Raw genomic sequence first — 57,671 nt, 5'->3', positions numbered from 1 at the left:
CGTGCCAGCGGCCGTCGGGCTCGGGCCTGGCCCGCACGGTGATCCAGGTGAGACGGCGCAGCGCCGACAGCATGGCGAGGCCGAGGCCGAGCAGCACGCCTTCGGCGAGGCCGACCAGCACCACTCCGGCCATGGTGACGACGTATATCGGGATCTCGCCGTGGCCGCGGAGGTTGCGCAGGTGCCCCAGGTTGACCATCTGGACGCCGATGAAGACCAGCAGGGCGGCCAGCGCCTCCATGGGGATCAGCGTGATCGTCCACCCCAGGCAGACCGCGAACACCAGGATCCACAGGCCGTGCATGACCGTCGACCAGCGGCTGCGCGCCCCGGCGCGGACGTTGGTGGTGCTGCGCACGATGACCCCGGCGATGGCCAGACCGCCCAGCGCGCCGGTCACCATGTTGGCCACGCCCTGGGCGGTGAGCTCCCTGTCCAGGTCGGAACGCCTGCCGTCGTGCAGCTTGTCGGTGGCCACCGAGGAGAGCAGCGACTCCACCCCGGCCAGCAGCGCCACCAGCAGCACCGCCCCGACGATGCCGTGCCAGTCGCCCCTGGGCCAGATCGGCGTGGCCCACTCGCTCAGGCTCTGCGAGAGGTCGACCCGGGTGACGTCCCAGCCGAGGGCCCCGGCGGTCGCCGAGGCGACGAACAGGGCCGCCAGCGGCGCCGGGACGATCCGCAGCCGCTGCGGCAGCCGGGTCCAGCCGACCAGGACCGCGATGGTGAGCAGGCCGGCGAAGACCGCGTGGCTGTGGTTGTGGATGATCTGCTGGGGCAGCTCGATCAGGTTTCCGATCGCCGATCGCTGCGGGCTGCCGCCGAGCACCACGTGCAACTGGGAGAGGGCGATCACCACGCCGACCCCGGCGAGCATGCCGTGCACCACGGCGGGAGAGACCGCCAGCGCCGCGCGGGCGACCCGGAACAGCCCCAGGAGGAGCTGCAGGGCGCCCGCCATCAAGGTGATCATGCAGGTGGCGCGCCAGCCGTACGTTGTCACCAGCTCGGCGACCACCAGTGAGAGCCCGGCGGCGGGACCGCTCACCTGGACGACCGAGCCGCCCAGTGAGCCCGCCACCAGACCGCCTACCACGGCTGCGATGAGCCCGGCCGCCAGCGGTGCTCCGGAGGCCACCGCGATGCCCAGCGAGAGGGGCACCGCCACCAGGAAGACCACCAGGGAGGCGGGCAGGTCGTATCGCAGCACAGATCTGATGCCACTCTTCGCGAGCGGCCGGTAACTCTTCGTGTCCGTCCCCATGAGACAGACCTTATGTTGTGTGCCCCTCCCCGCTTAAGCGGTTATCGGAGGCCTTTACGCAGGGCGGGGAGAAATCAGCGGTAATAGTCGGGGTAATCCGGCTCCTGTGCCCGGTGGTGGTTGCCCCGGGAGCCGGCGCGGTCCTGTCCCTCGGGAGCGGCGGCGGGACCGGTGCCGTAAAGATCGTCGTAGCTCGGCCAGATCGCGTTGGCGCCGTCACCGGGGGCGGGCTCCGGCCAGGCGGAGGGGGTCGCCGGGGTGGCGCGCCGGCCGTCGGGCTGGTAGCCGTAGCCGCCCGCGGCGGCCCCCGGCCGGGCCTCGGCCGTGCGGTCGTCGTAGGCGGAGACGCTGCGGGAGGGGCCCGTCGGGGTCGAGACCGCGGGGGTGGGGCCGGTGAGCGTGTCGTCGTCGATGGTGGCCCAGCCGGCGCTCACCTCGTAGGAGGCGGCGGGCGGGGCGCCGTACACCGGCGTCTGGTACGAGTTGTAGGACGGCGCCGGGTCGTCGAGTATGTCGGCGGTGTTGGCGGCCGCCCAGCCTCCCGAGCCGGGGGCGGTGGCCTGGGCCCAGGGGTTGTCGGCGACGGGCCTGGGCGGTTCGGGTGAGGTGCCGTACGGCGCCGCGAGCGGGTTGCCGCTCGGCGTCGCGGGGAAACCACCGCTGGTCGTGGGGCCCATCGGAGGCATCGGGGCGAGCGGCCCGGCGCCGGGGTCCGAACCGAGGGGCCCGCCGGTCGCGCCGAGCGCGGGCATCGAGCCGCTGGAGGTCGCCGGGCCGGTGCCGCGTGAGTAGGGGCCGGCGAGCGGGTCGCTCAACGGGTCGGGCCGGGAGGGGGCGCCGTTGCCCGGAGCGGAGCTGCGGCTGCTCCTGCGGGAGCTCGAACGCGGGGTGCGGTTCTCGCCGAAGGCGCCGGGCGTGGGGGCCGCGAAGGTGACCGTCTTCTGCTCGGCGAGGGCGGAGGTCGTGGGGGCCGGGTTCGGCTGGACGGGACCGACCAGGTCGGACAGGCCCGAGGGCAGGGAGGCGGAGGCGACGGCCGGCGCGGGGTTGGTCGCGGGCCGGGGCTGCGGCGCCCGGTTCGGCAGCGGTGCCTGCATGGTCACCGCGTCGGCGTCCACCCGGGGCTGCGGCGCCCGGTTCGGCAGCGGGACCTGCATGGTCGCCTCGGCGTCGACCTGGGGCTGGTCGCCCTCGACGGGACGGCTGGCGCCCATCCGAGCTGCCAAGGACCCTCCGAAACCGCCCTCGTCAGCCTGGAGCCGCGTCCAGTAGTCGTCGTCGTAGTCGTCGGTCTGACCGAACTCGTTCATGCCCCGCTTGCCGCGCGAGCTCGCCGGTCGCGGCTGGCGCGGCGGCTTGGGCTCGTCGAACGGGGTGAGGTCGGGCGAGAAGTGGTTCATCTTCGGCTCGCGCGTGGCGAAGTCGTCGGTGGACGTGGTGGGCGTCTGCGCCTCCTTCTCCGCCATCTCGCGCAGGCGTTCCGCGGGGAGCGCGCTCTCCCTGCGGTTCATCGACCGCATTCCCAGTGCCACGACGACGAGCACGAGGAGCACGACGGCGACCAGGCTTACTACGACCGCGATCATTGCACCACCCTCAAGGCCATGGCCTTCCAGCGGCGCCGGTGAGGTCGCGCGGCCATCGACGCGACCTGCCCCCTTGCATCACCTGCGCTCGGACATTGGATCTGATTGTGTCGGACCACTATGAGCGTTGTCACACCCTAAGTGAAGAATCGGTAACCATTACTACCTCCGGTGTTTGGCCTGTCACTCGATGTGCGCCGTGGTGAGGCGTCCCCAGGCGATCGTCTTGTCCGCGATGCTCTTCAAGGTCTTGTCGAGGGAGGCGCCCTTTTTGAGGTTGACCTTGTCGTTGAGCGCGTAGACGGTGAAACGATAGTTCTCCTGGGCGCGGCATGGAGGGGTATAGCCCACCTTGCCGCCTGTAGTGCTTCCCTCCACGGCTCCCACCGGGACGCTGTTGTCGGCCAGCTCGTTGGTGCGCGGGTCGATGTCGAACACGACCCAGTTCACCTCTCCACCGGTACGTGCGTTGCTGTCGGCCACGATCGCGACGGACTTCGTGCTGTCCGGGACACGCGACCAGCGCAACGGCGGGTTGCCGGCCGAACCGTTGCACGAGTAGTCGGACGGCAGAGGAGCACCGTCCTTCAAGCGGGGACTCGAGACGCTGATCGGCTCCAGCTGCAGCCTATCGGCAGAGGCGGAGCTGCCCACCATCCCGCAGCCGGAGGAGACGACGACGAACGCCGCGGCGATCGCCGTTCCGACGGCCTGCCGCGGGCGGCGCGTAGACGTGTTCGGCTGCCCCATGCCCGATGATGCTACGCGGGTCTGGAAGATGCGCAGACCGGATCGCGAGGTTCCATGGCGCGGAAATGCCCGGGAATCGGACAGAATCGAAGGATGGAGGGGGTGAGGTTGGACACGGAAATGACCTTCGCCATCCTCGGACCCCTGGAGATCCGCCGGTGCGGTGCGACCGTGGAGATCGCGGGGCAGCGCCTGCGCACCCTCCTCGGCCTGCTGCTTCTCGACGCCGGCCGGGTCGTGCCCGTCGATCGGCTGATCGCGGGGGTGTGGGAGGACCGCCCGCCGAACGCGGCGGGAAACGCGCTGCAGGCCCTGATCTCCCGATTACGCGCCGCGCTGGCCGATCAGCGTGGATTGGTGGAGGCCGACGCGGCCGGCTACCGGCTGGCCGTCGACCCCGGCCGGGTGGACGCCCACCGGTTCACCCGGCTGGCGGCAGAGGGCCGCGCGGCCCTCGCGGCGGGCTCCCCGGCCGACGCCGCGACCGCCCTGCACGCCGCGCTCGCGCTGTGGCGCGGGCCCGCCCTGGCCGATCTGGCGGGCAACGACACCGTCGCCGCCGCGATCACCAGGCTGGACACGCTCCGCCTGGCCGCCCTCGAAGACCGGGTCGAGACCGACCTGCTGCTCGGACGACAGGCCGAGGCGGCCGCGGAACTGCCCGGCGTGATCGCCGCCCACCCGCTGCGCGAGCGGCTCCGCGGCCAGTTGATGCGCGCCCTGTACGGCTCGGGCCGCCACGTCGAGGCGCTGGCCTCCTACGAGGACGCCCGCGCGGTCTTCGCCGACCGGCTCGGCGTGGACCCCTCGCCCGAGCTGGTCGGCCTCCACCTTTCCATGCTGCGCCGCGAGTGGGCCGAGAACGGCCTGCGGCTCCCGTCACCCGACCGGGACGGCCGGGGGCTTCCGGTGCCCGCCGAGGTCCCGCGGCGGGGCAACCTGCCGGCCAGGCTCACCAGCTTCGTCGGCAGGGAACGCGACGTGGCGCGGACCGCCGAGCTCCTCGCCGGGCACCGGCTGGTCACCCTGCTCGGCCCCGGAGGCGCGGGCAAGACCAGGCTGTCGATCGAGTCGGCCGAGGCGGTCGCCGGGCGGATGCCCGACGGGGTGTGGCTGGTCGAGCTCGCCCCGGTGGCCGAGCCGTCCGAGGTCCCGCAGGCCGTGTTCTCGGCACTGGAGCTGCGCGACCCCCCTCCGCCGGCATCCCTCACGACCTCGGGGGCGCTCCCCCTGCCCGCCGCCCGTGACCCGCTGGCCCGCCTCGTCTCCGGCCTCGCCGGGAAACGGCTGCTGATCGTCCTGGACAACTGCGAGCACGTGGTCGAGGCGGCGGCGGCGCTCGCCGACCGGGTGCTGGCGGGCTGTCCCGGGGTGCGCATCCTGGTCACCAGCCGTGAACCGCTCGGCATCACCGGAGAGACGAGCCGGCCGGTGCCGCCCCTCGGCCTCCCGCCGGGCGACGGCGACCCGGGCGACGCCCTCGGCTACCCGGCCGTCCGCCTGTTCGCCGAGCGTGCCGCGGCCGTCCGCCCCGGTTACCGGGCCGAGGACGAGGCCGCCGCGGTGGTGCGGATCTGCCGCGAGCTCGACGGCATGCCGCTCGCGATCGAGCTGGCCGCCGCCCGCCTCCGCTCGCTCTCCGCCGAGCAGATCGCGCACCGGCTCGACGACCGCTTCCGCCTGCTGACCGGCGGCAGCCGTACGGCGTTGCCCCGCCACCAGACGCTCCGCGCGGTGGTCGGGTGGAGCTGGGACCTGCTGGACGAGCAGGAGCGGGTGCTGGCCCGCCGCCTGTCCGTCTTCGCCGGGGGCGCCGCCCTCGACTGCGCCGAGGAGATCTGCTCGGGGCACGGCCTGGACCGGGCCGAGGTGCTCGACGTGCTGGCCCGGCTGGTGGACAAGTCCCTGGTGGTGGCCCAGAGCCACGGCGCCGCCGTCCGTTACCGGATGCTGGAGACCATCCGCGCCTACGCCGCCGAGCGGCTGGCCGAGTCGGGTGAGCAGGGCCGCGTACGGCTGGCCCACGCGATGTTCTTCACCGAGCTGGCCGAGAGGTCCGATCCCGGCCTGCGCGGTCGCGGGCAGCTCGCCGTCGTCGCCGAGATGGCCGCCGAGCACGACAACCTGTCGGCCGCGCTGCGCTGGACCGTCGAGGCGTCCCGCTCCGACCTGGCGCTGCGGCTGGTCGGTGCCCTGGGGTGGTATTGGTGGCTGCGCGGCTACCGGGCCGAGGGCGCCCACCGCGCGCACGAGGTGCTCAGGCTCGCGGGCGACGACGCCGACCCCGCCCGGCTCACCCTGGCCCGCGCCTCCTACGGGGCCAACGCGGTGGGCGGCGGCATCGAGCTCGACACGGCGCGCGCCGAGCTCGCCGAGGTGGTACGGCTGGCCCGTGAGGAGCTGGCCCGGCCGTGGCACCCCCTGATCGTGATGGCGGGCCCGATCATCGCGCTGGTCACGGGCCTGCCCACCGGCAACGACCACCACCTCGACGAGATGCTCGCCCATCCCGACCCCTGGGTGCTCGCCTCGGCACGGCTGTTCCAGGGGTTCGACCACCTGTCCACGGGCCGCATCCCCGAGGGCAGGGCCAAGCTGTCGGCCGCCCTGCGCGACTTCCAGGGGATCGGGGACCGCTGGGGCGTCGCCAACGTGCTCGCCTCGCTGTCGGACCTGCACTTCCTCCAAGGCGAGCCCGAACGGGCGCTGGAGGAGGTCCACCGGGCCATCGCCCTGATGGAGGAGATCGGCGCGGTCGACGAGGTCGCCTACATGCGAGGCCGTCTGGCGGTCGGGCTCAACCTCACGGGGGACAGGGCGGCGGCCGAGGAGATCCTGGAGGAGACCCTCCGCGACGCCGTCAGGAGCGGGGACCGGATCGCCGCCCTGTCTCTGCTCAGTGCCCGGGGGGACTTCGCCCGCGAGGACGGCAAGCTCGACGAGGCCAGGCACTACTACGCCGAGGCCATGCGGGTGGTCGAGGAGACGCCCAGCGTCTCGCTGCAGATGCGGGCCTCGGTCAACGCGGTCCTGGGCCTGCTGGCCGAGCAGGAGGGCGACCTGCCCCGCGGCAGGCGGCTGCTCGGCACCGCGCTGGAGCAGGCCTCGGAGACGGCGGACGTGGCCGTGATGGGCCTGGTGCTGATCGGCTGCGCCGGGCTGGTGCTCTCGGAGGGCGACCCCGCCACGGCGGCCATGCTCCTCGGCGGTGCCGCGGCGGTCCGCGGCATCGACGCGGTGGTCGACTTCGACCACGTACGGATCACCGAGCGCACGATGGCCGCGCTCGGCCGGCAGGAGTACTCCCGGTACTACGAGCGCGGCCGCCTGATGCCCCGAGAGAAGATCATCGCACTGGCGGGCTAGGAGCCTCGCGGGCGGGGCGGGACGTCGCCTACTCGCCGTTCAGCTCCCGGTAGGGCTTCCTCAGCAGATCGACGAGCGGGATGTGCCGCACCTTGACCGGCGGCGGCTCCAGCGCCCGCAGCAGAAGGTCCGCGGGGGCCGCCGCGACGTCCGGCCGGGGCCGCAGCCGGCTCAGCGAGACGCCGGGGGAGTAGAAGTCGGCCGTCCGCCGGTCGAACGGCACATCCGGCGCCACCCCGTCTTCCACCGGATCCCGCTCGGCCACCGGATCCCGCTCGGTCGGCGGAACCGGCGGGGCGGACGGGGTCGCGTCGCTCTCGCGGGGCATGTCAGCTCACCGCCCCGGGGCCGAGGCGGAACAGCTCGCGCAGCTGGTCGGTGGACAGGTTCGTGATCCAGTCCTCGCCGGCGCCGACCACGCTCTCGGCGAGTGCCTTCTTCCGTTCGATCATCTCGTCGATCCGCTCCTCCAGGGTGTCCACGCAGATGAACTTCCTGACCTGGACGTTCCTTGTCTGGCCGATCCGGAAGGCCCGGTCGGTCGCCTGGTTCTCCACCGCCGGGTTCCACCACCGGTCCACGTGGATCACGTGGTTGGCGGCGGTCAGGTTGAGGCCGGTCCCGGCCGCCTTCAACGACAGCAGGAACAGCATCGGCTCGTCGTCGCGCTGGAAGCGCTCCACCAGCTCCTCGCGCCTGTTCTTGGGCAGCCCGCCGTGCAGCCACAGCACCGGCCGGTCCAGATGGGCGGCCAGGTAGGGCTGCAGGAGGGAGCCGAACTCGGTGTACTGGGTGAACACCAGGGCCTTGTCGCCCTCCTCGACGATCTCCTCGGCCAGCTCCTCCAGGCGGGCCAGCTTCCCCGACCGGCCGGCCAGCCGCGAGCCGTCCTTGAGCAGGTGGGCGGGGTGGTTGCAGATCTGCTTGAGCCGGGTCATCGTGGCCAGCACGTTGCCCCGCCGCTCGATGCCCCGGGAGCCGTCGATCCTGTCCAGCATGTCGTTCACCACGGCCTTGTACAGCTCCGCCTGCTCCCGGGTGAGCGTGCACCACACTTTCATCTCCAGCTTCTCCGGCAGGTCGGAGATGATCGACCGGTCGGTCTTGAGCCGCCGCAGCACGAACGGCCCGGTGGCCCGCTTCAGCGCCGTGGTGGCGCTCTCGTCGCGCCGCGTCTCGATCGGGTCCTGGTAGCGCCTGCGGAAGCGCTTGGCCGGGCCGAGCAGCCCGGGGTTGCAGAACTCCATGATCGACCAGAGCTCGGAGAGGTGGTTCTCCACCGGGGTGCCGGTCAGCGCCAGCCGGGTGCGGGCGGGAATCGACCGCACGGCCTGCGACTGCTGCGCCGCGCTGTTCTTGATCGCCTGCGCCTCGTCGCAGACCACCCTGCCCCACTCCAGGGCCGCCAGCGCCCCCAGGTCCCGCAGCGCCGTGCCGTACGTGGTGACGACCAGGTCAGCCTCCCGCACGGCCCCGGCCAGCTCGCCGTCCCGCTTGCGCGTGCCGCCGTGGTGGACGTAGACCCGCAGCGAGGGGGCGAACCTGGCGGCCTCCTTCTGCCAGTTGCCGACCAGCGACATCGGGCAGATCAGCAGCGTCGGCGGGTGGGCGCCGCCCTCGCGCTCGGACAGGAGCAGGGAAAGGGTGGACACGGTCTTCCCGAGCCCCATGTCGTCGGCGAGGATGCCGCCCAGCCCCAGGCCCGACAGGAAGCTCAGCCACGACAGGCCGCGCTCCTGGTAGGGGCGGAGCGTCCCCTCCAGGGTCCGCGGCACCGCGACCGGGGTGAGCCGGCGCTCGGCCTCGCCGGAGAGGAGGTCGCCGAGCGGGCCGTCGGCGTCCACCGCGACCAGCGGCAGCTCGTCGTCGCCGCCGTCCACGACCTCGCGGAGCACCTCGCCCACGGTCCGCTCGCCGCCGCCCCGCTGCTCGACGACCTTCAGAGCCGCCTTGAGCTGCTGGTCGTCCAGCTCGATCCACTGCCCCTTGACCTGGACCAGGGGGATCCTCAGCTCGGCCAGTCCGGCCAGCTCCTCCCCGGTGATCGTGTGGTCGCCGATGGCCACGTCCAGCCGGAAGCTCACCCGCCGGTCCAGGCCGAACCCCTCCTCGCCGGCGACCGTGCGCGTGGTCAGCTTCAGCCCCAGGCCCTGGCGTCCCGCCCAGGCCGGCAGGCGCACGCCGTAACCGGCGGCTCTCAGCATGGGCGCGCCGTTGCGGAGGAAGGAGAAGGCCCAGGCCGTCTCGACGGTCAGGCCGGACGGCTCGGGGTCGCGCAGCGCGCTGTAGAGGTCGGGATGGAGGCGGACGGCCCGGCTCAGGTCGGCACGGAGGACCTCCTCGGGCCGCTCGGGCAGCCAGGGAGCCCTCTCGCCGGCCCTGATCTGGTCGGCCGACAGGTATCCGACCTGCCCGTCCGCCTCTCCGGGCCCGTCGGGGGAGCGGCCGGAGCCGGCCGGGGAGACGCGGGGGGCGAGACCGAACTCCACCTTCCAGGAGGCGTCCTCCCCGGCGGGCTCGATGAGCCGGAAGCAGGCCCGGACCGGCCCGTCCAGCTCGTGCGCCGAGGCGGACCACCCGTCGAGCGCGCCGGACAGCGCCGCCGCCTCGGCGGACCTGGCGGCGGGAAGCGCGGCGTCCTCGCCGGTCAGCGCGTACAGCCAGCGGTCGGGCAGGGGCGCCTTGGGCCCCGGCCGGTGGCCGAGGATGAGGCGGTCGGGCAGCGACAGCCGCGCCGCGCCGTCCGCCAGGCCGTTCAGGGCCTCGCGCAGCACGTCGGCCGACGGGCGCTCCTCGCCCACCGCCCTGCAGACCGGCGGCATCGCGGTGGCGAGGTCGCGCAGCGCCGTCGCGTCGGCGCCGGTGAGCACGGGCCGCCAGCGGGCCGCGTGGCCGCCGCCCTCCACCACGAGCCGGGGCAGGATCCGGCCGCGCCGTACCAGGCCGCGCGCGTGCTCGGCGACCACGGCGAAGTAGCGGAGGGAGAGGCCCGGACCCCATCCGGGCCCCGCTGCGTCGTCGGAGTCGAGCCCGGACGGGCCCGCCCCGGCGTCCAGAACGGCCGGGGAGGCGAGCAGGGAGAGCGCGTCGGCCGGACGGAGCAGCAGCGCGGGGACGCGCCAGGCGGAGATCCTCGGGCTCCGCGCCGAGCTCGTCAGCCCGGACTCGGGCGAGGGCAGCGGGCCCCCGGCCGAGCCGGGGAGCAGGAGGGTCAGCTCGCCCTCCCCGGCCCCCGCGGGGAACCCCGGGTCCGCCGGCCCGGGAGCCGTCTCCCCCGGGACCGGGGCTCCGCCGGGGACGGCCGCGCCGAGGGCCGCGGCCAGGACGGCCGCGGGGGCGGCGAAAGGATGGGGGCGGAGCGTGGCACGGGAGGCGGGCGCGGGGGCCCGGGAGGTGTCCTCCGCCCAGACCCCCAGCTGCCCGTCCACCCAGGCGCCATGGACCACCAGCACGCGATCACCTCAGTTCTCAACGGCGCGTTCCCGCCACGGCCGGCCGCCGCCCGCGGTCTCCGCGCTCCCGACAGATTAGGCCCGGCCGCGGAATGCGCGGATCGCCAGCGGGGCGAAGACCACCACCAGCGCGACGGCCCAGAGCAGCGAGCTGATCGTCGGCCCTGCCACCTCGCCGCCGATCAGCAGCCCGCGGACGGCGTCGGCGAGCTGCGTCACCGGGTTGACGTCCACCCAGACCTGCAGCCAGCCGGGCATCGTGTCGGTCGGCACGAAGGCGTTGCTGGTGAACGTCAGCGGCATCATCAGGGAGAACGCGAAGATCTGCACCTTCTCCGGGTCCTTCGCCTTGAGGCCGATGAGCACCGACATCCAGGACATCGCCAGTGCGAAGGCCAGCAGCAGGGCCACCGCGCCCAGCACGCCGGCCACGCCGGTCTGGATCCGGAAGCCCAGGATCGTGCCGATCCCGAGGAACAGGAACAGCGCCCAGAGCTGCTTGGCGGTGTCGGCGATGATCCGGCCCGCCAGCGGCGCGGTGCGGGCGATCGGCAGGCTGCGCAGCCGGTCGAAGACGCCCTTGGTGATGTCGGTGTTGAGGCCGATCGCCGTGGTCAACGTGGCGAACAGCGCGTTCTGCACGACCAGGCCGGGCAGCGCGAACTGCAGGTAGTCCTCGGTGCTCCCGGCGATGGCGCCGCCGAACACGTAGGTGAACAGCAGCAGGAACATCACCGGCTGCACGCTCAGGTCGAGCAGCTCCATGGGGTTGTGCTTGATCTGCACCAGGCTGCGCCAGGTGAGCGTCATCGTCTGGCGGATCCCCGCCGACAGGCCGGCCCGTTTGGCCGGCGCCGGGGCAGGTACGGTCATCGTGGTCACGCGAAGACCTCTTCCTTGGCGTCGGCGGGCTTGTCCTCGGCGGGATGGCCGGTCAGGGCCAGGAAAACCTCGTCGAGGCTGGACTTGCGCAGCGAGAGCTCGGAGGCGACGACCCCGAGGTCGTCCAGCCGCCGCACGATCGCCGGCACCACCGCGGGGTCGTGCACCGACGCCACGGCCTTCCCGCCGGTCACGGCGGGGGCCTCGCCGATGACGTCGGAGACGACCTGGACGACCAGGTCGAGATGGTCCGGCCGGAGCGGCCGGACCTCCAGGACCTGGGCCCCGGTGGTCGCCTTCAGCTCGTCGGAGGTGCCCGAGGCGATCACCTTGCCGTGGTCGAACACCACGATGTCGTCGGCGAGCTGGTCGGCCTCCTCCAGATACTGGGTGGTGAGCAGCACCGTCACCCCGTCGGCCATGAGGTCGCGCACCACGCTCCACAGCTCGGTACGGCTGCGCGGGTCGAGACCGGTGGTCGGCTCGTCGAGGAACAGCACCTGGGGCCGCCCGACCAGGCTGGCGGCCAGGTCGAGGCGGCGGCGCATGCCACCCGAATAGGTCTTCGCCGCCCGGCCCCCGGCGCCGGTCAGCTCGAACCGCTCCAGCAGCTCGGCCGCCCTGGCCCTGGCGTCGGCCCGCGACAGGTCGAGCAGGCGGCCGATCATCACCAGGTTCTCCACCCCGGTGAGCGTCTCGTCGACCCCGGCGTACTGGCCCGTGAGGCCGATCAGCGACCGCACCTGGTGGGCCTGCCTCGTCACGTCGAACCCGCCGACGGAGGCCGTGCCCCCGTCGGGCCGGAGCAGCGTCGCCAGGATCCGCACGGCGGTGGTCTTGCCCGCCCCGTTCGGCCCCAGGACGCCGAGCAGGCGGCCCTGGGGCACGAGAAGATCGACCCCGTCCAGCGCGTGGGTCTCCCCGTAGCGCTTCACCAGCCCCTCGGCCTGGATGGCATATCGCATGATCGGCACCTCTCCCTAGTGATCGGTCACCAGGGTGCACCGTCCCACTGACACTTCTCTGATCCCGCGGCTGATCCGGCCGGAGCCCGCTGACAGATCGCTGACACGACGGTCCGCCCGCCCGGACACGACCCTTTAGGCTGACAGCGTGAGCGACCGAGCCGATGAGTACAGGGATGCCACGAGTGGCGCCGCGGCGGCGGACCGGGCGGGCGGGAACGGCGAGCGTCCCCCCGGCGGTCGTGTCCCGTTGCGCGCCCCCGCCAACCCGGTCTCCCGCAAGGCCGTCACGCTGTGGCTGCTGGAACAGGTCTTCTGGGCCGTCGTCCTGGTCGGCGGATCGTTCTTCCTGGCCCGGTGGATCGACGCCGACCGGTGGTCCTGGCTGCCGGCCTGGACGGTGGACGGCATCTGGTGGCTGCCGATCGCGGTGGCGGTGCTCGTCGTGCCGGCCGCGATCGTCGAGCCGTTCTGGCGCTACGCCGTGCACCGGTGGGAGTTCAGCGGGGACGTGGTCTACGCCCGCTCCGGATGGATCAGCAGGGAGTGGGCGTTCGTCCCGGTCAGCCGGATCCAGACGGTGGACAAGACACAGGGCACGCTGGAGCGGACGCTGGGGCTGGCCACGGTCGAGATCCGCACCGCCTCCCACGCGGGGTCGTCGACGATCAAGGGTCTCGACTACGAGGTCGCCGCCGCCCTGGCCGAGGAGCTCGCACGGCGGGCCGAAGAGCTGAGGGACGACGCCACGTGACCGAGCCTCCCGAGCACCAACGCCCTTCCGACCACCAGAGCCCTTCTGGACACCGGAGCCTCCCCGAGGACCAGAGCCCTTCCGGACAGCAGAGCCTTCCCGAGCACCAGAGTTCTTCCGGACACCAGAGCCCTTCCGGACACCAGAGCCCTTCCGGACAGCAGAGCCTCCCCGAGGACCAGAGCCCTTCCGGACACCGGAGTCTTCCCGAGCACCAACGCCCTTCCGGACACCAGAGCCCTCCCGGGCAGCCGGACGTCCAGGGAGACCCCCGCCTCGCGGCGGCCCCCGGAGGCTTCCCGCCGGGCCCGCAGGCCGTACCGGAGGGCGAGCCGCCGGCGGCCGGTCAGGGATACGGCCCGCCGCCGGCCGGACCGGCGCTGCGGCTCAGTCCCAAAGTGCTGCTGACGGATCCCATCCGGATGCTGCCCTCGCTCTTCCTGCCGCTGGCCGGTGTCCTGTTCATCGGCGGGTTCTCGCCGGGCTCGTTCGGGTGGGCGGCTTTCGGCGTCGTCGGCTCGGTGGTCTACGCCGCCGTCCGCTGGGCGACCTTCACCTACCGGATCGCCGGCGACAGGCTGGAGCTCACCCGGGCCCTGGTCAGCAGGTCGGTGCGGACGATCCCGCTGGAGCGGATCAGGGGCGTCGACGTCAGCAACCCGCCCCTGCACCGGCTGCTCGGCATCGCCGTGCTGAGGATCGACACCGGGGCGAGCGGCGACGAGAAGCAGGAGGGCGAGCTCGACGGGGTGACCGTCGAGGAGGCCGAGCGGCTCAAGGCCGTGCTGCTGTGGCACGCCCGCGCCCGGATGGCGCGGCGCGCCCAGGCGCAGGAGGCGGCGCGGGCGGCCGCCGGGCCGGACCTCGCGGCACCGGCGGCCGGCCCGTCCGCCGGGCCGCCGAGGACCACGGCTCCCCGCGAGACCCGTCACGAGGTCGGCGAGACGACCCCCGAGCGGGTGTTCTTCGTGGTGCCGCGCAAATGGCTCGTCTACGGTCCCCTGTCGGGGGCCTACCTGCTGACGCCGTTCGCGCTGGTGGCCGGTGCCGTGGGCCTGGCGTTCCAGTGGGGCTCGGAGTTCAGGATCGACGGGCGGACCGTGGTCGGCGCGGGGGAGTGGCTCTGGAGGCATCCCGCTCTCCTGGTCGGCGCCCTGGTGCTGCTGGTGCTCGCCATGCCGGTCGTCGGCACGGTCATGTACGCCGTGTTCAACTGGGACTTCACCCTGCGTGCCAGGGAGGGATACCTCATCGCCGAGCGGGGCCTCGTCACTCGCCGGAGCGTGTCGCTGGAGCGGCGCAGGGTGCGCGGGTTCGAGCTGGTGGAGGGGCCGGCCGAACGCTGGACGGGGTTCGCGCGCGCCTGGGCGATCGTGACCGGTCTCGGCGACTCCGAGACCCGGGGCCAGCTGATGCCCGTGGCGCCGCGCGCCATCGTGCTGGACGTGGTGGGTGAGGCGATCGGCCCGATCGCCACCGGGCTGCGGGCCCATCCGGTGGTGGCGCGGCGGCGCCGGCTGTTCCGGGCGATCTTCCCGTGGCTGGTGGTCGCCGCCTGCGCGGCGGTGCTCGCCGTGGCGTGGTCCCCGCTCTGGTGGGGGCTCGCGGCGCCCGCTCTGGTCCTCGCGCTGCTGGGCGTCCCGCTCGGCCTGGACCGCTACCGGTCCCTCGGCCACACCTACGACGGGGCCCGCCTGTCGGTCCGGTCGGGGTCGCTGCGCCGTTCCCAGGCCGTGGTGGAGGAGCGGGCCGTGGTCGGCTGGACCCTGCGGCAGACCTGGTTCCAGCGCCGTGCCGGTCTGCTGACCGTGGTCGCCGGGGTGGGCGCGGGCACCGGAGGCTACGAGGCGATCGACGTCGGCGAGGCCGCGGGCGTGGCCTTCGCCGCCGAGGTCACGCCCCGCTGGCTCGCCCCGTTCGTCACGACCGAGGCCGCCGAACGGCCCTGACCCTCCCGCCCGTCGCAACGGAGGTCACCGGAACGGCCCCGCCTCCCCGGTACCGGCGGCGCCGAGGTAGCCGACCGGCCCGGAGTTCCCCGGTACCGGCGGCGCCGAGGTAGCCGACCGGCCCGGAGTTCCCCGGTACCGGCGGCGCCGAGGTAGCCGACCGGCCCGGAGCTCTCCGTACGGCGGCGCCTGGGGTGCGCGGACCGCGCTGCCCCCGTACGGCGAAGCGGGGGCGACCGGTTCTCCGGTCGCCCCCGCTGTCGGCGGTGCGGTCAGTCCTGGCGGCGGGCGCCGAACATGATCTCGTCCCAGGTCGGCACAGACGCGCGCCGCCCGCGGGCCTTCTTCGCGGGCCGGGCGGGCGCCGGTGCCGGCTTCGGCGGCTCCGCGGGTTTCGGCGGCTCGACGGGCTTCTCCGCCGCGGGCTTGCCCGCCTCACCCTCCTGCGCCGCCGCCCTGTCGGCCTGCCGTGGCCCTTCCTTGACCGGCTCGGCCTGGGCGGGCCGCTCGTCGGCGCTGACGCGCGCCGCCGGCACGGCTATCGAGGGCTCCTGGAGCGGCTCCTTCTCGGCCGCGGGCTCGGGAGCCGGGGGCTCCTCCGCCTCGGGCACCGCCTCGGCCCTCTCCGGCTCGGGAGCGGGCCGCTCCCCGGCGGGCTCAGGGCCGGCCTCGGCGACGGCGGGGACGATCTCGGGAACCTTCACGACGACCGGCTCGGGTCCGGCGGCCGCCACCGGCGTGACGGGCTCGAGCTCGGGCTCGGGGGAACGGAGCTGCTCACGCGCGGCGGCGGGTTCGGACACGACAGGTGCCGTCTCGGACGCCCTTTCCTGCTCCGGCGCGTCGGCCGGTGCGACGGGCACGACCGGCTCGGGAGCCTTGACCGGCTCACGCACGGCGGCCGGCTCGGGCGCCCCGATCGGCTCGGGTGGTCCGACCGGTTCGCGCAGGGCGGCCGGTTCGCGCAGGGCGGCCGGTTCGCGCATGACCGGCTCGGGCGCCCTGGCCGGTGTGTAGCCGGCCGGGTCCGGTGCGCGCAGCGGCGGCACCGAGGGCCTGGGCGCCTCGTATCCGGGTGGGATGGGCGGCATCGGCGGCTGCTCGTAGGCGGCCGGGGGCTCGGGCCGGGCATAGGCGGCCGGAGGCTCGGGCTGGGCGTAGACGGGCTTGGCCGGGGCCGGCGGCTCGTTGCGCACCACCGAGGGGAACGACACCGGCGGCTGGTTCAGCGGCTCGGGCGCCAGCGGCGGCACCGGCGCGAGTTTGGCCACGCGCGGCACGAACGGCGTGACGATGGAGTCCTCCACCGGCTCGACGTACTCCCCGGCGGACAGGCGCATGGCCTCGTCGTCGTGCGGGGTGATGTGGCGCCGCCGCGGATCGAAGATCCATTCCGCGTTGCGGCTGTGACCGTTCCAAACGAAACCGAGCTTGATCCGCCACAGGTTGTCGTCACGCTTGGCGGAGTCCCAGTCGATCTCGTCGGCGGGCACGCCGCGACGGGTCAGCCGCTCGGCGACCAGGTCGCCGAGGGTGGGACCGGGAGCGGAGTCGCCCGGCAGCCGCACGGCGCAGCGCTGCGCCTGCTGAGCCATGTACTCACGTTCCTGGAGCACGGGGCCCTCGAACCAACGCACGCGCTCGACCGGGATGCCCGCCGTGGCGGCGATCTCCTCCGCGGTCTCGCCGGCACGGATCCGGGCCTGGATCTCCTTGGGGCGCAACGGACTCTCCACTTCGATCTCGTACTGGCCGAGACGGGAGAAGTTGCCGCGGACGGCAGCACGGAGCCGGTCGTCGACGGGCAGCGTGAACCGGGTACCCCGGCCGGCTGTCGCCAGCACGAGATAGGTCCCGTCCTCACTCACCGCGACGAGTCGGAGCTCCTGCATGCGAGTCCCTTCGTCGTCGTGCTCAATCTTCCCCCGGACCCTTGAGTCTCTCGCGTGTGCCGGTTGCCTGCCAGCACCGTACCCGGCATGTCCGAACATCGCCTTCCTGGATGGGGCTCGCAGCGATGTGACGCCGGTCACATTTGCTCCATTCATCTACTTACGGGTACCGGTGTGGAGCAGCACGTTCAGGGTCCACGACGGATTCTCCCGAATAACTCCCTGTGCCGTCGTGGACTTGGGACAAGAGCCAGGAGATGACGTCGAGGCCTGCCCGCCGGTCTCCGGGCGGCGGGCCATGCCGCCGCGGGCGCGCGGAGGCGAGCCGGTGGGGGCCGTGCCGTCACCGCGACCGGCGGTCACGACGGCCGGTGTGGCGTAGAGCGGCGGTTGGTGCGAACGGCGGGAGAATGTCATCTCCGGCGTACTCCCTCGGGGTTGGGCTGCGCGGGGCGTCTGCGAATCTGCCTGTCGCACAGGTCACAGGAACAACAGGACACGCGGATGCGTCATTCTTCGGAGGGAGCCTTTACGCACCCCTTTACCGAAAGCTTGTGAGAAGGGACTGATTCGGGGAATGGGCGGCCAGCAGAGGTTCGATCTGAGCGTGCCGCAGATCGTGGGAGGCGCTCTGGCCACGATGACGGCCGCGGTGGCCGCGTCGTACCTGGGGGTCGCCGGGACGGTGATCGGTGCGGCCGTGATGAGCGTGGGGAGCACGGTCGGCGGGGCCGTCTACACCCACTACCTCAAGCGGACCGGCAGTCAGCTCACCCTCCTGGTGGCGCACGAGACCGACGACGATCCGCCCAAGAAGGTGGAGGGCAAGGGAGAGCTGGCGACGGCCGTGCAGGCCACCGTACGGGAGGAGGTCCCGGCGGGGAAGGCCGGCAGGCCCGCCCCGGTGGACCCGGACGCCCCGACCTCGGTGTTCCCGGCCGTCGGCGGCGCCCCGGCGGAGAGCGTCAACAGCCTCGACGACCTCGTCGTGGTGGACGTGAACCCGGCCACCGCCGAGCTGCCCAGGATCACCGGCGGCCCCCGTGTCAAGGTCTGGATGCTGGCGGTGACGGCGGTGGTGACGTTCACGGTGAGCATGGGGGTCATCCTGGGGTTCGAGGGGCTCACCGGGCAGCCCGTGTCGAGCACGCTCAAGGGCGAGCAGAGCTCGGGCACCAGCCTCAACCCGGGCGCGGGGGAGCGGAAGAAGGCCCCCGAGCGGGTCAAGACGTCCAAGCCGGCCAGCCCGCTCCCCCCGCCGTCGGCGCCCGAGAGGACTCCCGGGCCGGCCGCGACCGCGGACTCCGGGCGGACGGAGCCGCCGACGACGGAGCCCACCCCGGAGCCCACCCCTCCCGCGACGCCCACCCAGGACCCGACCTCGGCCCCGACGTCCGGCCCCACCCAGGTCGACCCGTCGCCGGAGCCCGGCGAGGAGCCGGCCGCCTCGCCGCCCCCGAGCGAGACGGTCGCCCCCGAGCAGGGCGGTCTGCCCAGCGGCGTGCCGGACCGGCAGGACCCCGCCGGCGACCAGTGAGGCACGGCGGGATCAGCCCAGGACGGTGTCCAGGTAGTCGTTGGTGAACACGCGTTCCGGGTCCAGCAGGTCCCGCAGGGTCCGGAAGTCGCCGAACCGGGGATAGACCGTGGCCAGGTAGCCCGCGTCGCGGGTGTGGAGCTTGCCCCAGTGGGGGCGGCCGCCCAGCCTGGTCATGATCTCCTCGACGCCCTCGAAGTAGGCCGGGTTCGGCGTCGGCCGGTATATGTGGCAGGCGACGTAGGCCGATTCCCTGCCGTAGGCGGTGGACAGCCAGGCGTCGCTTGCCGGGGTGACCCGCACCTCGATCGGGAAGGTGATCTTCCAGTCCTTCCGTTCCACGAGGTCGCGGGTCTCGCGAAGGGCCTGGCCGAGGTGCTCGCGCGGGACGGCGTACTCCATCTCCAGGAAACGCACGTCCCGCACGCTTGTGAAGATCTTGTACGAGGTGTCGGTGTGGGTCGAGGCCGACAGCGCCGCCGCCGAGATCGCGTTGAGCCGGGGGATCGCGCGGGGGAAGCGCCCGCCGACCCCGCACAAGGCGCCGAACAGGGTGTTCTCCAGGAACTTGTTGTCCAGCCAGTGCCTGAACGCGCTCGGCGGGTCGGCCGGCCCCGGGCTCCGGTTGTTCCGCTTGGTCAGGCAGGTGTCGGTGTGCGGCAGCCAGAAGAAGTCCAGGTGCTCGTTGTCCGCGGTGATCGCGTCGAGCGAGCCGAGGATCTCGGTCAGCGTCATCGGCTGCCGGGTGCTGCGCAGCAGGAACGACGGCTCCACCCGGAAGGTCACCGCGGTCACCACGCCGAGCGCGCCCAGGCCGACCCGGGCCGCGTCGAACAGGTCCTGCTCGCTCACTCCGTCGCGGATCTTCCCCGTGCCGCCGCGGGAGACCGTGACGATCTCGCCGTCGGCGAGGACCAGTTCCAGCCCCGTCACCTGGTCGGCCAGCCCGCCGACGTCCCTGCCGGTGCCGTGGGTGCCGGTCTGGATGGCTCCGGCCAGGGTCTGGGCGGTGATGTCGCCCATGTTCGCCAGGGCCAGGCCCATCCGGTGGAGTTCCTCGTTCAGCACGCTGAGGGGCGTCCCGGCCGCCGCCGTCACCCAGCCGTCGCCGGTCTCCCGGATGCCGGTCAGCGCGTGCGGCCGCAGCAGCATGCCGTCGGTCAGCGCGACCCCCGTGAAGGAGTGCCCGGTGCCGACCATGCGCACCCGGCGTCCCGACGCGGCGGCGTCCCGTACGGCCCGCGCCACCTCCTCCGCCGACGAGGGCGCGCGGACCTCCGCCGGGGTGACGGACTTGTTCCCGGCCCAGTTGCGGAAGATCTCGCTCATGCATGCTCCTTGCCTGTCGGCGTCAAGAAGCACGCATGTTCATGCTGTGGTTACCGGTCCACCCTCGCTTCTTCCGCGAATGTGAACAATACTCATGATTACTGCTGGGGAACAGGGGTCCGCAGCCAGGCGGAGCCGCCGACACCGATGATCACAGCGAGTATGGCGCAGGCGAAGGAGAAGCCGTAGGCGTTGGAGGCGCCGAACGCGTCGGTGAGGCGGCCGCCCGCCCAGGCGCCGAGCGCCACGCCGAAGCCGACCGAGGTGGAGACCCACGACATGCCCTCGGTGAGCAGGCGGGCCGGGACCAGCCGCTCGATCAGCGTGTAGCCGGTGATGATCGTGGGGGAGATGGCCAGCCCGGCGAGGAACAGCGCCGGAGCCATGACCCTGACGTCGCCGATCAGGGCGATCGGGGTCAGGCCGACCGCGAACACCCCGATGGCGCGGACGAACCGGCTGCGCAGCGAGAGCTTCCACTGCCGCGCGCCGTACCAGAGGCCGGAGACCAGGCTGCCGCCCGCGAACGCGGCGAGCAGCAGGCCGGCGGCGGGTTTGGCCCCGTGCTCCTCGGCGAAGGCCACCGTGATCAGGTCGACCGAGCCGAAGACCGCGCCCATCGCCAGGAAGACGCACGACAGCAGGGCGACCCCGGGGATGGTGATCGGGCTGCCGGAGTGCCTCTCGCCCCGGTTGACCGGTGGCTCGGTGCCGCGCTGCATCGCGAAGGCGAGGGTGCCCGCGATCGTGCAGACCAGGGCGACGATCAGGCCGGCGTAGGGGTTGACCATGGTGGCCAGGGCGGTGACCAGCGCCGGCCCGCCGACGAAGACGACCTCGTCGGCGACCGACTCGAAGGAGAACGCCGCGTGAAGCCTGCTGGACCCCGCGAGCAGGTGGGACCAGCGGGCCCGCACGAGCGAGCCGAGCGACACCGCGCTCGCGCCGGCCAGGACGCCGGTGGCGAACAGGCTCCACGCGGGCGCCCCGAACTCCGCGCAGAGCATCAGGCCCGTCAGCGCGGTGCCGTGTGCCAGGGTGAGCGGGACGATTACCCTGGCCTGGCCGAACCTGTCCACCAGGCGTCCCGTCAGGGGCGCGGCGACGGCGTAGGAGACGTTGACGGTGGCCGCGACCGCGCCCGCCATGGCGAAGGAGTCGGTGAGGGCCTCGATGAGCAGGATGATGCCGAGGCCGAGCATCGACATCGGTATCCGCCCGACGAATCCGGCGATCACGAAACCCTTGACGCCGGGAGTGCTGAACAACCCCCGGTACGGCCCGACCACTGACAGCTCCCCCTTGCACACCTCAGGCGTAGATCGTACCGACGATTTCGTATCGAACCGCTGCTCGGCAAGCCATTTTCCACGCAATGGCACACATCACGGCTTCTTGGAGCTAACGTGAGCGCGGTGTCGCATCTTCCCCGGTTGTGGGCGTTCGTCACGATGATCGCCATCGTGGCCGCGCTCGCGGTCGTCGTCGGCGCGGTGTTCCTCGCCACCCGTCCCGCCGGCTCCCTCACGGCCACCGCCGCCGAGTCCGACCTCCCCGACCTGGCCGGACTCGCCCCGCTGGCCGGCCCCCCGACGGCCGGGCCGACCCCGGCGCCCTCCGCGGCCCCGGTGACCCCGGTGACCCCGGTGACCCCGGCCACCGGCGGTCCCGGGATCACCCTGACCCCGCCCCGGCTGCTGGTGATCTCCCAGGCGAGCCTGCCCCAGCAGACCAAGGAGGACATCTCCCAGCTCAAGCACGTCGAGAAGATCGACTCCTTCGACGGCGGGGCGGTCAGGATCTCCGGGGCCGGGCTCAACCTGCTCGCGGTCGACCCGGCGCGGTTCCGCGCCTGGGCGCCGAAGGCCGTGGCCGAGCAGCCCAGGGTGTGGAGCGCGCTGACCCAGGGGGAGTTCGTCGCCGACAGCTCGGCGGTGCGCCGCTTCGGGCTGGTCCTCGGATCGGAGTACCAGGTGGACGGCGGCCCCCGGCTCCGGGTCGCGGCGTCCGCCTCGTTCGGCCTGCCCGGCGTGGACGGCCTGGTCGGCATGGAGACCGGCCGGCGGCTCGGGCTGCTGCCGGGCGTGGCACTGCTGGTGCACGGCCCGGAGAAGGCGGCGACCGCCCTGAACGCCGGGGTACGCAGGCTGCTCGGCTCGGGCGCGCAGGTGGTCACGGTGGGCGGCGGCCGTACGGCGCGGGCCGCCGCGGACAAGAGCGCCGCGGACAGGCCCGCCACAGGCAAGACCACCGCCAAGACCACGGGCAAGACCACCGCCAAGCAGCCGCGGGCGCCCCGGCAGGTGGCGGTCGGACGGCCCGGCAGCTACCTGGATCTGTACCGCAGGTCGGCCGCCGTCTGCCCGGGCCTGTCATGGACGGTGCTGGCCGCGATCGGCCAGGTGGAGAGCTCGCACGGGCGCAACAACGGGCCGTCCTCGGCGGGCGCGCAGGGCCCCATGCAGTTCATGCCCGCCACCTGGAAGGCCTACGGCGTCGACGGCGACGGCGACGGCGTCGCCGACATCTGGAGCCCCTACGACGCCGTCCCCTCGGCGGCCAACTACCTGTGCGCCAACGGCGCCGGGCAGGGCGGCAAGAAGCTGGAGAAGGCCATCTGGTTCTACAACCACTCCTGGTCGTATGTCAGCAAGGTCATGTCCATCTCCCTGGGCTACGCCCGCGCCTACCCGTGACGGCCGGCCCCCGGCGCCGGGGCGGTACGGCGGGCCGGGGCGGGGCAGCAGGTGGCCGCGCAGGCGACCGGCTCCGGCTCGGCCAGCAGCTCGCCGACCATCGCGACGAACCGGGGGTGGGTGCCCGCGGTGGCGGCCCTGGCCAGTGGCAGGCCGATCTTCCCGGCCAGCTCCGCGGCCTCCACGTCGAGGTCGTAGACGACCTCCATGTGGTCGGAGACGAAACCGATCGGCACCAGCACCACCGCGGGGGCGTCGATCCCGCCCAGGTGGTCGCAGACGTCGGGCTCCAGCCACGGGATGTGCGGGGCGCCGCTGCGGCTCTGCCAGACCAGGTCCCACGGCCGGTCGCCGCCCAGCCCGGCGGCGATCAGCGAGGCCGTCCGGCGTAGCTGCGCCTCGTACGCCCCGCCACCCGGCCCGGACGTCGCCGCCATCGAGACGGGGATGCTGTGCGCGGTGAAGACCAGGCGCGCGGCGTCCCTGTGCTCGGCCGGCAGCTCCTCCAGGGCCGCGCGGGTGTGGTCCACCATGGCCGCGACGAAGCCGGGATGGTCGAAGTAGTGCCGGAGCTTGACGATCTCCGGCGCGCCCTCGACCGCGGCCCTGGCCAGGGCGATGTCGTCGATGTACTGCCGGCAGGCCGAGTACGAGCTGTAGGCGGCGGTGACGAAGGCCGCCGCCCGGCGGACGCCGTCGGCGGCCATCTGGCGGAGCGTGTCCTCCAGGTAGGGATGCCAGTTGCGGTTCCCCCAGTAGACCGGCAGGTCGATGGTCGGCTCGATCGCGGCGATCAGGTCGCGGCACTGCTGGTTGATCGGGCTCATCCCGCCGAAACGCTGGTAGTGCGCCTCGACCTCCAGCAGCCGCTCACGCGGGATCCCCCGGCCCCGCACCACGTTCTCCAGAAACGGCATCACGTCGTCAGGCTTCTCCGGCCCCCCGAACGAGACGACGAGCAACGCGTCGTAAGTCCCCATGGCATTCATCAAACCGCATGCAGGGGCATTCTCCGGCATGGTCCCACCCCGTTGCCCGCACAGAGGCGTCCATCTGGATGCGCGACCGGGGACGACGTCCGAGGTAGGTTCGGATGGTGACCCCTTTCAATGACATTCGCGATTATGTCGGCGTACCGCGGGTGGCATCCCTGCGGCTCTCCCCCGACGGAACCCGCCTGGTCAGCGTGGTGCAGGCACTGAACCCCGACGGCAAGTCCTACGGGACCTCGCTGTGGGAGATCCCCCTCGACGGGCGCAGGCCGTACCGGCTGACCAGGTCCGTCAAGGGCGAGGCCGGAGCGGAGTTCACCGCGGCAGGCGACCTCCTCTTCGGCTCGCGCCGTCCCGACCCGACCGTCAAGGACAGCGACGAGGAGACCCCGGCGCTCTGGCTGCTGCCCGCGGCCGGTGGCGAGGCCAGGCAGATCGCGTCCAGGCCCGGAGGCGTGGCCGGATTCGCGACCGGCGGCCAGAGCGTGGTCTTCGGCTCCGACGTCCTGCCCGGTGACGAGGCCACCGAGGACGAGCGGCGCAAGACCCGCAAGGAGGCCGGGATCAGCGCGATCCTGCACGAGAGCTCCCCGGTGCGCTACTGGGATCACGACCTCGGCCCCGGCGAGCCCCGGCTGTTCGCCGGGATCCTCGGCGACGACGAGCGGCTGACCGAGGTCAGGGACCTCACCCCGCAGCCGGGCAAGGCGCTGACCAACGCCTCCTACGACGTGACCCCCGACGGCGGGACGGTCGTGACGACCTGGTCGGTGCCGCTGCCGGCGGGCGAGCTCCGCTCCCGGCTGGTGGCGATCGCGACGGCCGACGCCGGAGCCCAGCGGATCCTGGCCGAGCAGGACGGCCACGACTTCGACGGCCCGGTCAAGGTCTCTCCCGACGGCCGCCTGGTCGCGTGCGTGCGCGGCAACCACGCCGACACCTCGCGGATCCCCGAGACCACCTTGTGGATCGTGGATCTGGCCACCGGAGAGGGGCACGCCGCGGGCGGCGGGCTGTGGCCGGCGGACATCGCCTGGGCCCCCGACTCGCGCTCCCTGTACGTGGCCGCCGACCACCAGGGCCGCCGCCCGATCTTCCAGGTTCCTGCCGACGGCTCCGAGCCGGTACGGCTCACCCCGGACGACGCCGCCTACCTGTCGCTCAACGTCGCGCCCGACGGCGCCGTCTACGCGCTGCGCAGCGCCGTGGACCGCGCCGCGGGACCGGTCCGCGTCACCGCCGGCGGCACGGTCGAGGAGCTGGCCTCCCCGGCCCCCGAGCTGGAGCTGCCCGGCACCCTGACCGAGGTGACCGTGACCGCCGACGACGGCGCGACGGTCCGGGGCTGGCTGGTGCTGCCCGAGGGGGCCTCCGCGGAGAACCCGGCACCGTTCCTGCTGTGGATCCACGGCGGGCCGCTGTCGAGCTGGAACGACTGGTCCTGGCGGTGGAACCCGTGGATCATGGCGCAGCACGGCTACGCCGTACTGCTGCCCGACCCGTGCCTGTCCACCGGGTACGGCTCGGAGATGATCCGGCGCGGCTGGGCCAACTGGGGCCCGCGCACCCACGCCGACCTGATGTCGATCACCGACGCCGCGCTGGAGCTGCCGGAGGTCGACGCCACCAGGACCGCCGCCATGGGCGGCTCGTTCGGCGGCTACATGGCCAACTGGGTCGCCGGGCACACCGACCGGTTCAAGGCGATCGTCACCCATGCCTCGCTCTGGCACCTGGACCAGTTCGCCGGCACCACCGACGCGCCCATGTACTGGCAGCGCGAGTTCGGCACCCCGGGCGGCGAGCTGTACGGCAGCCTCTCCCCGCACCTGTCCCTGGCGGAGATCTCCACGCCGATGCTGGTCATCCACGGCGACAGGGACTACCGGGTGCCGATCGGCGAGGGCCTGCGCCTGTGGTGGGACCTGCAGCGCTCGGGGGTGGAGTCGAAGTTCCTGTACTTCCCCGACGAGAACCACTGGGTGCTCAAGCCGGGCAACGCCGTGGTCTGGTACGAGACCGTGCTCGCCTTCCTGGACCAGCACGTTCTCGGCCGGGAGTGGAAGCGGCCGGAGTCGCTCTCGTGAGCCCGGCGGAGCGCGCGAGAGCGAGGGAGGAGGGGCGATGGAGACCCTAGGCACCTTCGCCCACCTGGCCGAGGAGATCGCCCGGGAGGCCGGGGAGATGCTCCTGGCCAAACGCCCGGCCCGGCCCGAGGTGCTGGCCACCAAGTCCAGCCCCACCGACGTGGTGACCGCGCTGGACAAGGCCTCCGAGGAGCTGATCCGCGCCAGGATCAAGGCGGTCAGGCCGGAGGACGCGATCCTCGGCGAGGAGGGCGGATCGACCGGCGACGGCCGCGTCCGCTGGATCGTGGACCCGATCGACGGCACGGTCAACTTCCTGTACGGCCTGCCGGACTGGGCGGTCAGCATCGCGGTCGAGGTCGACGGCGAGATCGTCGCCGGGGTGGTCAACGTCGTGCCCCGCGGCGAGGTCTTCACCGCGGCCAGAGGCGAGGGCGCGTGGCTGTCGGGGGAGCGGCTGCGCTGCAACACCGGCGTGCCGCTGAACCGGGCCCTGATCGCCACCGGATTCGGCTACGAGACCGGACGGCGGAAGATCCAGGCGGAGGTGCTCGCCCACGTGCTGCCGCGCGTACGCGACATCCGCCGGGCCGGGTCGGCCGCCGCGGACCTGTGCTCGGTGGCGGCGGGCCGGGTGGACGGCTACTACGAGCGGGGCCCGCAGGTCTGGGACTACGCGGCCGGCGGCCTCGTCGCCACCGAGGCCGGGGCCAGGCTCGGCGGGCTGAACGGCGGCGCGGCCAGCCCGGAGCTCACGCTCTGCGCGGCGCCGGGCCTGTTCGAGGAGCTGCACGACCTGCTGGCGCCGCTGGACCCCGAGCGCGACGCCTGAGGGGCGCGTCCCCGAGCCGGGTGTCCGGAAGACGGGCACCCGGCCGGGGACGTCCGGAACGGCGGGCCCCGAAGCGGGGGCACCCGGCCGGGGGACGTCCGGAGCGCGGGCATCCGGGATGCCGGATGTGAGGACGTCGGGGACACCTGACGCGAGAAGGCCCCGGCGTCACGCCGGGGCCTTCTCGCGTCAGCGCTAGAGGGAGACGCCGTTGTCCGTGGCCAGACGACGGAGATCCTCGATCTCGGCGGCGAAGGTGTCGGCGAGGTAGTCGTCGCCGGCGGACCTGGCCTCCTGCAGATTCTTGTAGGCCTGGTCGAGGCGGTGTCCGATCGTGGTCGTGAACTCGCCCATTTCACCTTCTTTCTCAACGGGGGATGAAGGGCAGGGCTGGGAGGACTGGCTTCGGGCTGTACCCAGCAACCGGCATCGGCTAAACCTGGATGTGTCACACATCACGGACGGTGTCTATCGTGGCAGTGGCCTTACCACCGGCTTACGGAAGGTGTGGCGACAATGGGTAGCCGTTCCAGCGGCTCTTTCGCATATTTCACGGGAGGTACCAGAGGCCGTGCGGGTGCTTGTGGTTGAGGACGAGCGGGTGCTCGCCGACGCGATCGCGACGGGGCTCCGGCGTGAGGCCATGGCCGTGGACGTGGCCTACGACGGCGCCGGCGCGCTGGAACGGACCGGTTACATCGACTACGACGTGATCGTTCTGGACCGGGACCTGCCCGTGGTCCACGGGGACGAGGTCTGCCGCCGCCTGGTGGCCGAGCGGACCGCGTCGCGGATCCTGATGCTGACCGCCTCGGGCGACGTGGACGACAAGGTGGAGGGGCTGGGACTGGGTGCCGACGACTACCTGGCCAAGCCCTTCGTGTTCATCGAGCTCGTGGCGCGGGTGCGGGCGCTCGGCCGCCGTTCCGCTCCGGCGCTGCCGCCGGTGCTGGAACGGGCCGGGGTCCGCCTGGACCCGGGCAAGCGGCTGGTCACCAGGGACGGCGAGGAGATCGCGCTCACCAAGAAGGAGTTCGCGGTCCTTGAGGAGCTGATGCGCGCCGAGGGCGCCGTCGTCAGCCAGGAGGACCTGCTGGACAAGGCGTGGGACGAGAACATCGACCCGTTCACCAACGTGGTGCGGGTCACCATGATGACCCTGAGGAAGAAGCTGGGCGAGCCTCAGGTGATCGAGACGGTGCCCGGAGTCGGATACAAGTTGTGAGTTTTCCAGCAGGCGGGGGAGAGGAACGGCCGATGGCCGCTCCGGCGGACGGGCCGCGAGAGTCCGTGCCCACCCACCCGATGATCAGCCCGCACTCCGAGAGGGGCGCGGGTAAGGGCACCCGGCCGGCTTTCTCCGCTCCGGGGCGGTCCCAGCCACCGCCGCCGACCGGCCCGCCGGTGTGGGACGGGCCGCCCCCGAAAGGCGCCTCCCCGGAGCGGCTCTCGATCCTCGACCAGGTGAGAGCGCTCATGGACCGGGTCAGCATCCGGTGGCGGCTCACCATCACCTACGGCGTGCTGTTCTTCGTGGCCGGGATGCTCCTGCTGTTCGTGATCTACATGATGGTGGGCTGGGCCATCAACGAGGCCTGGCCGCCCATCAGCCTGCCGGACGCGCCGTTCGCCTACCAGCAGAAGTTCCAGCAGGAATGGACCGGGTTCCGGCATCTCGCGATCGACGAGGCACGTGACGCCCTGCTCAGGCGCTCGCTGCTGGCTCTGGCGGGCGTGGGCATCCTGGCGGTCATCATCGGCTATCTCGTCGCCGACCGGGCGCTCAAGCCGATCCAGCAGATGACCACGACGGCCCGCAAGCTGTCCGGCACCACGCTCGCCCACGAGCGGATCGGCCTCAAGGGCCCCGACGACGAGCTCAAGGAGCTGGCCGACACTTTCGACGCCATGCTGACCAGGCTCAATGTGGCGTTCGACACACAGCGGAGGTTCGTGGCCAACGCCTCGCACGAGCTGCGCACCCCGTTGACGATCAACAGGACGGTCCTGGAGATCGCGCTGGGGGACCCCGAGGCGTCGGCGGACCTCAAGGCGCTGGGCCGTACGCTCCTGGAGGTCAACGCCCGCAACGAGCACCTGATCGAGGGCCTGCTGCTGCTGGCCCGCAGCGAGCGCGAGCTGAGCGTGCGCAAGCCGGTGGACGTGAAGGACGTCGCCGAGACCGCCGTGGAGCAGCTGACCTCACGTGCCGAGGAGGCCGGCGTCACCATGACCGCCGAGCTCCGGAGCGCCCAGACGGAAGGCGACCCGGTCCTGCTGGAGCGCTGCGTGGCGAACCTGGTGGAGAACGCGATAAAACACAACCTCCCCGAGTCCGGACGTCTCTGGGTGCGTACGGGAATGGTGGAGGGGGCCTTGGTTGTTCAGGTGGCCAACACGGGGCCGCATGTGCCCGCATACGAGGTGAACAGCTTGTTCGAGCCGTTTCGGCGGCTCAACGCCGACCGGGTCGAATCGGCCAGGGGGGCGGGTCTCGGGTTGTCCATCGTCCGTGCGGTCGTGCGCGCTCACGGAGGCAACGTGACCGCCGTCCCCAGGGACGGAGGAGGTCTCGTGGTGACCGTGAGACTCCAATCACGTTGATCCGGCGGGGGGCGTCTCGTTCACGCCGTACATGTGGTTGGATGTGCCGTCGAACACGGTGGTTCATGTCGCCAATGCTGTGGTTTACGCCATATTTGGCTAACCATGCCCATTGGAGGTAGGTCCCTCACGTGTGGGGAGGTTCAGCGACCATTCCGGCGGGGTACCGAGCAGGAATCTCTCTGTCGGATTGGGCACAACTTGGGCCTCTCAGACGTTACACACGCGCGAGCCAGCGCAGACAGATAGATGAGGGGGATGGAGCAGACCGATGGCTACCGACTACGACAGCCCACGCAAGACCGATGACGACCTCAACGAGGACAGTCTTCAGGAACTGCAGGCACGCCGTACCGACAAGTCCTCGGGCAGCATCGACATCGACGAGACGGATCTCGCCGAGTCGCTCGAACTGCCGGGTGCCGACTTGTCCAACGAGGAGCTTTCGCTCCGGGTGATTCCTCGTCAGGCCGACGAGTTCACCTGCGCGCGCTGCTTCTTGGTGCATCACCGCAGCCAGCTCGCCGTTGAAAGGAACGGCCAGCAGATCTGCCGGGAGTGCGCGGCCTGACGATCGTTCCGATGGCCTGTCCGATGTGTGCCCTCCGATGGAAGGGTAGGGCCCAAGGACAAGCCTTGAGGAGGTTCCGAGACATGCCGTCAGAGAACAAACAGACCGGTGCCGAGCCGGACGACTCCACGGCCGAGGAGTCGGCCGGCACACCGGAGAACGAAGTGGCCGAGATCGTCGGCAGGCTCGCCGAGCCTGGCGACATGGATGGCGCCGAGCGGCGACGGCTGCTCGGCCGCCTGACCACCACTCTGGCCGACGGCGCCAAGAAGGCCAAGGCCTCCGGGACGGGCCGGGGCCGCTGGCTGGCCGACGTGTTCATGGCCGTTGCCCCCCGCATCCCCATCCGCGACCTCGCCACCCTCTCCGAGCACCACCACGGACTCACCGCCGAGCCGCTGGCCGACGACCTGGCGCGGACCGCGTCCAAGGCCACCATGACGGTCGGCGCCATCGGGGGAGCCCTCGCCGCGGCCGAGTTCGCCGCCCCGCCCCTGCTGCTGTCGGCCCCCGCCCAGCTCGTGGCGGAGACCCTCGTGGTCGCCGCGATCGAGGTCAAGCTCATCGCCGAGCTCCACGAGGTCTACGGCATAGCGGTGCCCGGCACCGGCTCCCAGCGGGCGGTGGCCTACGTGACCGCCTGGTCCAAGCAGCGCGGGGTCGACCCCATGTCCCCCGGCTCCGTCACCGTCGCCCTGGGCGCCGCCACCAAGACCGCACTGCGCAACCGGCTGATGCGTACCCTCGGCCGCCATCTGACCACGCTCGGCCCCTTCCTCACCGGTGCCGTGGCCGGCGGGGTGCTCAACCGCGCCGCCACCAGAAAGCTCGCCGACATCGTCCGGGCGGATCTGCGGGCCCATCGGGGACTTCCACGTGGAAAGTCATAGAAACGCCCGAATTGGGTAGTCGTTATGGGTAAGACGACTATCTGGAGGAATCTGTGCAGGGCCGCAGTTCATTTCTGATCGTGGCTAACCGCCTTCCCGTCGACCGGGCGGGTGAGGACATGTGGCGGCGCAGCCCCGGCGGCCTCGTCACCGCGATCGCCCCTGTCCTCCAGCGCCGGGAAGGCGCCTGGATCGGCTGGCACGGCGCCCCCGGCGAGCGGCTCGAACCCTTCGACCACGACGGCATGCACCTCATCCCCGTGCCGCTGTCGGAGTCGGAGGTGGAGCTCTACTACGAGGGTTTCTCCAACACCACGCTCTGGCCGCTCTACCACGACGTGGTCGCCCCGCCGGTCTACTCGCGCACCACCTGGGAGGCCTACCGGGTGGTCAACGAGCGCTTCGCCCAGGCCGCCGCCGAGGAGGCCGCGGAGAACGCCGTCGTGTGGATCCAGGACTACCAGCTCCAGCTGGTCCCGGCCATGCTGCGCAAGCTCCGCCCCGACCTGCGCATCGGTTTCTTCCTGCACATCCCCTTCCCACCGGTCGAGCTGTTCTCGCAGCTCCCGTGGCGGCGGGAGATCGTCGAGGGCCTGCTCGGCGCCGACCTCGTCGGGTTCCAGCGCCCCGGAGGCGCCTCCAACTTCATCCGGCTCTGCCGCCGCCTGCTCGGCTACCAGCACCACAAGCACGAGATCTACGTGGAGGACCGGGTCGTGCGCGCCGGGGCCTTCCCCATCTCTGTGGACTTCGGCGAGCTGGACTCCCTGGTCCGCGAGCCGCACATCATCGAGCGGGCCAAGGAGATCCGCGCCGAGCTGGGCGATCCCGAGTGCATGCTGCTCGGCGTGGACCGGCTCGACTACACCAAGGGCATCGGCCAGCGGCTGAAGGCGTTCGAGGAGCTGCTCAGCGAGGGCTCGATCAAGGCCGGGGAAGCGGCGTTCGTGCAGATCGCGACGCCGAGCCGGGAACGGGTCGAGGAATACATGCGGCTGCGCGACTCGATCGAGCTGCAGGTCGGCCGGATCAACGGCGAGCAGGGCGAGCTCGGCCTGCAGCCGGTGCAGTACATGCACCAGTCCTACGGCCGGGACGAGCTGGCGTCGCTCTACCTGGCGGCGGACGTGATGGTGGTGACGCCGCTGCGCGACGGGATGAACCTGGTCGCCAAGGAGTACATCGCCTGCCACAACGACCTGCGCGGCGCGCTGGTGCTCAGCGAGTTCGCCGGGGCGGCCGACGAGCTGCGGCAGGCGTTCATGGTGAACCCCTACGACGTCGACGGGCTCAAGCGGATGATGCTGACCGCGATGCGGGCCACGCCGCACGATCTGTCCCGCCGGATGCGCTCGCTGCGCAGACGGGTGGCGACCTACGACGTGGACCGCTGGGCGAAGGAGTTTCTCGCGGCCCTGGAGTCCTGAGGCCCCGGGCTCCCTCTCACCGCCCCGCCCGCGGCGGGGCGGCGCCCGCCGTCAGGAGGCGACTTCCCTGGCCGTGTTCTTCACGGCCTTCCAGGCGTTGTAGCGCTTCCTGGCGGTGCGGGCCACCACGATCTGGGCGACCTGCATGCCCACGCCCATCACCACGGCGTAGCCGATCGCCTCGCCGAGGCTGATGTCCAGCGACTCGTTGTCCGCCGGCGGCTTCCTGCCGGTCGCCTTCTCCCAGGCGAACCCGATGACCTTCCTGGCGCCCCAGGCGGTGGCCAGGCCCACCAGGCCGCCGATGGCCCGCCACGCCATGTCCTGCTTCTCGGTCTTGTCGGCCATATGGGTCCTCCCCTTTTTTCGCTCCGCAAAGGAACACTAGTCTCCATCAGCGTCGCATCGCGTGAAGCCATACCATAGGGAGGCATGACACAGCAGCGACCGCGCCATGCGCCCATGCCCGAGAAACCGACTCTCGACGGGCTGGAAGCCGTATGCGTAGCCCGCTGGGAGACCGAGGGCACCTACCGTTTCGACAGGTCGCGCACGCGGGACGAGATCTACTCGATCGACACCCCGCCGCCGACCGTTTCCGGGTCCCTGCACGTCGGCCACGTCTTCTCCTACACCCACACCGACACGATCGCCCGTTTCCAGCGCATGCGCGGCCGCGAGGTCTTCTACCCCATGGGCTGGGACGACAACGGCCTGCCCACCGAGCGCCGGGTGCAGAACCACTTCGGCGTGCGCTGCGACCCCTCCATCCCCTACGACCCGCAGTTCGAGCCGCCGGCCAAGCCCGACGCCAAACGGCAGATCCCGATCTCCCGCCGTAACTTCATCGAGCTGTGCGAGCGGCTCACGATCGAGGACGAGAAGGCGTTCGAGGAGCTCTGGCGCCGCCTGGGCCTGTCGGTGGACTGGTCGCTGACCTACGCCACCATCGACGGCGGCGCGCGGGCCGCCTCCCAGCGGGCGTTCCTGCGCAACCTGGCCCGCGGCGAGGCGTATGTGGCGGAGGCGCCCACGCTGTGGGACGTCACCTTCCGTACGGCCGTCGCCCAGGCCGAGCTGGAGGACCGGGAGTGGCCCGGCGCCTTCCACCGGCTCGGCTTCACCCTCTCCGAGGAGCAGCGGGCCAGGGGGTTCGGCGACCGCGTCTGGATCGAGACGACCCGTCCCGAGCTGATGCCCGCCTGCGTGGCGCTGGTGGCCCACCCCGACGACGAGCGCTACCGGCCGCTGTTCGGCACCACGGTGCGGACGCCGCTGTTCGGCGTCGAGGTGCCGGTGCTGGCCCATCACCTGGCGGAGCCCGACAAGGGCTCCGGCATCGCGATGATCTGCACCTTCGGCGACATCACCGACGTCACCTGGTGGCGCGAGCTGAACCTGCCCACCCGGGCGGTCGTCGGCTGGGACGGCCGGATGCTCCCCGAGGCGCCCGCGGGCGTCCCGGCGGAGCCGTACGCCGAGCTGGCGGGCAAGACCCTGCACGGCGCCCGCGAGCGGATCGTGGAGCTGCTGCGCGGATCCGGCGACATGGAGGGCGAGCCGCGGCCGGTGAAGCGCGCGGTGAAGTTCTACGAGAAGGGCGACCGGCCCCTGGAGATCGTCACCACCAGCCAGTGGTACGTCCGCAACGGCGGGCGGGACCACGGGCTCAGGGACACGCTCCTGGCGCGCGGGGAGGAGCTGGCCTGGCACCCGCCCCACATGAAGGTCCGCTACGACAACTGGGTGGAGGGCCTGGCGGGTGACTGGCTGATCTCCCGGCAGCGGTTCTTCGGCGTGCCGATCCCGGTGTGGTATCCGCTGGACGGCGCGGGCGAGCCCGACCGCTCCTCGCCGATCGTGCCGGAGGAGTCCATGCTGCCCATGGACCCCTCCAGCGACGTGCCGCCCGGCTACACCGAGGACCAGCGCGGCAAGCCGGGAGGCTTCGCCGGCGACCCTGACGTCATGGACACCTGGGCCACCTCCTCGCTGAGCCCGCAGATCGCGGGCGGGTGGGAGCGGGACGAGGACCTGTTCGAGCGGGTCTTCCCCATGGACCTGCGCCCGCAGGCCCACGAGATCATCCGGACCTGGCTGTTCTCGACGGTGGTCCGGGCGCACCTGGAGCGGGGCACCCTGCCCTGGCGCAACGCCGCCATCTCCGGATGGATCCTCGACCCGGACCGCAAGAAGATGTCCAAGTCCGTGGGGAACGTCGTCACCCCGCTCGGCCTGCTGGAGCAGTACGGCTCGGACGCGGTCCGCTACTGGGCGGCCCACGGCCGTCCGGGCACCGACACCGCCTTCGACACCGGCCAGATCAAGATCGGCCGCCGCCTGGCGATCAAGATCCTGAACGCCTCCAAGTTCGTCCTGAGCCTGGGGGAGGACGGCGGCGAGGTCACCGAGCCGATCGACCTGTCGATGCTGACCCGGCTGTCACAGGTGGTCGGCGAGGCCACCGAGGCGTTCGAGGCCTACGACTACACCCGCGCGCTGGAGCGGACCGAGCGGTTCTTCTGGGAGTTCTGCGACGACTACCTGGAGCTGGTCAAGGCCAGGGCCTACGACGGCGGCGCGGCCGCGCGCTCGGCCCACGCGGCGCTGCGCGAGGCGCTGGACGTCATGCTCCGGCTGTTCGCCCCCTTCCTGCCGTTCGTCACCGAGGAGGTCTGGTCCTGGTGGCGCGAGGGGTCGGTGCACCGGGCGCCCTGGCCCACGCCTCCCGAGCGGGGCGGGGAGGCGGAGCTGCTCCCGGTGGTGGCCACGGTCCTCGGCCGGGTGCGCAAGGCCAAGTCCGACGCCAGGCTGTCGATGCGCGGCGAGGTCTCCCGGCTGACCGTCACCGGCGCCCAGGCCGATCTCGTACGGCAGGCGCAGGACGACCTGTGCGGCGCGGGCGTCATCGAGGAGTTCGTGCTCCGGCCCGGCGAGGGGGACCTGCTGGTGGAGGTCGCCCTGGCCTGATCCCACACAAGTCTGTCCTCCCGGTCGGGTGGTCCTGCCGTACGGTCGGAACACGACAGGTGAGGGGAGGACAGGGCATGACTCCAGGCTGCGGTAACTGTAGCTGCTACCTCGACGACAGGGTGATCTCCCGGCCGCCGCAGGAGCGCTGATCCGGGCCGCACGACGCGGGGAGGGGCCGGTCATCCCGGCCCCTCCTTTTCGTATCCGGCCGATAACCCCGCGCATTGTCGGCCGCGGCGTGACAGTCTGGAAAGCGTGATCTCCGATCGGGAACGTCTGACGCAGTTGGTGCCGCGCACGCTGCTCCGCCTGGCCGCATGGAGCCTGTGCCTGATCATCATCGGCTGGGCCGTGTTCTACTTCGCGCAGTTCATCGCGATGCTGCGCATCGTGATCCTGCCCGTGGCCGTCGCGCTGTTGCTCACCGCGCTGCTGTTCCCGGTCACCCGCAGGCTCCGGGCGATGGGCATGCGGCCGATCTACGCCACATGGGTCACCCTGCTCATCGCGCTCGCGGTGCTGGGCGGCATCGGCTGGTTCATCGGGGTGCGGGCCAACGACGAGTTCCCCGGACTGGTCGACCAGGTCCGGGCGACCTCCAAGACCGTGGAGGACTGGCTCTACACCGGGCCGCTGCACCTGCAGCCCAGCCAGCTCAGCAAGTGGATCGACGAGATCGCCGTCCAGGTCACCACGCAGCGCAACCAGATCACCCAGACGGTGCTCACCGGCGCCACCGTGGCGCTGGAGGTGCTGGCCTCCATCGTGCTGCTGCTGTTCGTCACGTTCTTCCTGCTCAAGGACGGCGACCGGATCTGGGCGTGGTTCCTGCGGGCCTTCGGGGGGACCGCGCCCCGCGTGGACCGGGCCGGGCGGGCCGCCTGGGTGACGCTCTCGCACTACGTCCAGGGCACGGTGGCGGTGGCCGGCGTGCACGGTGTGATCATGGGCATCGTCCTCGCCGGGATGGGCGTGCCGCTCTGGGCGCCGCTGGCGGTGCTGATCTTCCTGGCCAGCTTCATCCCCATCGTCGGCATCTTCTTCGCCGGCGCGGTCGCGACCCTGGTCACCCTCGGCGCCAAGGGCCCGATCTACGCCCTGATCTTCCTCGGCATCCTGGTGGTGGAGCAGCAGCTGGAGAACCACGTGCTCCAGCCGCTGATCGTCGGCCGGGCGCTGAGCTTCCACCCGCTGGCCATCATCCTGGTGCTGGCCGTGGGCGGCATCCTGGCGGGCATCGCCGGGGCCGCGGTGGCGGTGCCGGTCGCCGCCGTGATCTACCGGGCTCTGCCCGAGCTCAGCAGCGATCCTCCGAGGGCGCTGCCCGCCGTACCCGAGCCGGACGAGCCGGACGAGCCGCCCGAGCCGGGTGAGCCGGGTGAGCCGGGTGAGGCGCCCGAGCCGGGTGAGCCGGGCGAGTCGTCGGAGGCGGGCGAGTCGCTTGATCCGGGTGAGCCGCCGGGGTGGGACGAGTCGCCGGGACCGGCCCGGCCGGCCGGGGCCGCCGAGCCCTTCGCGCCCGTGAATGAGGGATCACCGCAGCCCAAGGGGTAACGTTCTGCTCCGTGACCCGTTCCACCGTGACAACCCCTCCCCCGGGAGCGACCCGGCCGCAGGCGCTCCCCGGCGCGCCCGCTCCCGGCACCCCGCTCGGCCCGCACTACAGCCGCTGCTTCGGCTGCGGCGACCAGCATCCGACCGGCCTGCACCTGAAGGCCACCTCGCCCGACGGGACCACGGTGGTCGCCGAGTTCACCGTGGGGGAGGCGCACCAGGGTGCGCCGGGCCTGGCCCACGGCGGCGTGCTGGCCGCGGCCATGGACGAGGTCATCGGCATGTCCATCTGGCTCTTCCAGCGTCCCTACGTCACCGGGCGGCTGGAGACCGACTATCTGGCGCCGGTCCCGGTCGGTACCACCCTGCATCTGCGTGCCTGGTGCACCGGGATGTCCGGCCGGAAGGCGTACCTTGAGGCTGAGGGGCGGATCGGATCCCCGGACGGCCCGGTCGCCGTGCGAGCCGCCGCGCTCTTCATCGAGGTTGGCATGGAACACTTCGCCAAGCACGGTGATGCCCAGGCCATCATCGACGAACATCACGAGTACGAGGTGAACCCGTGACCGACAACGTCGAGGTGCTGATCCACCGGCTCGACGCCGAGCTGCCGGTGCCGTCCTACGCCCATCCGGGCGACGCGGGAGCGGATCTCTACGCCGCCGAGGACGTCGAGCTGCTCCCCGGGGAGCGGGTCATGGTGGGCACCGGGGTGGCGATCGCCCTGCCCGATGGTTATGCCGCGTTCGTCCACCCGCGTTCCGGTCTGGCCACCAAGCACGGTGTGACGCTCGTGAACGCGCCCGGCACCGTGGACGCGGGCTACCGGGGCGAGATCAAAGTGACGCTGCTCAACACCGACACCAAGGACGCGCTACGGCTGCGCAGGGGGGATCGCATCGCGCAGCTCGTGATCCAGCGGGTGGAGAAGGCGGTGTTCTACGAGGTGGACCGGCTGCCCGGATCGGCGCGAGGCGCCGGCGGGTTCGGCTCCACCGGCCGTTGACAGGGAGCGAACCCGACATAGTGAGCGGAGCGGGCGGAGAGGGACGAGCCGACCGCGAAGCGAGCGAGGAGTGGTGAGCGACCAGCGAATCTTCAAGGAGCGTGAGGAAAGTGTTCGGACGTCGCCGTCGCGAGGAGTCCCCGGCCGTGGCCGATGAGGTCGAGGAGGTCGAGCAGGTGCAGGCACGTGAGTCCGGCCCATGGGACTCGGGTGAGCCCTGTTCCGAGCGGGAGCGGGTCGATCTGGGCGGCATGCGCCTGCCGGTCGACCCCGGTTTCGAGGTGCAGCTCAACCTGGCCGGTGACCACATCGTCGGTGCGGTCATCATGGTCGGTGAGAGCGCCCTGCAGGTGCACGCGTTCGCGGCGCCCAAGCGCAGCGGCATCTGGGACGAGGTGCGGGACGAGCTCGCCGAGGGGGTCAAGGGCGCCGGTGGCACCGCCGAGGAGCGGGAGGGGCCGTTCGGCGTCGAGCTGGCGGCCCAGGTCCCGGCGGACGGGGTCGCCCAGCCGGTCCGCTACATCGGTGTCGACGGCCCGCGCTGGTTCCTCCGGGCGGTGATCAGCGGGCGTGCCGCGCTGGACGCCGAGGCGGCCGCGACGCTGGAGGGCGTGATCCGCGACATCGTGGTGGTCCGCGGAGACGAGCCGATGGCCCCCAAGGAGGCGATCGAGCTGCGGCTTCCGCCGGAGGCCAGGCAGGCCATGGAGCAGCACGCCGCCGGAGGCGACGTGCCCGACCTCAACCCCTTCAAGCGCGGTCCGGAGATAGCCGAGCTTCGCTGACGTGAGGGATCGCGTACGCTGATTCAACACGTATGTGAAGGAGAGGTCGTGGGTTCTCAGGAACCGCATAAACAGGGCGGATTTCGGGGCTTTTTCCGGCGGCTGACGACGAGTCAGGCCGAGCTGGAAGCCAGCGAACTCCAGCAGGACCTCGATCGTCATGGCGCCACCCCCATCGTCTCGTGCGGCGGACGCCGCCGATTCTGTGTTACCGGTACGCTACGGACGGTGACCTTGAGGCCCCGTGGGGGCGCGCCCGCGCTCGAAGCGGAGCTCTACGACGGCTCGGATGTGATCGACCTGATCTGGCTGGGCCGCCGGAAGATCGCCGGAATCGAGCCGGGCCGGATGGTGCTGGCCGAGGGGCTCGTCAGTGTGCAGGACGGGCGCAAGGTGATGTTCAATCCCCGATACGAGCTACGTCCGGCGGGCGGTGCGTGAGCCATTGACGACCACAGAACGGTGAGCGAGAACATGACCACCACCGATGAGACCGCCGCGCACGACACGGTGGAGGCGGCGATCCGCGTTCAGCTCGCCAAGGCCTTCGGGGGAGTGCGCGGCATCATCGAGGCAGCCGTGCCCACGATCACCTTCACCGGGATGTGGATCGGCACCTCCGACCTGAAGATGTCCCTGATCGTCAGCATCTCGGCGGCGGTGGTGCTGCTGGCCGTGCGGCTGCTGCAGCGCTCGTCGCCGCAGTTCGTGATCAACAGTCTGATCGGCATCGGCATCGGCGCGTTCTTCGCCTCTCGCACCGGCGACGCCCGTGACGTCTACCTGCCCGGCATCCTCTACAACGCCGGCTACTCGGTGGCGATGCTGCTGTCGATCGTCACCCGGTGGCCCCTGGTGGGCTTCCTGATCGGGTCCGTCACCGGCGACCCGACGGGCTGGCGCCAGGACCCGGCCGTCGTGCGGCTCTGTTCCAGGCTCACCTGGATGCTGATGATCCCGTGTGTGGTCCGGGTGGCCGTGCAGCTGCCCGTCTACCTGATCGGCGGGAACGACGCGGTCGCCGAGCTGGGCATCCTGAAGATCGTGATGGGCTGGCCGCTCCAGGTCGCGGGCCTCGCCGCCATGGTGTGGCTGCTGACCAGGGGCCGGACCCCGGTCCGGCCACCCGCCATCCCCTGAGACCGGACGCCACTCCCCGAGACCGGGATCGGATCCGGGACGGGCGCCCGTCTCAGTGGATGGACCGGTGCGCGGACAGGAGCCGGGCCAGCTCCTCCTCGACCTCCTGGCTGGCCACGAACATCAGCTCGTCTCCGGCCTCCAGCGGGTCGTCGGCGGTAGGCACCAGCACCCGCCCCTCGCGGAGGATCGCGACCAGGGCGCTGTCGGTCGGCCACGGCACCGATCCGGCGCGCTGGCCGACGACCGGCGCGTCCTCGGGAAGGGTGAGCTCCACCAGGTTGGCCTGCCCCTGACGGAAGGTCATCAGCCGGACCAGGTCGCCGACGCTCACCGCCTCCTCGACCAGCGCGCTCAGCAGGCGGGGGGTCGAGACGGCCACGTCCACGCCCCACGACTCGTTGAACAGCCACTCGTTCTTGGGGTGGTTGATCCTGGCGACCACGCGCGGCACGCCGTACTCCGTCTTGGCCAGCAGCGACACGACGAGGTTGACCTTGTCGTCGCCGCTGGCGGCGACGACCACGTGGCAGTCGGCCAGGGCCGCCTCGTCCAGCGAGGAGATCTCGCAGGCGTCGGCGAGCAGCCACTCCGCGCGCGGCACCGTGTCGATCTTGATGGCCTTGGGGTCGATGTCGATGAGCAGGACCTCGTGGCCGTTCTCCAGGAGCTCGGCGGCGATCGACCTGCCGACGGCTCCGGCACCCGCGATGGTGACGCGCATCAGTGGCCCTCCTCCGGCGCACTGGACAGCACCTTGTTGATGCGGTCCATGTCACTTTCGACCGCCATGACGTGCAGGATGTCGCCTTCCTGCACCACGGAGTCGCTCTTGGGCAGCAGGGTCTCGCCCATCCGGTTGACGAACGCCATGCGCGTGCCCGCGGCCTCCTCCAGGTCCTTGCTCCTGGTGCCGATCCAGCCGGGGTGGTAGGCCACCTCGGCCAGCACGACGGACCCGGTCGGGTCGCGCCACAGCGGCTCGGCCCCCTCGGGCAGCACCCGGCGCAGGATCTGGTCGGCGGTCCAGCGGACCGTGGCGACGGTGGGGATGCCCAGCCGCTGGTAGACCTCCGCCCGCCGGGAGTCGTAGATGCGGGCCACCACGTTGTCCACGCCGAACGTCTCGCGTGCGACCCGGGCGGAGATGATGTTGGAGTTGTCGCCGCTGCTCACCGCCACGTAGGCGCCCGCCGATCCGATCCCGGCCTCTTCCAGGACGTCCCGGTCGAAGCCGATCCCGGTGACCCGGCGACCGCGGAAACCGGCCCGCAGGCGGCGAAAGGCCTGCGGGTCCCGGTCGATGATCGCGACCGAGTGGCCGCTGTCCTCAAGGATGTGCGCCAGGGTCGAACCCACTCGGCCACATCCCATGATCACGATATGCATGCTCCCCCGCCGGTCGCGTTGAGGCGGATCTTGTTCCCGATGTACTTAGTCAGTATGGCCCGCTTGGGGAGTGCCGTGTCGGCGGGGCGGACGGATGGGGACTAGCATCGGCAGACGTGTCAAAGGTGACGGACCTCGTCAAGCGCCTGTTCATCGGGCGTGCGCTGCGCAGCACGCAGCTGCATGAACAACTGCTCCCCAAACGCATCGCACTGCCCGTTTTCGCGAGCGACGCGCTCTCCTCGGTGGCCTACGCCCCGCAGGAGATCCTCGTCATCCTCTCCATCGCCGGGATCTCGTTCTACAGCTTCGCCCCGTGGGTCGCCGTCGCCGTCGTCGTGGTGATGCTCACGGTCGTGGCGTCCTACCGGCAGAACGTGCACGCCTATCCCAGCGGCGGCGGCGACTACGAGGTGGCCACCGTCAACCTCGGCCAGAACGCCGGCCTCACCGTCGCCAGCGCCCTGATGGTCGACTACGTCCTCACCGTCGCGGTGTCGGTGGCCAACGGCGTCGACTACGTCGGCGCCACGATCCCCTACGTCGCCGAGCACAAGCCACTGGTCGCGATCACCATCGTCGTCCTGCTGACGCTGGTCAACCTCCGCGGCATCCGCGAGTCCGGCGGGGCCTTCGCGATCCCCACCTACACCTTCATGTTCGCGGTCATCGGCCTGGTCGTGTGGGGCGGCTTCCGGCTGCTCGTGCTCGGCGACGAGCTGCGCGCCCCCACCGCCGACTACGAGATCGTCGCCGAGCAGGCCAACCTGACGTCCTTCGCGGCGGCCTTCCTCATCCTGCGGGCGTTCTCCTCCGGCTGCGCCGCGCTCACCGGTGTGGAGGCGATCAGCAACGGCGTGCCCGCCTTCCGCAAGCCCAAGAGCAAGAACGCCGCGACCACGCTGCTGATGATGGGCCTGGTCTCGGTCGTCATGTTCGTCGGCATCATCTCGCTCGGCCTGGCCTCGGGCGTCAAGCTCGCCGACCCCGCCAGGGCCGCCTACGACGTGCTCATCAACGGCAGGCCCGCGGGACCCGACTACTACCAGCAGCCGATCATCGCCCAGGTCGCCGACGCGGTCTTCGGCAGCGGGTCGCTGTTCTTCTTCGCCATCGCCGCGGTCACCGCGCTGATCCTGTTCCTCGCGGCCAACACCGCCTTCAACGGTTTCCCGGTGCTCGGCTCCATCCTGGCCCAGGACCGTTTCCTCCCCCGCCAGCTGCACACCCGGGGCGACCGGCTGGCCTTCTCCAACGGCATCATCTTCCTGGCCGCCGCCGCCTGCCTGCTGCTGTGGGGCTTCGACGCCGACGTCAGCCGCCTGCTCAACCTCTACATCGTGGGCGTCTTCGTGTCGTTCACGCTGAGCCAGATCGGCATGGTCCGGCACTGGACCCGGCATCTGAAGACCGAGACCGACTCCTCGGCCCGCCGGCAGATGCGGCGTTCGCGGGTCATCAACTTCTTCGGCGGCGTCATGACCGGCGTGGTGCTGGTGGTCGTGCTGCTGACCAAGTTCACCCACGGCGCGTGGATCGTCTGCGTGGCCATGCCGCTGCTGTTCCTGATGATGAAGGCCATCCACCGCCACTACGAGAAGGTGGCCCGCGAGCTCGCCGTCTCCGAGGACGCCCAGATGGACGAGTCGATGCTGCCGGCCCGCAACCACGCCGTCGTCCTGGTCTCCAAGATCCACAAGCCGACCCTGCGCGCCCTCGCCTACGCCCGCGCCACCCGGCCCTCGACCCTGGAGGCGCTCACCGTGGGCGTGGAGGGCGAGGAGGCCCGGATCCTGCAGGAGGAGTGGGAACGGCGGGGCATCCCGGTGCCGCTGAAGATGCTCGACTCGCCCTACCGCGAGATCACCCGGCCGATCCTGGAGTACGTCAAGTCGCTGCGCCGCCGCTCGCCCCGCGACGTGGTGACCGTCTACATCCCCGAGTACGTCGTCGGCCACTGGTGGGAGCACCTGCTGCACAACCAGAGCGCGCTGCGGCTCAAGGGCCGGTTGCTCTTCCAGCCCGGAGTGATGGTCACCAGCGTGCCCTGGCAGCTCCACTCCTCCGACCGCCTCAAGGGCCGCCCCGAGCGCTACGCCCCCAACGCCGTCCGCCGCCGGCAGCGTGAGGCGCCCGCGGGGGAGGCGCGCTATGACGAGGCGGTCCGGGAGGCCGCCGCGGAGGAGTCCGCCCGCGACGAGATGGCCCGGGGCGAGGACGGCAAGGCATAACCTTTCGTATGTACTCCTGACGACAGGGAGGCCTGGCGACGACGGACTGTGGGGGCATGGCATGGCGGTTGAACTGACGGTGGGACCGGTCGCGCACGGCGGCTGGTGTGTCGCCCGCCACGACGGCCGGGTGGTCTTCGTACGGCACGCGCTCCCCGGCGAGCGCGTCCTCGCGGAGATCACCGAGGAGACCAGCCGTTTCCTGCGGGCCGACGCCGTCGAGATCCTGGAGCCCTCCGCCGACCGGGTGACCCCGCCGTGCCCGTTCGCCGGGCCCGGCCGCTGCGGAGGCTGCGACTGGCAGCACGCCTCCCTCGACGCCCAGCGCCTGTTGAAGACCGACGTGGTCGCCGAGCAGCTCAAGCGGCTGGCCGGGATCGAGTGGAAGGGCGTCGTCGAGGAGGTGCCCGGCGCCCCCGACGGCCTCGGCTGGCGCACCCGGGTGCAGTTCGCCGTCGACCGTGAGGGCGTCCTCGGCCTGCGCCGCCACCGCTCCCACGACATCGAGCCGCTGGACGCCTGCCTGATCGCCCACCCGGAGGTGGAGAACGTCGGCGCCGAGGTCATGAACTGGCGCAACGCCTCCTCGGTCGAGGTCATCGCCTCCAGCGTCGGGGAGCAGGCCGTCGTGGTCGCCCCCCGGCCCCGCCGTACGGTGGCCGTGCCCGACCTCGACACGAGCGTGGCCGTCTTCGTCGACGAGGGCAAGGGCCGCACCCGCGTGGTGCACGGCCGCAACCATCTCACCGAGCGCGTCGGCGACCGGGACTTCCAGGTCACCGGGAGCGGTTTCTGGCAGGTCCACCCGGGCGCCGCGGCCACGCTGCTCGCCACGGTCCTGGAGTTCGCCGCCCCGCAGCCGGGGGAGTGGGCCCTGGACCTCTACTGCGGTGTCGGCCTGTTCGCCGCGGGCCTGGCCGAGGCGGTCGGCCCCGAGGGCGCCGTGTTCGGCGTCGAGTCCGAGGCCGTGGCCGTGCGCGACGCCGAACGCAACCTCCGGGACCTGCCCCAGGCCCGCTTCGCCCGGGGCCGCGTCGAGAACGCCCTCGACCGCTTCGGCATCGAGCGCGCCGACCTGGTCGTCGTCGACCCGCCCCGGGCCGGTCTGGGACGCGAGGTCGTCGACCGCGTCGCCACCCTCCAGGCCGGCCGCATCGTCTACGTCTCCTGCGACCCGGCCACCCTCGCCCGTGACATCGCCTGGCTCGCCGACCACGGCTACAGCCTCGCCGACCTGCGCGCCTTCGACGCCTTCCCGATGACCCACCACGTGGAGTGCGTGGCGTTGCTGGTCAACGGTTCGATCTAGGCTCTGCCCAGCTGTAACGCAACACATCAACCCCGGGAACCCTGGCGGTCCCCGGGGTTCTTACAAGATCATGACGCACGGGAAGCGCATGCGTCCATCCGCTCGCCGCGACGCGCGATCGTGAAATCGCCTCGGTCCCGTCCCCACCGGGACGCGCCAGGGCGCACCGGGAGAGGTGCTACCCCTCGTCGTCGCCGAGCCGCTTTTCCAGCCGTTCCAGCCGCTGGAGGAGCGGCTGCAGCTCCTGGCGGATGGCGGCGGACAGGGCCGCGGCCGGGGTGGCCGGGGCGGCGCCGGCCTGGCCCTGCGCCCGGAGGTGGACGTAGCCGGCCAGGGCGGCCGTGACGGTGCGGCGGGTCAGCCGCGGCTCGGCGCCGAGACCCCGCAGGACCTGACCGGCGGCCCCGTCGGGTTCGCCGATCAGCCCGAGGAGGAGGTGCTCGCAGCCGACGTAGTTGTGCCCCATGCCGGTCGCGTCGGTGACGGCCAGCTCCAGGGCTCCCGCCGCGGATCCGCCGAACCGGAGCGGGGAGCCGCCAGGTCCGGCGGCCGGCTCCGCGGGGGCCAGCCGATCCAGCTCGCGCCGTACCTGCTCGGGGTCGATCTCCATGGCGCGCAGGACGTGCAGGGCCAGGTTTCCGCCCTCGGCCAGCATTCCGCTCAGCAGGTGCTCGGTGCCGACCTCGGCGGCCCCCTCGGTGCGTGCCTGCTCCACCGCGAGCTTGACCACGGTGCGGGTCCGATCGGTGAAATGCGTGAGGCGGGCCGTCGGGTCGTCGAGGTCGGGGGCGCTCAGTGCCGTCTCCCGGATGGCGGTGACCCGCCGTACGGCCTGCTCCAGGGCGCGCTGGCAGATGGCCGAGACCGGCACGCCCGCCTCCTTTACCGCTTCGGCCAGTTCGTCGGGCAGATAGACGTTGATCTTCGGCATTGTGCCCCCTATGGGGTTAGTGAAGGGTTATAACCCAGTTATAACCCCGCCTGGGGCGCCTGTCTAGCGGGCGATGGCCGTCAGAAGCCGGGTGACCTCGGAGGTGGGGGCGGCTCCCCGGGTGGACAGCCAGGCCAGCCCGTTGCGGGTGGTGAAGGCGACGAGCTTGCGGGCGTCGGCCGCGGTGAGGTCCTGGGAGCCGGCCAGGACGGGGGTGAGGGCGATCCTGTGCCAGGCGGTGGGCTCGCCCAGGGAGCGGGCGACCTGGGGATGGGCGGCGCGGACGGCCGAGGCGACGGGCCGCAGGTCCGCCTGCCCGGTGGGAGCGCGCCAGATCGGGGCAAGGAGGTTGACGGCGGCGATCTCGGCCCCCGCCTCCCGGGTGGAGCGGAGCATCGCCTCGTCGCGGGGGGACAGGCCGGTCCCTGTCACCGGCAGGGTGAAGCTCACGGTGAGCGGACGCCCCCGTGCGGCGGCCTCGCGCTGGAGGGCCGCGATCGCGCCGGCGCGGCGCAGGACGGTCTCGCCGTCACCCGGATCCCGGACCTCGAAGTCGATGTAGGTGGTGCCGAAGGCCCCGACGGCCCGGCGGTAGGCGGCGGTGAGACGGCCGGGATCGGTGCAGGCGGCGGCCAGCTCGCGGCCGGACGGGCCGCCGAAGGCGAGACCGGCGTCGCCGCCGGCCGCGCGCAGGCGCCCCAGGCGGCCGGCGACCGGATTGCCGTCCTGCTCCTGCCCGCCGCCCCACTCGGGCGTGCAGTCGTGCTGCCCGGCGGTGAGGTGCCCGAGGGTGAACCAGCGGACGTTGCTCTGCCGGGCGGCCCTGGGCAGGTTGTAGAGCGGGTCGCGGACGGTGTCCACGAACGTCACGAAACCCGACGGGCGGCCACCGACGGGGGAGGGGAGCGCCGGTCCGGGCGCCCGGTCGGCCGCGGGCAGGGTGGTCAGGTGGGGAGGGCCGACCCTGGCGTGGGGCGGCCGGCCGGCCCGCGCCCAGCCGCCGGTCTCGGCGGGCAGGACCCAGATGGCGAGGCCGGTGCCGGCGACGAGCGCGGCCGACGCGAGCGCGACCAGGGATCGGGGCGGGGTGCCCGGCTCGCGGGTCCGGCGGGCGGCGGAGCGGTCTGTCGCCACCGACATGGGATTCACCTTCTCGACGACATCGAGTGGTCGCGGGGAGTGTTCGATCTGTTACCGAGCGGACCGAAAGCCTGAACGTTAGCAAGCGGCCGCGACCCCGCGTGGGCTTTCTGTGGATGCCGTCCGGAGTGCCCGGATAATGGGGTTCATGAAGTTGAGGATCTTCACCGAACCGCAGCAGGGTGCCACCTACGACGAGCTGCTGGCGGTCGCGCAGGCCGCCGAACGTCTGGGTTTCGACGCCTTCTTCCGTTCCGACCACTACATGCGGATCGGGCCGGGCGACCCCGGCCCCGGCCCCACCGACGCCTGGGTGACCCTCGCGGCTCTGGCCAGGGAGACCTCCACGATCAGGCTCGGCACCCTGGTCACCCCGGTCACCTTCCGGCTGCCCGGTGCGCTGGCGATCAGCGTGGCCCAGGTGGACCAGATGAGCGGTGGCCGGGTCGAGCTGGGCCTGGGCACCGGCTGGTTCGACGCCGAGCACACCGCGTACGGGATCCCGTTCCCGCCCGTGGGTGAGCGGTTCGGCCGGTTCGAGGAGCAGCTGGAGATCCTCACCGGCCTCTGGACCACGCCTGCGGGCGAGACGTTCTCGTTCGAGGGCGCCCACTACCGGCTGGCGGACTCGCCCGCGCTGCCCAAGCCCGCGCAGAGCCCCAGGCCGCCGATCATCATCGGCGGGTTCGGCGCCAAACGCACCCCCCGGCTGGCCGCGCGGTTCGCCGACGAGTACAACCTGCCCTTCCACACCCTGGACGACACCGAGCTGGCCTACGGCCGGATCCGGCAGGCGTGCGAGACGGAGGGGCGTTCGCAGATCGTGCTCTCGGCCGCCCAGACCGTCGCCGTCGGCGCCGATGACGCCGAGGTCGCGCGCCGGGCCGAGGCGGCCGGGCAGGACCTCGCCATGCTCCGCGCGAGCGGCCTGGCGGGCACCCCCGCCGAGGTGGTCGACAAGATCGGCCGGTTCGCCGAGCTGGGCGCCGAGCGGATCTACCTCCAGGTGATGGACCTGTCGGACCTGGACCACCTGGAGCTCATCGCCGCCGAGGTCCTGCCCCACGTGTAGGCCGTGGACCCGCACGTCGACGACGCCGGAGCCGGCAGGCTCCCGGCGTCGTCTAACCGATGGCACACATGATCGGATATCGGGCAGACTAGGCCGGGTGTTGCTCACGATCTCCACGACCGTACGGCCCGCCACCGACCTCGGATTCCTGCTGCACAAGCACCCGGACCGGGTCCAGGAGTTCGGCCAGTCGTACGGCACGGCCCGCGTCTTCTACCCGGAGGCGGGCGAGGAGCGCTGCACGGCGGCGCTGATGCTCGACGTCGACCCGGTCCGCCTGGTGCGCTCGCGCGGCCGCTCCACCCCCGACTACGCGCTGGGCCAGTACGTCAACGACCGCCCCTACGCCGCGTCGTCGCTGCTGGCCGTGGCGCTGGCGGACGTGTTCCGCACGGCCCGCACCGGCCGCTGCGACAGCCGTCCGGAGCTGGCCGCCGGTCCCATCCCGCTGGAGATCACGCTGCCCGTACTGCCCTGCCGGGGCGGTCCCGAGATGGCCCACCGGTTCTTCGGACCGCTGGGCTGGACGGTCGAGGCCCAGGCCGTACCGCTGGACGAGGGGTTTCCCGAGTGGGGCGACTCCCGTTACGTGCGGCTGTCGCTGCGCGGCGAGGTACGGCTGGCCGACGCGCTCAACCACCTCTACGTGCTGCTGCCGGTGCTCGACGACGCCAAGCACTACTGGATCGCCCCCGACGAGGTGGACAAGCTGATCCGGGCGGGCGAGTCCTGGCTGGCCGCCCACCCCGAGAGGAGCTTGATCACCCGGCGCTACCTCGGCCGCCGGTGGGCCCTCGCCCGCACCGCCTTCGCCCGTCTGGCCGAGCTCGGCGACGACGTGGAGGAGGACCTCGAACCTCCCGTCGAGGAGGATCCCGCCACCGGCCCCGAGCCGGCGGCGGAGGTTCCCCCCTCGATGGAGCCGGGCGGCGAGCCTCCGGCGGTGCCCGCGGGGGAGGCGCCGGGGGAGCGGGACGCCGCGCCCAGGCGGCCCCTGAACGTCCTGCGCCGGGAGGCGGTGCTCGGGGCGCTGGCGGAGTCCGGGGCGCGCAGCGTCATCGACCTGGGGTGCGGGTCGGGGCAGCTGGTCGGGGCGCTGCTGGGCAGGCCGGAGTTGACCGCGGTGGCCGGGGTGGACGTGTCGGCGCAGGCGCTGGCGATCGCCGCCCGGCGGTTGAAGCTCGACCGGATGCCCGACCGGCAGCGGGAACGGCTGCGGCTGTTCCAGGGGGCGCTGACCTACACCGACGACCGGTTCGCCGGATACGACGCCGCCGTTCTCATGGAGGTGGTCGAGCACGTCGACCCGCCGCGGCTGAACGCGCTGGAGCGGGTCGTCTTCGGCGCCGCCCGGCCGGGGCAGGTGATCGTGACGACCCCCAACGCCGAGTACAACGTGCGCTACGACTTCCTGGAGGGCATGCGCCATCCCGACCACCGCTTCGAGTGGACGCGGGCGGAGTTCCAGGCGTGGGCGGCGGGGGTCTGCCGCGAGTACGGCTACCACGTCGCCTTCCGGCCGGTCGGCGACGACGACCCCGAGGTGGGCCCGCCCACCCAGATGGCCCTGTTCGGCAGGGGAAGCGCCGCGAACGCGGGAGGCGGAGATGACTGAGATCGCTGTGCCGGAGATGTCGCTGGTCGTGCTCGTCGGAGTGTCGGGGAGCGGCAAGTCGACCTTCGCCCGCAAGCACTTCGCGCCGACCCAGGTGGTCTCCTCGGACTTCTGCCGGGGCCTGGTGGCCGATGACGAGAACGACCAGACCGCCACCCCCGACGCCTTCGACGTGCTCGACTACATCGTCGGCACCCGGCTGCGGCGGGGGCTGCTCACGGTCGTGGACGCCACCAACGTCCAGTGGGAGGCGCGCAAGAAGCTGATCGAGCTCGCCAAGTCCCACAACGTGCTGGTCGACGCGATCGTCATGGACGTGCCGGAGGAGGTGGCGATCGAGCGGAACGAGGCCAGGCCCGACCGGGACTTCGGGCCCCATGTGATCCGGCGGCAGCGCAAGGACCTGCGGCGGTCCATGGCGAAGATCTCCCGGGACGGCTTCCGCCGGGTCCACGTGCTGCGGGGGACCGACGAGATCGAGGCCGCCACGGTCGTCCGGGAGAAGGCGTGGACCGACAGGCGCGAGCTGACCGGGCCGTTCGACATCATCGGCGACGTGCACGGATGCCGCGCCGAGCTGGAGACGCTGCTGCGCACCCTGGGCTGGGAGATCGAACCCGGCGGTACGGGCGCGACCCATCCCGAGGGCAGGACGGCGGTGTTCGTCGGCGACCTGGTGGACCGGGGGCCGGACTCGCCGGGCGTGCTCCGGCTGGTCATGGGTATGGTCGCGGCCGGGACCGCGCTGTGCGTGTCGGGCAACCACGAGCAGAAGCTGGCCCGCGCGCTCAACGGCCGCAAGGTCAGGGTCGCCCACGGGCTGCAGGAGTCGCTGGACCAGCTCGCCGCCGAGCCCGAGGAGTTCCGGGCGGCCGCCCTGGCCTTCATGGACGGGCTGATCAGCCACTACCAGCTCGACGGCGGCAGGCTCGTCGTCGCGCACGCCGGCCTCAAGGAGGCCTACCACGGCCGCGCCTCGGGTCGGGTGCGCTCCTTCGCGCTGTACGGCGACACCACCGGTGAGACCGACGAGTACGGCCTGCCGGTGCGCTACCCCTGGGCGCGGGAGTACCGGGGCCGGGCCATGGTCGTCTACGGTCACACCCCCGTCCCCGAGACTGAGTGGATCAACAACACGATCTGCCTGGACACCGGGGTCGTGTTCGGCGGAAGGCTGACCGCGCTGCGCTACCCGGCCAAGGAGATCGTCTCGGTGCCCGCCGAGAAGGTCTGGTACGAGTCGGTCAAGCCGTTCGCGGCCCCGGGCCACCGCGACCCCGGCGTGCTCTCCATCGACGACGTCCGGGGCGCCCAGCACATCGAGGTGCGCCACGGCGGCGGCCGTATCAAGGTCCGGGAGGAGAACTCCGCCGCGGCGCTGGAGATCATGAGCCGGTTCGCGGTCGATCCGCGCTGGCTGGTCTACCTTCCCCCGACGATGGCGCCGCCGGAGACCTCCAGGCTCGACGGCTACCTGGAGCATCCGGCCGAGGCGTTCGAGGAGTTCGCGGCCGCGGGGATCACCCGGGTGGTGTGCGAGGAGAAGCACATGGGCTCGCGGGCGGTGGCCGTACTGGCCAGGAGCCCGCAGGTGGCGGCGGCGCGGTTCGGGGTCACCGACGGTACCGCCGGAGCGGTCTACACCCGGACGGGCAGGCCGTTCTTCGACGACACCACCGAGCTGGTGGACCGGCTCGGACGGGCCTGCGCACCCCTCATGGACGAGCTGGGGTCGGACTGGCTCGCCCTCGACTGCGAGCTGCTGCCCTGGTCGGCCAAGGCGGAGGGTCTGATCCGCAGCCAGTACGCGTCGGTCGGGGCCGCGGCCCGCACCGCGCTGCCGGAGGCGGTCACCGTGCTGGAGGCGGCGGCGGGACGCGGGCTGGATGTGGGCGATCTGCTGGACCGCACCCGCCGCCGCCTGACCAACGCTGCCCGATTCCGGGACGCGTACGCGCGTTACTGCTGGCCGGTCTCCGGTCTGGACGGCGTACGGCTGGCGCCGTTCCAGGTCCTCGCCTGCGAGGGCCGGGCGACCGCCGTGCGGGAGCCGCACTCCTGGCACCTGGACGTGCTCTCCCGGCTCACCGACCCGCTGATCGCGCCCACCCGGCACGTGACCGTCGACCTGGCCTCGCAGGAGTCCAGGGACGCCGCGACCGCCTGGTGGTCGGCGCTGACCGCCGAGGGCGGGGAGGGCATGGTGGTCAAGCCGCTGGAGTGGCCGGGCCGTGCGGGAGCGGACGGGCGGGACGGCGCGACGGGCGCGGCCGTGCCCGAGGGCCGGGTGCAGCCGGGGATCAAGGTGCGCGGGCGGGAGTACCTGCGGATCATCTACGGCCCCGACTACACCGAGAGCCTGGAGGTCCTGCGCCACCGTTTCCTGGGCCGCAAGCGCTCCCTCGCCCTGCGCGAGCACGCCCTCGGGCTGGAGGCGCTGTCCAGGCTGGCCGAGGGTGAGCCGTTGTGGCGGGTGCACGAGGCGGTCTTCGCCGTTCTTGCACTGGAATCCGAGCCGGTGGACCCGCGTCTGTGACCTGCGGGTAAAGACAGGTGAAGAAGGAAGGCATTTTCCCGATTGGGACGATCGCTCCCCCTATACAGGTCCATATCGTTGGAGGCCGGACCATCAGGGGGGAACGTCGTGAGATTCGATCGTGCGGCTCTGCGGGAAGTCGTCGCCATCCACGACGACCAGGGAGTGCTGTCGTTCTACGTGACCGCCGACCCCCGGGAGGAGGCGGCGGTCCGGCCCGCCTGGCGGATCCGTTTCGGCAACCAGCTCGCCGAGCTGCGGGAGCAGGTCATGGCCGACGAGGACCGGGCGCGGCGGATGGCCGTCCTCAAAAGGCTGGAAGGGCTCGACCAGGATCTCGGGCTGCTGCTCAACCCGACCGAGTCCGGGCTGGGGCGGGTGCTGTACGCCCCGATCGGCAGTGACGAGGTGTGGACCTTCTCCTTCCAGCTGCCGGTCGCCGACCAGATCGTGCTGGAGTCGACCGCCTACGTCCGCCCGCTGGTCAACACGGTCGAGGCCGCGCCGCCCGCCGGGATCGCGCTCGTCTCCCGGGACGGACTGCGCATGATCGACTACCGGTACGGCCTGGCCGAGGACGCCGACAGGACGTACTTCGACGTCAGTGCCGAGGACTGGCGGCAGATGCGCGGCCCCGCCGCCTCGGAGCTCGCCCGGCAGGGCGCGGCGCACCGGGACAGGTTCGAGCGCCGGGTCGAGGACAACCTCACCAGGCTGCTGCGCGCCACCGGGCCGGACATCACCGAGCAGGCCGAGCGCCGGGGCTGGACCACGGTCGTGCTGATCGGAGACGTCCAGCTGACCGAGATCGTGGCGGCGGAGCTGAACGGCGACGTCATCCAGATCGACGCCGTGGTGGACTCGCTGCCCCCGGCGAAGATCGCCGAGTACGCGGAACCCCAGCTGACGGCCGCCCGGACCCGGCGCGGCGTCGAGCTGGCGGACCGGGTCAAGGACGCCGCCCTGTCCGGCGGGCGCGGATCCCTCGGCCTGGAGGAGACGCTCACCGCGCTCAACGACAGCCGGGTGGCGCAGCTCCTGCTGGCCGAGTCCCGCGAGTGGAGCGGCAGCCGTACCGCCGACGGGCGGCTCTGCCCGCCCGGCCAGGTGCCGCAGGGGGAGACGGCGCAGTCGCTCGTGCAGGAGTCCAGGATGGGGGAGCGCATGATCGAGCGCACCCTGGACATCGACGCCGAGGTGATCGTCCTGGACCAGAACGCCTCCGAGGCCCTCGCCGACTTCGACGGGGTCGCCGCGGTCCTGCGCTGGTAGGAGAGGCGGGTGCGGCCGGATGCCCGCATCTCTTCCCGGGGTGGGCATCCGGCCGGGACCTCTTCCCGGGGGCGTCCGGCCGTTCCGGGCCGCCGGTCGCGCACGGGATCCCACGACGGCCGCGCGCGCGGTCCGTGACGATCGCGCACGGCGCGTGACGCCCGGAGGCGGGGGTCCGCGACGAGAGCCGCGCTGATCCACAGCGAGGCGCTGTGAGACACTCGTCATTAAGTCGAATCATGTTTTCGCAGCTCATGGCATGAAAACCCCCCGAGCCGGATCGGCCGTGCTCTTCTACGCCGATCCAGGGATACCTACGTTCTTCGGGGGAAAGGACGGTCATGGTCGGTACCGCCTCTTCGGGCACTTCCAGTGAGCATCTCGGGCATGTCGTCTTCATCACCGCCGCGGCGGCGCTGGGCGGGTTCCTCTTCGGCTACGACAGCGCGGTCATCAACGGCGCCGTCACCGGGATCCAGAAGCACTTCCGCGTCGGCCCGGTCGAGATCGGCGTCGTGGTGGCGATCGCGCTGCTGGGCTCGGCGGTCGGCGCGTGGATCGCCGGAGGCATCGCCGACCGCTGGGGGCGCACCAGGACCATGCAGGTGGCAGCGCTCCTGTTCGCGGTCAGTTCCGTCGGCCAGGCGCTGCCGTTCGCGATCTGGGACCTGGCCTTCTGGCGGGTGCTCGCCGGCGTCGGGATCGGCATGGCCTCGGTGATCGGGCCCGCCTACATCGCCGAGGTCGCGCCACCCGCCTACCGGGGGCGCCTGGGATCCTTCCAGCAGCTCGCGATCGTGCTGGGCATCGCGGTCTCCCAGCTCGTCAACTACGCGATCGCGCAGACGGCAGGGGGCAACGTCAACAACGTGCTGTTCGGGCTGCAGGCCTGGCAGTGGATGCTCGGCGCCTGCCTGGTCCCCGCCCTGCTGTACCTGCTCTTCTCGACGATCATTCCCGAGTCGCCGCGCTTCCTCATCGCGATAGGGAAGACGGAGCAGGCGCGCCAGGTGCTCAGGGAGGTCGAAGGCGACAAGGTCGACCTGGACTCGCGGGTGACGGAGATCTACAACCTGCTGCGCAGCGAGCGCCCGCCGCGGATACGGGACCTGCGCGGCCCGGCGCTGGGACTGCTGCCGATCGTCTGGATCGGCATCCTGCTCTCGGTCTTCCAGCAGTTCGTCGGCATCAACGTCATCTTCTACTACTCCTCGTCGCTGTGGCAGTCGGTCGGCATCAACCAGAGCGACTCGCTGCTGATCAGCTTCTCCACCTCGATCATCAACATCGTCGGCACCTTCATCGCCATCGCTCTGGTCGACCGGATCGGCCGCAAGCCGCTGCTGCTGATCGGTTCCGCGGGCATGGCGGTCGCGCTCGCCACGGCCGCGTGGGCGTTCAGCGCGGGAGTCCGCACCGGCGACGCCGTCCGGCTGCCGGAGACGCAGGGCACCGTCGCCCTGGTCGCCGCACACGTCTTCGTGCTGTTCTTCGCGCTGTCGTGGGGCGTGGTCGTCTGGGTGCTGCTCGGCGAGATGTTCCCCAACAGGATCAGGGCCGCCGCGCTGTCGGTGGCCGCCTCGGCCCAGTGGGTGGCCAACTGGCTGATCACCGTCTCGTTCCCGTCCCTGGCGGCGTGGAACCTGTCCGGGGCCTACGTGGGCTACGCCTTCTTCGCCGTGCTGTCCTTCGTCTTCGTGCTGCTCAAGGTGAAGGAGACCAAGGGACGCAGGCTGGAGGAGATGGGTTAGGTTCGCACCCGTGTCTCCCGTCCCGCGTCCCTGGCGGGTTCCGTGTCTCCCGTGAATCCCGTCCCGCGTCCCTGGCAGGTTCCGTGTCTCCCGTGAAACCCGCCCCGAGGCCCCGGTGCCGCCCCCGGGGACTCCGGTGACCCCCGTGCCCACGGCGGAGCCCTCCGTCCCCGTGCCGCCGGACGGGCCGCGCGTCAAGGCCGTGCCGCCGACGAGGGCCGAGCTCGACGCGGCCAGGGGCCGGACGCTCAAGGACGTGCTCGGGCCGTCGCTGGACGTGCTGTTCTGCGGCATCAACCCCGGCCTCTACTCGGCGGCCACCGGTCACCATTTCGCCCGGCCGGGCAACCGGTTCTGGCCCGCGCTGCACCGTTCCGGCTTCACGCCCCGGCTGCTCGACCCGGCGGAGCAGGATCTCCTCCCCTCCTTCGGGCTGGGCATCACCAACGTGGTGGAGCGGGCCAGCGCGCAGGCGGCGGAGCTGACGCCGGAGGAGTTCCGCGAGGGCGGGGCGAGGCTGGCCCGGCTGGTCGCCGGGACCCGGCCCCGGGTGCTGGCCGTGGCGGGGGTGACCGCCTACAGGACGGCGTTCGGGCAGCCGAAGGCGGCCGTCGGGCCGCAGGCGACCGTGATCGGCGACACCGCGGTCTGGGTGCTGCCCAACCCGAGCGGCCTGAACGCCCACTGGACGCTGGAGGGGATCGCGGGGGAGATGCGGCGGCTCCGGGAGTCCCTCCGCTGACCGCGCCGCCGTACGGCCGCCATCGCGGGCCGGGTTCACGCGCGGCCGCCGATCGCCCCCGCCGTACGGCCGCCGCCCGCCCCCGCGAGGCCGGGCCCCGTACGGCCGCCGCGGCCCCTGACGGCCGGGTCCGTGCCCGGCGCGGACCCCCGTGCCGGCCGGGACGGTGCTCAGTGGCGGGGGCCGCCCCCGGCCCGGACGTGCTGCCACCGCCTGCGGTGGAGCATGCCCACGACGGCCATCGCCAGCCAGGCGAAGAAGACGAACTTGAGCGTCCAGAACCCGGCGGTCGCGACCCCGGCGACCAGTATCAGGATCAGGAACGGGGCGGCCGGCGGCCCGCCCCGGCGGCCCGGCCGGTGCCAGGACGCGGGGTGGTGGCCGCCCCGGCGCGGGCCGCGCCCGTGACGCCCGTGCCACGGCCCGGCCCGGCCGGAGTCCCGGGGGTCCCATCCGAGCGCGGGGCCGTCGCGGTCCTCGGGGCGGGGGCCGTACAGGTCGGGCAGGTCGGCCGAGGTCAGCGCCAGCTCGCGGCCGGTGCGCGCGGACAGGGTCAGCTCGATGCGCTCGTCGAGCTCCTCGTGGGTCAGGCGGCCCTGTGCGTAGTGCTCGCGCAGGGCCGTCACGGCCGCGTCGCGCTCGGCGTCTCCGATACGGAGGTCGTCCCGGGTCGTCATCGGGCCGCTCACTCCTCGCCGGAGTCGCCGTCGGCCAGGATCTGGTACAGCTTGCGACGCGTCTCGGTCAGGATCTGCTTGGCCTGGCGGATCTGCGCGTCGCTGCCGGTCTGCAGGATCTGGAGCATGGCGAACCCCGACTGGCGGGCCAGGTTCATCATCTCCCAGGTGCTGTCGTCGACGTCGGGCGTCATCTCCTCCCATGGGGCGCGCACCTCGTCGGCGTGCTCGGTCACGTAGGCCCGGCCCGCCTCGGTGAGGCGGAAGGACTTGCGGCCGTCGTTCTCCTCCGACAGGACCAGGCCCTCGTCGGTGAGCTGCTGCAGCGCCGGGTAGACCGCGCCGGGGCTGGGCTTCCAGCCGCCCTCGCTGCGCCGCTCGATCTCCTGGATGATCTGGTAGCCGTTGTGCGGCTCCTCGGTGAGCAGCGCGAGGATCGCCGCGCGGACGTCACCCCGCTTCGCCTTGCGCCCCCGGCCGAACGGCGGACGCCCGCCGAACGGGCCGCCGCGTCCCGGGCCGCCCCTGCCGAAGTCCCACGGGAAGGCGCCGCCGCCGAACGGGCCGCCGCGGTGCCCACGGTGCCGGTGCTCGTGGGGGGCCCAGCCGTGCGGGCCTGGCCCGCCGTGGTGGGACTCGCCCTGCTGCCAGCCGGCGGCCATGGTCCGCCAGGCCTCCCTGGCGGCGCGCTTCATCTCGCGCCGGAGCTCGTGCGGGACGGCCCTGCCCCAGTCGCCGCCCATCGTCTGTGCGGAAGTCATGATTCCTCCTTGTATCGCGATCGACTTTCGACCGCTCTCGATGCTTCAAAGATATATCGAGAACATTCTAACGACAAGTCTATGAGGTGATATGGGGGTTTTGCCTGGTCGGACCCCGACTGAATCACCCCGCCTCTTCCCCTCGATCGTCCCGATGAGTAAGGTGTGACCATCTAAACGGCTTAGGTGGTGTTGCATGACAGTTCAGCAGGAGCGGGTGAGCGGACCGGTGCGGCGGAACGAGACGGCGCTCGTCGGCTTCACCGTGGCGACCAACCTCGCCGACGGGGTGGCCAAGATCGTGCTTCCGCTGCTCGCGGTCGGGCTCACCGACTCCCCGGGCCTGGTCGCCGGAGTGGGGCTCGCCCTGACGCTGCCGTGGCTGCTGGCCTCGCTCCACGTCGGGGTGTTCGTCGACCGCAACGACCGCAGGCGGCTGGCGGCCGCGGCCAACCTGATCAGGCTCGTGGTCGCGCTGGGCGTGCTGGCGGCCGTCGCCGGCGACGCCCTGTCGCTGCCGCTGCTCTATCTCGCGGCCGCCTCCATCGGCCTGGCCGAGGTGGTGGCGGACTCCGCGGTCGGCGCCCTGGTCCCGGCGGCAGTGCCGAGGGAGCGGCTCGGCCGGGTCAACGCCTGGATCGCCGGCGCCGAGACCGTCGCCAACGAGTTCGCCGGCCCGGCCATCGGGGGCCTGCTGGTCGGCTTCGGCGCCGCGCTGGCTCTGGGTTCCTCGGCCGCCGCCTTCGCCCTCGGGGCGGTGCTGCTCGCGCTGCTGGCCGGCCGGTTCCGCGTGAGCGCCGCCGAGGAGCGGGACTCCGGGGGGGACCGCCGGCCGGGGAGCGTCCGGGCGGAGATGGTCGCGGGGCTGGTCTTCCTCTGGCGTCACCGCCTGCTCCGCACGATGTCACTGACCATCTCGGCGCTGGTGGCCTGCTGGAGCGCGTGGCTGGCCCTGCTGCCCT

General features: G+C 72.1%; 47 protein-coding genes (2 of these 47 cut by a window edge). 28 read left to right on the top strand and 19 right to left on the bottom strand.

Annotation, left to right across the window (positions count from 1 at the left end; translation table 11 throughout):
• From SROS_RS32800 to SROS_RS32790, 3 genes are all read right to left on the bottom strand, one after another.
• Positions 1 to 1,264, bottom strand: partial view of a SulP family inorganic anion transporter gene (locus SROS_RS32800; RefSeq protein ID WP_012893233.1) — the 5' portion only. Its footprint begins 986 nt before the window's first position; 1,264 of the gene's 2,250 nt are visible here — the first part of the coding sequence; the start codon lies at positions 1,262 to 1,264; its stop codon lies off the left edge, out of view.
• 74 nt (positions 1,265 to 1,338) lie between these two features.
• A complete protein-coding gene (locus SROS_RS32795) occupies positions 1,339 to 2,850 on the bottom strand; it encodes a hypothetical protein (RefSeq protein ID WP_012893232.1) in 1,512 nt (503 codons plus the stop codon).
• Positions 2,851 to 3,033: 183 nt separating this feature from the next.
• On the bottom strand, positions 3,034 to 3,600 hold the full coding sequence (locus SROS_RS32790; RefSeq protein ID WP_012893231.1) for a YbhB/YbcL family Raf kinase inhibitor-like protein: 567 nt from the start codon (positions 3,598 to 3,600) through the stop codon (positions 3,034 to 3,036).
• 120 nt (positions 3,601 to 3,720) lie between these two features.
• Between SROS_RS32790 and SROS_RS32785 the strand changes: the two genes are divergently transcribed.
• Entirely contained in the window at positions 3,721 to 6,966 is a 3,246-nt protein-coding gene (locus SROS_RS32785; protein WP_043653388.1) for an AfsR/SARP family transcriptional regulator, read from the top strand.
• Between the two features lie 28 nt (positions 6,967 to 6,994).
• Here the strand turns inward: SROS_RS32785 and SROS_RS51740 are convergent, their stop codons facing one another.
• The 4 genes from SROS_RS51740 to SROS_RS32765 all read right to left on the bottom strand — a co-directional run bounded on the left by SROS_RS51740 (position 6,995) and on the right by SROS_RS32765 (position 12,265).
• Positions 6,995 to 7,294, bottom strand: a complete 300-nt coding sequence (locus SROS_RS51740; protein ID WP_012893229.1) for a hypothetical protein — start codon at positions 7,292 to 7,294, stop codon at positions 6,995 to 6,997.
• A 1-nt stretch (position 7,295) separates the two neighbouring features.
• Complete coding sequence (locus SROS_RS32775) at positions 7,296 to 10,418, bottom strand: DEAD/DEAH box helicase (protein WP_012893228.1); 3,123 nt, start codon at positions 10,416 to 10,418, stop codon at positions 7,296 to 7,298.
• Between the two features lie 75 nt (positions 10,419 to 10,493).
• A complete protein-coding gene (locus tag SROS_RS32770) occupies positions 10,494 to 11,291 on the bottom strand; it encodes an ABC transporter permease (protein ID WP_043657302.1) in 798 nt (265 codons plus the stop codon).
• Positions 11,292 to 11,296: 5 nt separating this feature from the next.
• Positions 11,297 to 12,265, bottom strand: coding sequence for an ATP-binding cassette domain-containing protein (locus SROS_RS32765; protein WP_012893226.1), 969 nt, complete (start codon positions 12,263 to 12,265; stop codon positions 11,297 to 11,299).
• Positions 12,266 to 12,515: 250 nt separating this feature from the next.
• On the opposite strand from SROS_RS32765, the gene SROS_RS32760 reads away from it, so the two are divergent.
• Together SROS_RS32760 and SROS_RS32755 are read left to right on the top strand one after the other, a co-directional pair.
• Complete coding sequence (locus tag SROS_RS32760) at positions 12,516 to 13,019, top strand: PH domain-containing protein (protein WP_012893225.1); 504 nt, start codon at positions 12,516 to 12,518, stop codon at positions 13,017 to 13,019.
• A 398-nt stretch (positions 13,020 to 13,417) separates the two neighbouring features.
• On the top strand, positions 13,418 to 14,968 hold the full coding sequence (locus SROS_RS32755) for a PH domain-containing protein (RefSeq protein WP_148269278.1): 1,551 nt from the start codon (positions 13,418 to 13,420) through the stop codon (positions 14,966 to 14,968).
• 272 nt (positions 14,969 to 15,240) lie between these two features.
• Here SROS_RS32755 and sepH read toward each other — a convergent pair whose 3' ends face one another.
• Entirely contained in the window at positions 15,241 to 16,860 is a 1,620-nt protein-coding gene (sepH, locus tag SROS_RS32750; RefSeq protein ID WP_012893223.1) for a septation protein SepH, read from the bottom strand.
• Positions 16,861 to 17,437: 577 nt separating this feature from the next.
• Between sepH and SROS_RS32745 the strand changes: the two genes are divergently transcribed.
• The gene (locus tag SROS_RS32745; RefSeq protein ID WP_012893221.1) at positions 17,438 to 18,397 is read left to right on the top strand and encodes a hypothetical protein; all 960 of its coding nucleotides are present in this window, start codon (positions 17,438 to 17,440) and stop codon (positions 18,395 to 18,397) included.
• A gap of 12 nt (positions 18,398 to 18,409) precedes the next feature.
• Here SROS_RS32745 and SROS_RS32740 read toward each other — a convergent pair whose 3' ends face one another.
• Complete coding sequence (locus SROS_RS32740) at positions 18,410 to 19,726, bottom strand: D-arabinono-1,4-lactone oxidase (protein WP_012893220.1); 1,317 nt, start codon at positions 19,724 to 19,726, stop codon at positions 18,410 to 18,412.
• Between the two features lie 98 nt (positions 19,727 to 19,824).
• Entirely contained in the window at positions 19,825 to 21,015 is a 1,191-nt protein-coding gene (locus tag SROS_RS32735; RefSeq protein WP_012893219.1) for an MFS transporter, read from the bottom strand.
• Between the two features lie 126 nt (positions 21,016 to 21,141).
• Here SROS_RS32735 and SROS_RS54030 point away from each other — a divergent pair, with 126 nt between their 5' ends.
• Positions 21,142 to 22,422: a lytic transglycosylase domain-containing protein gene (locus tag SROS_RS54030; protein WP_281047973.1), complete on the top strand. Its 1,281-nt coding sequence runs from the start codon at positions 21,142 to 21,144 to the stop codon at positions 22,420 to 22,422.
• On the opposite strand, the gene SROS_RS32725 is transcribed toward SROS_RS54030, so the two are convergent.
• Positions 22,413 to 23,402, bottom strand: a complete 990-nt coding sequence (locus SROS_RS32725) for a ferrochelatase (protein ID WP_148269277.1) — start codon at positions 23,400 to 23,402, stop codon at positions 22,413 to 22,415. The genes SROS_RS54030 and SROS_RS32725 overlap by 10 nt on opposite strands.
• Positions 23,403 to 23,515: 113 nt before the next feature.
• On the opposite strand from SROS_RS32725, the gene SROS_RS32720 reads away from it, so the two are divergent.
• Positions 23,516 to 25,501, top strand: coding sequence for a S9 family peptidase (locus tag SROS_RS32720; RefSeq protein ID WP_012893216.1), 1,986 nt, complete (start codon positions 23,516 to 23,518; stop codon positions 25,499 to 25,501).
• A gap of 37 nt (positions 25,502 to 25,538) precedes the next feature.
• On the top strand, positions 25,539 to 26,333 hold the full coding sequence (locus tag SROS_RS32715; RefSeq protein ID WP_012893215.1) for an inositol monophosphatase family protein: 795 nt from the start codon (positions 25,539 to 25,541) through the stop codon (positions 26,331 to 26,333).
• Positions 26,334 to 26,528: 195 nt separating this feature from the next.
• Here SROS_RS32715 and SROS_RS51330 read toward each other — a convergent pair whose 3' ends face one another.
• Positions 26,529 to 26,687, bottom strand: coding sequence for a hypothetical protein (locus tag SROS_RS51330; RefSeq protein ID WP_012893214.1), 159 nt, complete (start codon positions 26,685 to 26,687; stop codon positions 26,529 to 26,531).
• A 217-nt stretch (positions 26,688 to 26,904) separates the two neighbouring features.
• On the opposite strand from SROS_RS51330, the gene SROS_RS32710 reads away from it, so the two are divergent.
• The 5 genes from SROS_RS32710 to SROS_RS32690 all read left to right on the top strand — a co-directional run bounded on the left by SROS_RS32710 (position 26,905) and on the right by SROS_RS32690 (position 31,825).
• Complete coding sequence (locus tag SROS_RS32710) at positions 26,905 to 27,558, top strand: response regulator transcription factor (protein ID WP_043653379.1); 654 nt, start codon at positions 26,905 to 26,907, stop codon at positions 27,556 to 27,558.
• 32 nt (positions 27,559 to 27,590) lie between these two features.
• Entirely contained in the window at positions 27,591 to 28,937 is a 1,347-nt protein-coding gene (locus SROS_RS32705) for a sensor histidine kinase (protein ID WP_012893212.1), read from the top strand.
• Positions 28,938 to 29,208: 271 nt separating this feature from the next.
• Positions 29,209 to 29,508 (top strand): DUF4193 domain-containing protein, encoded by a 300-nt coding sequence (locus tag SROS_RS32700; RefSeq protein WP_012893211.1) that lies wholly within the window; start codon positions 29,209 to 29,211, stop codon positions 29,506 to 29,508.
• Between the two features lie 83 nt (positions 29,509 to 29,591).
• A complete protein-coding gene (locus SROS_RS32695; RefSeq protein ID WP_012893210.1) occupies positions 29,592 to 30,398 on the top strand; it encodes a hypothetical protein in 807 nt (268 codons plus the stop codon).
• 53 nt (positions 30,399 to 30,451) lie between these two features.
• Complete coding sequence (locus tag SROS_RS32690; RefSeq protein WP_012893209.1) at positions 30,452 to 31,825, top strand: alpha,alpha-trehalose-phosphate synthase (UDP-forming); 1,374 nt, start codon at positions 30,452 to 30,454, stop codon at positions 31,823 to 31,825.
• Positions 31,826 to 31,876: 51 nt separating this feature from the next.
• On the opposite strand, the gene SROS_RS32685 is transcribed toward SROS_RS32690, so the two are convergent.
• Positions 31,877 to 32,173, bottom strand: coding sequence for a DUF4235 domain-containing protein (locus tag SROS_RS32685; RefSeq protein WP_012893208.1), 297 nt, complete (start codon positions 32,171 to 32,173; stop codon positions 31,877 to 31,879).
• An 84-nt stretch (positions 32,174 to 32,257) separates the two neighbouring features.
• Between SROS_RS32685 and valS the strand changes: the two genes are divergently transcribed.
• From valS to SROS_RS32650, 7 genes are all read left to right on the top strand, one after another.
• Positions 32,258 to 34,795 carry a valine--tRNA ligase gene (gene valS, locus SROS_RS32680; RefSeq protein ID WP_012893207.1) on the top strand — a complete coding sequence of 846 codons (2,538 nt, stop codon included), beginning with the start codon at positions 32,258 to 32,260 and terminating at the stop codon, positions 34,793 to 34,795.
• 258 nt (positions 34,796 to 35,053) lie between these two features.
• Positions 35,054 to 36,352, top strand: coding sequence for an AI-2E family transporter (locus SROS_RS32675; protein ID WP_012893206.1), 1,299 nt, complete (start codon positions 35,054 to 35,056; stop codon positions 36,350 to 36,352).
• A gap of 11 nt (positions 36,353 to 36,363) precedes the next feature.
• Positions 36,364 to 36,918 carry a PaaI family thioesterase gene (locus SROS_RS32670; protein WP_012893205.1) on the top strand — a complete coding sequence of 185 codons (555 nt, stop codon included), beginning with the start codon at positions 36,364 to 36,366 and terminating at the stop codon, positions 36,916 to 36,918.
• Positions 36,915 to 37,358: a dUTP diphosphatase gene (gene dut, locus SROS_RS32665; RefSeq protein ID WP_012893204.1), complete on the top strand. Its 444-nt coding sequence runs from the start codon at positions 36,915 to 36,917 to the stop codon at positions 37,356 to 37,358. Before SROS_RS32670 ends, dut begins: the two co-directional genes overlap by 4 nt.
• A gap of 110 nt (positions 37,359 to 37,468) precedes the next feature.
• Positions 37,469 to 38,143, top strand: a complete 675-nt coding sequence (locus SROS_RS32660; protein ID WP_012893203.1) for a DUF3710 domain-containing protein — start codon at positions 37,469 to 37,471, stop codon at positions 38,141 to 38,143.
• Positions 38,144 to 38,191: 48 nt separating this feature from the next.
• Positions 38,192 to 38,584, top strand: coding sequence for an OB-fold nucleic acid binding domain-containing protein (locus tag SROS_RS32655; RefSeq protein ID WP_012893202.1), 393 nt, complete (start codon positions 38,192 to 38,194; stop codon positions 38,582 to 38,584).
• A gap of 33 nt (positions 38,585 to 38,617) precedes the next feature.
• Positions 38,618 to 39,283 carry a DUF3159 domain-containing protein gene (locus tag SROS_RS32650; RefSeq protein WP_012893201.1) on the top strand — a complete coding sequence of 222 codons (666 nt, stop codon included), beginning with the start codon at positions 38,618 to 38,620 and terminating at the stop codon, positions 39,281 to 39,283.
• Positions 39,284 to 39,335: 52 nt separating this feature from the next.
• Here SROS_RS32650 and SROS_RS32645 read toward each other — a convergent pair whose 3' ends face one another.
• Both SROS_RS32645 and SROS_RS32640 read right to left on the bottom strand, forming a co-directional pair.
• Complete coding sequence (locus SROS_RS32645) at positions 39,336 to 40,007, bottom strand: potassium channel family protein (protein WP_012893200.1); 672 nt, start codon at positions 40,005 to 40,007, stop codon at positions 39,336 to 39,338.
• On the bottom strand, positions 40,007 to 40,672 hold the full coding sequence (locus tag SROS_RS32640) for a potassium channel family protein (protein WP_012893199.1): 666 nt from the start codon (positions 40,670 to 40,672) through the stop codon (positions 40,007 to 40,009). The genes SROS_RS32645 and SROS_RS32640 overlap by 1 nt, the downstream gene beginning before the upstream one ends.
• A 116-nt stretch (positions 40,673 to 40,788) precedes the next feature.
• Between SROS_RS32640 and SROS_RS32635 the strand changes: the two genes are divergently transcribed.
• Both SROS_RS32635 and SROS_RS32630 read left to right on the top strand, forming a co-directional pair.
• On the top strand, positions 40,789 to 42,903 hold the full coding sequence (locus tag SROS_RS32635; protein WP_012893198.1) for an APC family permease: 2,115 nt from the start codon (positions 40,789 to 40,791) through the stop codon (positions 42,901 to 42,903).
• A gap of 61 nt (positions 42,904 to 42,964) precedes the next feature.
• Entirely contained in the window at positions 42,965 to 44,212 is a 1,248-nt protein-coding gene (locus tag SROS_RS32630) for a class I SAM-dependent RNA methyltransferase (protein ID WP_012893197.1), read from the top strand.
• Positions 44,213 to 44,390: 178 nt separating this feature from the next.
• Here the strand turns inward: SROS_RS32630 and SROS_RS32625 are convergent, their stop codons facing one another.
• A complete protein-coding gene (locus SROS_RS32625; protein WP_012893196.1) occupies positions 44,391 to 45,143 on the bottom strand; it encodes a Clp protease N-terminal domain-containing protein in 753 nt (250 codons plus the stop codon).
• A gap of 63 nt (positions 45,144 to 45,206) precedes the next feature.
• On the bottom strand, positions 45,207 to 46,283 hold the full coding sequence (locus SROS_RS32620) for a glycoside hydrolase family 18 protein (RefSeq protein ID WP_012893195.1): 1,077 nt from the start codon (positions 46,281 to 46,283) through the stop codon (positions 45,207 to 45,209).
• Positions 46,284 to 46,431: 148 nt separating this feature from the next.
• Here SROS_RS32620 and SROS_RS32615 point away from each other — a divergent pair, with 148 nt between their 5' ends.
• The 6 genes from SROS_RS32615 to mug all read left to right on the top strand — a co-directional run bounded on the left by SROS_RS32615 (position 46,432) and on the right by mug (position 55,271).
• Entirely contained in the window at positions 46,432 to 47,355 is a 924-nt protein-coding gene (locus SROS_RS32615) for an LLM class F420-dependent oxidoreductase (protein WP_043657295.1), read from the top strand.
• Between the two features lie 97 nt (positions 47,356 to 47,452).
• Positions 47,453 to 48,970, top strand: a complete 1,518-nt coding sequence (locus tag SROS_RS32610; protein WP_043653370.1) for a 3' terminal RNA ribose 2'-O-methyltransferase Hen1 — start codon at positions 47,453 to 47,455, stop codon at positions 48,968 to 48,970.
• Entirely contained in the window at positions 48,963 to 51,506 is a 2,544-nt protein-coding gene (locus SROS_RS32605) for a polynucleotide kinase-phosphatase (RefSeq protein WP_012893192.1), read from the top strand. Before SROS_RS32610 ends, SROS_RS32605 begins: the two co-directional genes overlap by 8 nt.
• 108 nt (positions 51,507 to 51,614) lie before the next feature.
• Positions 51,615 to 52,778: a VLRF1 family aeRF1-type release factor gene (locus SROS_RS32600; protein ID WP_012893191.1), complete on the top strand. Its 1,164-nt coding sequence runs from the start codon at positions 51,615 to 51,617 to the stop codon at positions 52,776 to 52,778.
• Positions 52,779 to 53,119: 341 nt separating this feature from the next.
• Complete coding sequence (locus tag SROS_RS32595) at positions 53,120 to 54,529, top strand: sugar porter family MFS transporter (protein ID WP_012893190.1); 1,410 nt, start codon at positions 53,120 to 53,122, stop codon at positions 54,527 to 54,529.
• 172 nt (positions 54,530 to 54,701) lie between these two features.
• Positions 54,702 to 55,271 carry a G/U mismatch-specific DNA glycosylase gene (mug, locus tag SROS_RS32590; protein WP_043657289.1) on the top strand — a complete coding sequence of 190 codons (570 nt, stop codon included), beginning with the start codon at positions 54,702 to 54,704 and terminating at the stop codon, positions 55,269 to 55,271.
• Positions 55,272 to 55,441: 170 nt separating this feature from the next.
• Here the strand turns inward: mug and SROS_RS46370 are convergent, their stop codons facing one another.
• Together SROS_RS46370 and SROS_RS32580 are read right to left on the bottom strand one after the other, a co-directional pair.
• On the bottom strand, positions 55,442 to 55,948 hold the full coding sequence (locus tag SROS_RS46370; RefSeq protein ID WP_012893188.1) for a DUF1707 SHOCT-like domain-containing protein: 507 nt from the start codon (positions 55,946 to 55,948) through the stop codon (positions 55,442 to 55,444).
• Positions 55,949 to 55,956: 8 nt separating this feature from the next.
• Entirely contained in the window at positions 55,957 to 56,709 is a 753-nt protein-coding gene (locus SROS_RS32580; RefSeq protein ID WP_012893187.1) for a PadR family transcriptional regulator, read from the bottom strand.
• A gap of 196 nt (positions 56,710 to 56,905) precedes the next feature.
• On the opposite strand from SROS_RS32580, the gene SROS_RS32575 reads away from it, so the two are divergent.
• Positions 56,906 to 57,671 carry the 5' portion of an MFS transporter gene (locus SROS_RS32575; protein ID WP_012893186.1) on the top strand. The gene runs 518 nt beyond the window's last position, so the window shows 766 of its 1,284 coding nt (coding positions 1–766); the start codon lies at positions 56,906 to 56,908; its stop codon lies beyond the right edge, outside the window.

Source organism: Streptosporangium roseum DSM 43021, from assembly GCF_000024865.1.
Lineage (GTDB): Bacteria > Actinomycetota > Actinomycetes > Streptosporangiales > Streptosporangiaceae > Streptosporangium > Streptosporangium roseum.
This window is presented reverse-complemented; position numbering and strand designations above follow the sequence as displayed.

Bases quoted from the DNA above. Each gene is read 5' to 3' on its own strand.
- SROS_RS32795 (WP_012893232.1), bottom strand. From the start codon at position 2,850: ATGATCGCGGTCGTAGTAAGCCTGGTCGCCGTCGTGCTCCTCGTGCTC.
- SROS_RS32790 (WP_012893231.1), bottom strand. From the start codon at position 3,600: ATGGGGCAGCCGAACACGTCTACGCGCCGCCCGCGGCAGGCCGTCGGA.
- SROS_RS32785 (WP_043653388.1), top strand. From the start codon at position 3,721: ATGACCTTCGCCATCCTCGGACCCCTGGAGATCCGCCGGTGCGGTGCG.
- SROS_RS51740 (WP_012893229.1), bottom strand. From the start codon at position 7,294: ATGCCCCGCGAGAGCGACGCGACCCCGTCCGCCCCGCCGGTTCCGCCG.
- SROS_RS32770 (WP_043657302.1), bottom strand. From the start codon at position 11,291: ATGACCGTACCTGCCCCGGCGCCGGCCAAACGGGCCGGCCTGTCGGCG.
- SROS_RS32765 (WP_012893226.1), bottom strand. From the start codon at position 12,265: ATGCGATATGCCATCCAGGCCGAGGGGCTGGTGAAGCGCTACGGGGAG.
- sepH (WP_012893223.1), bottom strand. From the start codon at position 16,860: ATGCAGGAGCTCCGACTCGTCGCGGTGAGTGAGGACGGGACCTATCTC.
- SROS_RS32745 (WP_012893221.1), top strand. From the start codon at position 17,438: ATGGGCGGCCAGCAGAGGTTCGATCTGAGCGTGCCGCAGATCGTGGGA.
- SROS_RS32740 (WP_012893220.1), bottom strand. From the start codon at position 19,726: ATGAGCGAGATCTTCCGCAACTGGGCCGGGAACAAGTCCGTCACCCCG.
- SROS_RS32725 (WP_148269277.1), bottom strand. From the start codon at position 23,402: ATGGGGACTTACGACGCGTTGCTCGTCGTCTCGTTCGGGGGGCCGGAG.
- SROS_RS32720 (WP_012893216.1), top strand. From the start codon at position 23,516: ATGGTGACCCCTTTCAATGACATTCGCGATTATGTCGGCGTACCGCGG.
- SROS_RS32715 (WP_012893215.1), top strand. From the start codon at position 25,539: ATGGAGACCCTAGGCACCTTCGCCCACCTGGCCGAGGAGATCGCCCGG.
- SROS_RS51330 (WP_012893214.1), bottom strand. From the start codon at position 26,687: ATGGGCGAGTTCACGACCACGATCGGACACCGCCTCGACCAGGCCTAC.
- SROS_RS32705 (WP_012893212.1), top strand. From the start codon at position 27,591: ATGGCCGCTCCGGCGGACGGGCCGCGAGAGTCCGTGCCCACCCACCCG.
- SROS_RS32700 (WP_012893211.1), top strand. From the start codon at position 29,209: ATGGCTACCGACTACGACAGCCCACGCAAGACCGATGACGACCTCAAC.
- SROS_RS32695 (WP_012893210.1), top strand. From the start codon at position 29,592: ATGCCGTCAGAGAACAAACAGACCGGTGCCGAGCCGGACGACTCCACG.
- SROS_RS32685 (WP_012893208.1), bottom strand. From the start codon at position 32,173: ATGGCCGACAAGACCGAGAAGCAGGACATGGCGTGGCGGGCCATCGGC.
- valS (WP_012893207.1), top strand. From the start codon at position 32,258: ATGACACAGCAGCGACCGCGCCATGCGCCCATGCCCGAGAAACCGACT.
- SROS_RS32650 (WP_012893201.1), top strand. From the start codon at position 38,618: ATGACCACCACCGATGAGACCGCCGCGCACGACACGGTGGAGGCGGCG.
- SROS_RS32645 (WP_012893200.1), bottom strand. From the start codon at position 40,007: ATGCGCGTCACCATCGCGGGTGCCGGAGCCGTCGGCAGGTCGATCGCC.
- SROS_RS32640 (WP_012893199.1), bottom strand. From the start codon at position 40,672: ATGCATATCGTGATCATGGGATGTGGCCGAGTGGGTTCGACCCTGGCG.
- SROS_RS32630 (WP_012893197.1), top strand. From the start codon at position 42,965: ATGGCGGTTGAACTGACGGTGGGACCGGTCGCGCACGGCGGCTGGTGT.
- SROS_RS32625 (WP_012893196.1), bottom strand. From the start codon at position 45,143: ATGCCGAAGATCAACGTCTATCTGCCCGACGAACTGGCCGAAGCGGTA.
- SROS_RS32620 (WP_012893195.1), bottom strand. From the start codon at position 46,283: ATGTCGGTGGCGACAGACCGCTCCGCCGCCCGCCGGACCCGCGAGCCG.
- SROS_RS32615 (WP_043657295.1), top strand. From the start codon at position 46,432: ATGAAGTTGAGGATCTTCACCGAACCGCAGCAGGGTGCCACCTACGAC.
- SROS_RS32605 (WP_012893192.1), top strand. From the start codon at position 48,963: ATGACTGAGATCGCTGTGCCGGAGATGTCGCTGGTCGTGCTCGTCGGA.
- SROS_RS32595 (WP_012893190.1), top strand. From the start codon at position 53,120: ATGGTCGGTACCGCCTCTTCGGGCACTTCCAGTGAGCATCTCGGGCAT.
- SROS_RS46370 (WP_012893188.1), bottom strand. From the start codon at position 55,948: ATGACGACCCGGGACGACCTCCGTATCGGAGACGCCGAGCGCGACGCG.
- SROS_RS32580 (WP_012893187.1), bottom strand. From the start codon at position 56,709: ATGACTTCCGCACAGACGATGGGCGGCGACTGGGGCAGGGCCGTCCCG.